Genomic DNA, 41,773 nt, shown 5'->3' with positions numbered 1-41,773 from the left:
ATTATCCTGCCTTTCCTCAATTTAATTCACTATGCTACAAATATAGTGATAATTGAGCCCTTCTTTTATGTGGCAAACATACGAGTCATTAGTTATTTAATACTAACCACTTGTTAACTAATGACTAATCACTTCTTCTGCCTTCTGCCTGTGCACTTCTGCCTTTGTCGTTTATACATGTCCTTTTGTGGTAAAAGTCGCCATGCTCGTTTCATCAGTATAAAATTTACTTACTTTATTGATATATTGCTTCTTATAAGTAGTCGTTAGTGGTTAGTCGTTAGTCATTAGTTATTTAACACTAACCACTTGTTGACTAATGACTAATCACTTCTTCTGCCTTCTGCCTGTGCACTTCTGCCTCAGAGTTTTATACATGTTCTTATTGTGACAAATTATTATATTCAATGCGTTTTTTGTAGGTTTGTTAGTTTTTTATTTCCCACTCGGTTTTATCTTTAGCGTCACGCAATTCAATACCCAATTGTTTAAGTTCATCTCTTATCTTGTCTGCCGTAGCAAAATCTTTTGCCTTTTTGGCTTGCTGACGAATAGAAAGTAATAGATTCATTACCCCATCCAATACTTCCGGGTGAGACGACTCGGCTGTTGACTCGACTTTTAATCCCAGAATGTCTTCACTGAAAAGATGCATGGTTTGCCGGAATTCTTCCAAATCGTTTTTGGAAAAAGTTTCTTTTCCGGCGATGGCAGAATTAATGATTTTTGCTCCTTCAAACAGATGCGCAATAAGCACAGGGCTGTTCAAATCATCATCCAGTGCTGCATAACATTTTTCTTTGAATTCTTTCACATCGAAAGTAGATTGCGATGCCGGCTTAATTTTTTCCATTTGTTGCAATGCGTCCATAAGCCGATTAAAGCCTTTTTCTGCCGCTTGTAACGCTTCATTTGAAAAATCGACGGTGCTGCGGTAATGAGCCTGAAGGATAAAGAAGCGGATGGTCATGGGCGACCAGGCTTTGGTGAGCATTGAGTGGCTCCCGGTGAAAAACTCTTCTAAGGTGATGAAATTACCCAGCGATTTGCCCATTTTTTGTCCGTTGATGGTAATCATGTTATTGTGCATCCAGTAACGTGCCGGCGTTTTCCCTTTAGCAGCCACTGATTGGGCAATTTCACATTCGTGATGAGGGAAAAGCAAATCCATGCCCCCACCATGAATGTCGAATTGTTCTCCCAGGTATTTGGTACTCATGGCCGTACATTCCAGGTGCCAGCCGGGGAAGCCATCGCTGTAAGGTGACGGCCATCGCATAATGTGAGTGGGGCTGGCTTTTTTCCATAGGGCAAAGTCGAAACTGTTGCGCTTTTCGGTTTGGCCTTCCAATTCCCGAGTGGTGCTCAATAAATCATCCAACACACGTCCCGAAAGCGTTCCGTACTTATGTTTTTGGTTGTATTTCTCAACGTCAAAATAGACAGAGCCGTTTTTTTCGTAGGCAAAGCCTTTGTCCAGTATTTCTTTTACAATTTGCAATTGTTCGATAATATGTCCTGAAGCGCGGGGTTCAATGCTTGGGCGTTTGACGTTCAGGGCGTCCATAAATTGGTGATAACGGTCGCAATAGTATTGTGCTACTTCCATAGGTTCGAGCTGCTCTACCCGTGCCTTTTGGGCAATTTTGTCTTCTCCCTCGTCCGCATCATTTTCCAGGTGTCCTACATCGGTAATGTTACGTACATAGCGCACTTTATAACCTAAGTGAGTTAAATATCTGAAAAGCAAGTCGAAGGTAATGGCAGGACGGGCATGCCCCAGGTGGGGGTCGCCATAAACCGTTGGTCCACAAACATAAAGTCCTACATGTGGTGGTTGTATTGGGACAAATAATTCTTTTTTTCGGGTTAAAGTATTGTAGAGTATTAAACTATTTCTCATTCTTCTATTATCTTTTGCTGCTTACTAAATGTATTATTAATTGAAATATGAGGGCTAAATTATAAAATTCCTGTTATCTGCTCAATTTCTTTTATATATGTACGCTCTTTTTGTGAGGTAATTTCAAAAGGCCCAAGTGAAATTTAAAGGATAAGTCGAATCCCCTCTTGTTCAATGTTTATTTTATTTTGTTTATATAATTTCCCTACGGCCTTTTTAAAAGCTTTTTTACTCATATTTAAAATAAGTTTAATTTCATGCGGTGTTGAATCATCGGTAAGCGGTATGAAACCGTTAGATTGTTCCAAAATATGAATGATTTTATTGGCATTTTCTTCGATGGCTTCGAGCCCCAGAGGATGAAGGGATAAATCGATTTTATCATCTTCGCGAACACGTTTAATATATCCCCGGATAGTTTGGCCCGTTTTTAGAGGATTTGATATTTCGTTATGGTAGATAAGTCCCGTATGACGGTGGTTAATGATGGCTTTAATTCCGAGGTCAGTAGTCCCAATAATGATGAGTTCTACTTTATCACCTGTGAGATAAGCCGGTGAGGTATTGTCAAGAAATTTTTCGATTTTGGCAGAAGCGACAATTCTTTTGGTGGCATCATCCAGATAGGTGTAAACAAGGTATTTTTTACCCACTTCCATTTTTTGTTTTTGTTCCCGGAATGGTACCAGCAAATCTTTGGACAACCCCCAATCAAGAAACGCCCCTACCGAAGTGACGTCAACCACCTTTAAAAAAGCAAACCGACCAATCGTTACAAAGGGAATCTCAGTGGTGGCCACCAGGCGGTCGTCAGAATCAAGATAAATAAAAACCTTATGTTCGGTTCCCGGTTTAATGGCCGGATGCATATATCGTTTGGGTAATAATATTTTACCAAGATTGCCGCCATCCAGAAATGCCCCAAAAGGAGATATTTCGGTTACGGTGAGCCGGTTTATTTGTCCTATTTGTGTCATGAAGTATTGAAAAAGGATTGGTTCCGAGGGTGCTTAAACTCTGTAATTAATAATTTGTGCTATATTATTGCAGCAAAATTAATGATTTATTGTGGGAAAGGGGTGTTGCTTCCGGATTTTTAGTTGTTAAGATACTATAATGGTATAATAGTGTCAAATCGGGAGGAACCTCTTTTGAATTGGGGTTTAAGAGATAAAATAAGGATAAGAAGGTAATTTATTTTGTGGATAATAAGTCATGAAATAAGATTCCAAAAATCTATTATTTAAAATATAGCAAAGTATCCTGAGAAAAGTAATAACTTTGCCTTTTGCAATTTTTTAAAAACAGGAATTATGTCAACTGCATATGAGCGACCCAAAAAGGTAACTACCCATGTTTTGGGTGAAATGAAAATGAAAGGTGAAAAAATTTCGATGCTAACGGCCTATGACTATTCTATGGCTCATATACTGGACCAGGCCGGTATTGATGTGATATTGGTTGGTGATTCGGCATCGAATGTAATGGCCGGATGGGAAACTACATTGCCCATTACGCTAAATCAAATGATATATCATGGAGCGTCGGTGGTTAGAGGTGTGAAAACGGCGTTGGTGGTTGTCGATATGCCTTTTGGTTCGTATCAGGGCAATAGTATCGAGGCTTTGCAATCGGCCATAAGAATTATGAAGGAAACGGCAGCTGATGCCGTGAAGATGGAAGGTGGCGCTGAAGTTATTGAATCAGTAAAAAGAATTATTTCTGCAGGAATACCTGTTATGGGCCATTTGGGTCTGACCCCGCAATCTATTCATAAGTTTGGAACCTATACGGTTCGGGCTCGTCAGGAAGAAGAAGCCAATAAATTGATAGAGGATGCCCATTTGCTGGAAGAAGCAGGGTGTTTTGCCTTGGTTTTGGAAAAGATACCTGCCACCCTGGCGGCCAGAGTGGCTAAAGAATTAAAAATTCCGGTTATTGGTATTGGGGCAGGTAATCAGGTCGATGGGCAGGTGTTAGTCATTCATGATATGTTGGGTATTAACCAGTCTTTTTCACCCCGATTTTTGCGGCGTTATCATAATCTATATGCCGAGATTTCCGGTGCTGTGCAAAACTATATTAATGATGTGAAGTCGGGTGATTTTCCCAATGAGAGAGAACAATATTAAAGTGCACAGGCTGGAAAGGCCGATAGGCCATTAGGTCAATAGGCTGATAGTCTGTTACATAATGTGATTGAGGGAATTGAAGAGATTGATGTGCTAAAGAGACTAATCACTAATGAATGACTTTAAGTTCCATTTGAACAATGAGTTAAGCAAGATTTGTGTGAATAAAAGTTGTGGTTTAGTAAAAATCGATAGGCTTAAAATTGGACCCTATCCGGCCTAATTCAATTATTGAATGGATATATTATTGAGAAGAATAAAAATAAATAACCGAAAAGATGGATTTGGAAATATTATATGAAGACAATCATTTGATTGCTGTAAACAAGAGTAATTCTGACCTGGTTCAGGGAGACGAAACCGGGGATGAAGCATTAAATGATAAAGTGAAGGCCTATCTGAAACAGAAATATAACAAACCCGGCAATGTGTTTTTGGGGGTTGTTCATCGCCTCGACAGACCTGTTAGCGGAGTGGTACTATTTGCTCGTACCAGCAAAGCCCTGAGCAGGATGAACAAATTGTTTCAGGAAAAAGAGGTGAAGAAAACTTACTGGGCAATAGTTAAAAATTTACCACCTGACGAAGAAGGGCAACTTAAGCATTTTATATTGAAAGACAGCATAAAAAACAAATCTTATGCTCTTCATAAAAAGCGTCCCGGGTCAAAAGAAGGCATTCTTAATTATCGGCTCATATCCAGTTCAGCCAATTATCATTTGTTGGAAGTAGATTTGAAAACGGGACGTCATCATCAAATACGATGTCAGTTGGCTAAAATAGGTTGCCCAATTAAGGGTGACCTGAAATATGGTTTTCCGAGGTCAAATCCCAATGGTGGAATTTCCTTACATTCCCGCCGCCTGGAATTTGTCCATCCCATTAAAAAAGAAGTGGTTGTGATTGAAGCACCTGTGCCGGTTAACGAACCGCTTTGGAATGCTTTTGAAAATGTTATAATCTGACAGAACTGCCTGAAAGAATAATCCCCTCTTTTCGGTAAAAATAGCATTAGCGAGCATGACCTGAGACGTTTATACTAAAACAAGGTTATGCTCGTTTTATTTTTATTGGATTTTTAATGAGGGAAATATGCTTATTGAGAATCTTTAAATTCGTAAATTGGAACACAAATAGGGACCCTTTCTCTTAATGAAGCCAGTAGTTTGATAATTGAGCAATTTGTGATGGATAAATTGCAATTTGTGGGGAATCTTAGGTAATTAAATTATATAAAATTAGTCCCATGACTATTTCAGATGAATTGAAACGAGCCAAGGAACAAATCCGGTATTTGGAACGGGAACTGGCTACAGCTCGTCAAAGAGAAAATGAGTTTTACAGAATTATTGATACTCTGGATAGTCATATTTTTCGTTGCAGGAAAAATGAGAAGGGAGATATTATACCTCTGTTTAGCGCAGGGCGAATAGCTCAAAGATACCGATTGAAAAACAATCAAGTAATAGGAAAAAAACTTCGTGAAGTTTTGGGCGAAAAGACATATGCCGAGCTTGAACCTTATTATAATAAGGCATTTGAAGGACAAAGTGCGGAATATAGGGGTTTTTTGTATGGAAAGCGTTTCTTTTCGGTGATGGTTATTCCTTTCTTAAGAGGCCCAACAGGGCAGGTTGAAGAGGTAGTGGGAATTATTCATGATATTACTGAAGTTCATATCACTCAGCTGGAAGCACAGAGAAACAGTGAAGTGTTGAATCGATTCATTGATTATAATCCTTATAGTATCCAGATTTTGGATAGCAAGGGTTATCATATACGTGAAAACAAAGCGTTTCTTAATCTTTTTAAGACCAGGCCCGGTAAAAACTGGTCGCTGATGGATGATTGGCAAGTGAAAAATAGTGGATTAAATGAATTACTTTCACGTGTATTGCAAGGGGAGGTTGTTGAAACCCCGCCGGTTTGGTATAATGCGCATCTTACCGATTCTAAATATCCCAATAATCCTATTTGTGTCGGGTCGGTCATTTTTCCCGTTTTTTTGTCTTCCGGAAAGTTGGAGTATATTGTTTTAATTCACGAAGACATAACATCGCGGGTGAAAGCGGAGAAGGCTTTACGAAGTAGCGAACGACGTATGAAAAATATTTTGATGACTAACCCGGCAGTCATTTACACTTCCGAAGTTAATAAACCCTGGAATTGGACCTTTATCAGTGAAAATGTATTTCGTCTTACAGGGTATAGTTGTCATGATTTTTTAAGAAATGAAGGTTTGTGGATTAATTGTATTCATCCAGACGACCGTGACCGTGTTCAGAGCGGAATTCCTTTGGTTTTTGAAGAAGGCTATCATATAACCGAATATCGGTTTAAATGTAAGAACGGGGAATATATTTGGATTTTAGATGAATCGAGGATTGTTATGGGTGATGATGGGCAGCCTGTATGGGGTAGGGTAACTTAATAGTTGTGCGGTGTAAGAGTGTAAAGCAATAACAAATTAAAATATATTGAGCTATGAAAAAGTTAGTAATTTATTTGACACTAAGCACCGCAGTATTATTTGCAGCATGTAATGAAGAAGATGAGGTAGTTCCGGGTGCAGATTATGTAACCCCGGCATTTAATGTAACAGCAGAGTCGGTTATTACCACCGATGCAGCCATTGAAGATGTGGTAGAAGCGGCCGATTATGAAGCCGACCTTTACACCGGAACCTTTGACATATTGGACGACCTGAGTGCTGAAGCAATGAGTGATGACCAGTTAAAATCTTCTACCGAGAGATTTCGCGACCGCTATCGTATTGGTAGACCTGATATAACCATTGAATGGACCGACGGTGACTATCCTCGTACCGTAACTTTGGATTACGGCGAAGAAACCGAATTGGCCAATGGCCGAATCATTAGCGGTATCATTCAAATCGAAGTTTCTGCGCCGCTGTATACCGACAGTGCTACCAGAACCATCACCTTTACCGATTTTTCTGTCGACTCTTTAATCATTAACGGAACCATTGAAAAAGAATATGGTGTAACAGAGAAAGAGGTATTTATTGTAAGAGATTTAACCATCACCCTTCCCGACGGACTTGAGATTGATTGTTATGCCGAGGTTACTCGTAGCTGGACCGAAGGAATGGATACGCCTTTCTATCATGCTGATGATGTTTTGGAAATAACGGGATATTCTAATTGCACCGATTCTGAAGGCAATGAATACAGACGAGAAATTACCGAATCGCTTAAGAAAAAAGGTAGTTGCCGCTTCCTGGTTAGTGGAGAAGTATCTTATTCTGTTAATGGCCAGGTGTTTGGTACGGTAGATTATGGTGACGGAACTTGTGATAATATCGGTTACTATACCACTTCCGAGGGCACTAAAGAATTTAATATTGGCCGGCGAATCAGAATGCGACTGAATAATTAGCATAAAAATGCGGGAAGTAATTCCAATAGCAATAAATGTCCGGAACGGTACGGTTCCGGACTTGCTTTTACTATATTTGTTTAAATATAAAGTGATTTTCGGTGACTAAAGAGTTTTTTAAATCATTGTTTGATGCCCATTTCGATGCTCTTCGGAATTATCTTTATTATCGCTCAGGTGATAAAGAACTGGCCACAGATTTGGCTCAGGAATGTTTTCTGAAACTTTGGGAAAAACAGCCGATTGGTGATTCAGTAACTCTCAAAAGACTTCTTTTCAAAATTGGAAATGATTTATTTATCTCTCAATACCGACACGCCAAAATTGAACGGGATTTTATTTTTAAACAAAGTAATGCGGGAGAATTGTCGCAGTCGCCGGAAGAGGAATTCAATTATTCAGAACTGGAGAAAAGATATAATCTGGCTTTGAAAGAGATGCCCGAAAACTATAGAGTGGTGTTTTTAATGAGTCGGAGTGAAGCGCTTAAAAACCGTGAAATAGCCGAGCGTTTAGGACTCAGTATAAAAGCAGTTGAAAAGCGTATGAGCAAAGCACTTCATTATTTGAAACAGGTTTTGGGTTATGATGAATTGTGAAAAGATAGGAGTTTAATAACGATGAATGTTAATAAAGATATAGGTAGAAAGAAGCCGGAAGGTATCAAAAGCCCTTTGCCCGATTTGGATTTGAGCTTCCCGAAGTCGAAAGAGCAGGTGTGGGCTGAGTTATCTCATGCGCTTGATACCGGAATGGCATCTGAAGGAAAGTCGCCTGTCACCAGGATGTGGTGGGCTATGGCCGCTTCTATAGCGCTTTTGTTGGGTATGGCTACTTTTGCCCGGTTTTATTCCAAAGAGTTGTCGGCAGGTTATGGCCAACACATAAGTGCCATACTTCCCGATGGTTCGGAAATAACGCTTAATGCCGGTACCGAAGTGAAATATCACCCTTTATGGTGGCGGTTCGACCGGAAAGTTAATTTGGTAGGTGAAGCTTTTTTTGATGTGGCCAAAGGTAAAAGATTTGATGTTGTATCACCCAACGGAACAACCACCGTTTTAGGAACTCGTTTCAATGTATATGCGCGAGGCGACCAATACGAGGTTACCTGTTATTCGGGCGAGGTTAGAGTTGTGTCACGTCTTAGCGGTCATGTTTTGGATATAACACCCGGCGAACAGGCCAGCCTTAATAATGACGGGTCACTGCGGTTGTCGAAAATGAAAGACCCCAAAGTGCCGGTGTCATGGATGAATAATATGTTTATGTTTACGGCCACCCCCCTTTCTGTGGTTTTTGAAGAAATAGAACGCCAATACGCTGTTGAAATTGTATTTAAGGGAGAGAATCAATACCTTTACACAGGTAATTTTTCCCGAAACCAACCTGTAGAGCAAGTGTTGAAAATGGTATGCCGACCTTACGGGCTGGATTTCGTAACAACAGAAAAGGGGTTCTTGATTGAAATAAAATAATTGTGGTTCAGAAAAACGGCCGTTTATTAATTTTATTTTTTTTTATTTCTTTTTCGACTTGGGGGCAGTCTTATGATGTGAAGTGTAAGAATATGCCTCTTAATGAGTTATTGGTTGAGCTTCGAGGACGCTATGACCTTCAGTTTTCATATGATGACCGGTTATTATCCAATTATCGTGTTACGTTAAGGCAAACCTATTCGTCAGCTGCGGCATTGCTTGATGATGTGATTTCAGGATTGCCGCTTGGGTGGGAAAAAATGGGTGATGTATTTGTTATTTTTCCCGTTGAAAATCCTTCTTTACCCACACAATATCTTATCCGCGGTCAGATTCTCGAAAAGGGTAGTGGAGAACCCTTACCTTTTTCACATGTGGTTATTGATGGCCATCCATTGGTTACCGACCTTAAAGGAGCTTTTAGTTATTCAGCCCGGGATGATTCTCTTTTTGATGTAAAAGCCTCTCATCTGGGATGTTATGTATTGGATACCTTTTTAATTGCCGGGTCATTCCATAAATTATTCCTCACCCCTTCAGTTTATTCTTTGCCCGAAATTGTCGTTAAGGATAATTTAATTGAACGCTCGGTTCAGATAGGGCAAACATCAGGGTTGATTAACCTGAACTCTTACATTGCCGGATATCTTCCCGGTAACGGCGATAATTCTGTTTTTAATCTGCTACGTTTACAACCGGGAATCACTGCTGCCGGTGAACAGCCAAACGACCTTATTATGTGGGGAAGTTACGAAGGAACCAGCAGAGTTACTTTGGACGGAATTACCATCTGGGGCTTAAAAAATTTTAATGATAATATCAGTGCAGTTAATCCTTTTATGGTTAAAAGTATTGACCTGTTTAAAGGAGGATATGATGCCACTAAAGAAGACCTGGTAGGAGGAATTGTTCGCATTACAGGAAATACCGGAAATCGGTCTCATACAAAATTAAATTTTTTCGCAAATAACCAGTTGGTTAACGGAAAAGTGGAGATTCCAATATCTTCAAAGTCTTCTTTGATAGTGGCAAGTCGTCGTACCTTTAAAAATCCTTTTGATGCGGATGATATTGCTATCAATAACTTAAATTCAGCAGAAAATTTGAAATATAGAATTGATGTAGTGCCCGATTATTGGTTTGGCGATTTTAATATCAAGTATTCATTGCATGGCGATAATGGAAATTTATTCTACATAAGTGCGATGGGGGCGTCGGATAATTTTAAATATAATGCTTACCAGGAACGACCCCGTTTTATTATCCATCAGGAAAAATATGATAAAAATAAACAGGGAGGGGCTTCCCTCTATTGGAGTATGAATAATGGCTCAGGCGGACGTTCTCATATTAAAGCAACATGGTCGGAACTGCATTCTGATTATGGGATAGACCGCTCTATTGAAAGTATTAGGTTTAATATCCTGGCCAATAGGGTGGATGTTAAATCGCAAACTATGGTTAGAGAAATTTCTTTGGATTATCAATATGAACTGGCCGGAAATCAGCTGCATCAACCAGCCATTGGTGTGGAATTTTTTCGGAACGAATTAAATTTAACAGAAGATTCGTCCGAAGTAGAATATTTTTCATTGTCTGATGCGGGTAACCGAATAGCTTGCTTTGTCCAGGATGAAATATTTTTCGCCCCGCGATTGACTTTGAAACCGGGATTGCGCGTCAATCATTCTTTTTTTACGGGAACAACTCACATCGACCCGCGCTTTGGTGTGGAATGGAAGCCATGGAGTGCGTTGAAGATAAATATGGCATGGGGCAGTTACCATCAGTTCCTGATAAAAAGTTCGTTGTATGATGAGTCCGGTAGTTTTCGCTATTCCTGGACCTTGGCTGATGAGGAGAATGTTCCGGTGCTGAGGTCACAGCACTTTGTGGCGGGTGCTTTCTGGAATCAGAATAACCTGAGTGTTTCCATTGAGGGATATTACAAAACGGTGGATGGCTATACTCGATTTGTGCGGTTAAGAAGGATTAATGAAAACGTTTATGATGGCGAAGGAAGAAGTTATGGTGTAGATGTTTTTGTTAAAAAAGATTTGGAAGATTATAACTTTTGGGTTTCCTATACCTTGGGACGTTCAGAAGAGCTTTTCCCTTACTTCCCGGAACAAGACTATCGACGAGCACCCCATGACCAACGACATGAGTTAAAAGTGGCGGCACTGGCTCGCTTTTTGCAAAAATTTCATTTTTCGGCTACCTATATTTATGGGAGTGGTTTCCCTTTGTATTCCAATTATCTAAGTACAAATTATATTGAGCCCGATTATTCAAGGCTTGATTTGGCATTAGTTTATCAATTTAATTTCAATAAAGTTAAAGGGGAAGCGGGTGTTTCGCTCTTAAACGCCCTTGACCACCACAACATTAAATATTCCAGTTTTGAACGTATTCCCCTTGATCAGTTGAATTCCATTTATGTTGATGCTGAATCAGTTGAGTTTACGCCGTTGGTGTTTGTAAAAGTGAAGTTTTAGGCAAGTTATTCTGTTAAAAGTTATCAAACTTTATGTATTCTTATAATGATTAACCTGCTATTTTATGATTTTTCCATTTCGTTGCAAAAATGCAGAACAAAATATTTATGCGCTCTTTCTGATCACGGGTTTGGAAAAATTGAATTAAACGGAGGCCTACCATAAAATAAATTGTCCGTTTTTATTAATTATTTCTGAAGAATTACCTTAGTCGACAAATTTCTAAAAAACAGTTGATAAAGTTGCAGTAAATTGTAAAAATATAACATAGTGTGTTAAAATCATTATATTTGCTGCCCCCCATGAATAATTGGCTGAATATGGCATCAGATTTTATGGGTCGCGCTTATTTTAGTTAAATTGTTAAAATTCATTCACCTCAACTTTCAGTTTTAGTCATGGGTAGGTTTAATTTCTTTCTGGCGCTTTTTCTCTTTTTCAGTTCCATTTTTGCTCAAAGCGAAAAGATTAGTTTTGTTCACTATACAAATGAGGACGGATTACCTTCATCTTATGTAAAAAGCATAGCTCAGGATGCCGATGGGTTTATGTGGTTTGCTACCCGGGCGGCAGTTACCCGGTTTGATGGTCAGACCTTTAAAGTATTCCCGGCTTATAATCATATGGGCGAAAAGGTGAGGATTTTTGGCGATAAGCTTTTTCTTTCATCAGATTCGGTTTTAATTACAAGAACCATTAAACGTGATTATTATTATTTTGATGAAGAGAAAGAATGTTTTTTCCCATACACGCTGTTAAATGGAATGGGAATGATATCATCAGTTGTTCCAACTGAGGGAGGATTCTGGATTTTCCGACAAGACAGGATTACATTTTTGGATCTTTCATCAGGAATGGAAGAACCCATAAGCGAAAAATTTTCGGATTTAAATATTCCCCAAGATACTCGATTTCAGGATTTACGGGATGAGAATGGCTTTTTGGTCATAGTAACTGACGATAGAATGCTTATTGTTATCGATAAAAAACACGGTAGGATCGGAAAATTGAATGTACCTGCTGAGCTCGGGAATGGAGATCTGAGTCTCTTTTTAATCGATACTAAGGGAAGGGGATGGTTGGGTGAATACGAACATGGTTTGATGGTTATGGATCTCCTAACCGGTGCTTATCGGTTTTATTCCCGTCAACTTGAAGAACCCTATCATATCCGTCACAATCTGGTCCATTGCATGACGGAGGATCATTACGGAAGGGTATGGATCGGATATGAAGCCGGTCTGGCCATTCATGACCCGTTAACTGGGTTCCTGGAACTGCATGCTTTTAATCTGGAAAATCCTTCGGGGCTTAATACCAATCCGATTTATGATGCCTTTTGTGATTCGGAGGGAAATGTTTGGCTGGGCACCTATTTTGGGGGGATTAATTTTTGGAGCAACAGGAAAAGTTTTTTTCACATCTGGAGTTCCGGACTGGGACAGGGACAACTGAGAGGGAATGTGGTTAGCTGTCTGACCGAAGATGATGAAAATAACTTATGGATTGGGCTTGAAGATAATGGTTTGAATAAATACAATAAAATTACAGGCGAAATAATTCACTATTCTACTACGAGCGGGCCGGCACATCTTTCTTACAATAATCTTCATGACTTGTTGTTTGTTACGGATGATGAACTTTGGATTGCTTCTTATACTGGAGGAATCAATGTTTTGAATACCAATACGAATAATATCAGATACTTAACCCCTGAAAATTCTCCCGGACTTACCTCCAATGCCATCTATGCTTTTCATAAAGTAGGTGATTCTATATATATAGCCACCTCATTGGGAATAGTCGTCTACGATTTGGTATCAGATTTGTTTTCTCCGTTGAGACCCGAAATTTTGGGGGTGTCGCAGTTTGAGAGTATTGCGGGTGACTATCAAAAGCTTTGGTTTTCATCAAGTGGGATGGTTTATGGCTATATTCCCGCGACTGATTCCCTTTTTGCATTGGATCAGGTACAGCAAATGAAGAATATAAACTTTGTAAAAACCGATTCAAAAGGTTATATATGGTTGGGAGATTGTTATCAAGGGTTGTGTCGTTATAATGAAAAGAGTGGGACAGTGAAATTTTTTAATACCGCTACCGGTTTTCCTGTTTCCTGGATATTTAGTTTGGAAGAGGGTAAGGATGGTTGGTTTTGGGCCAGCAGCGACCGAGGCCTGGTAAAATTTAATCCGGATGAGGATATCTCCATTTTATATGACAGCAATTCGGGTATTCCCTTTAATCAGTTTAACTACCGGGCCTCTTTTATTGACCGTGAGGGAAATATCTACTTTGGAGGAAACAACGGTATGGTTTCCTTTAACGAAAACAGGATCCAATCTCCACAGCAGCAAGCTCCTCAGGTGTTGTTTACCGGTATGAAACTGTTTAATGAGTACGTTTCGCCCGGCGATGATCCTGTCCTGAAAAAATCGCTCAATAAGATCGACCGAATTGTCCTGGATTATGACCAGAATGTGGTGACCCTCGAGTTTACTGCCCTGGCTTATGCCTCCAAAGGTCGTTGTCAGTATGCTTACTATCTTGAAGGGTTTGAAGAAAAGTGGAATTATGTGGGTACTCGGAACTTTGCTACCTATACCAATTTAAGTCCTGGTACTTATCATTTTCATGTGAAAGCTTCGTTAGGTGATATTCAAACCAACTATAAGGAGCGGGTACTGAAAATTATTGTTCGTCCCCCTATTTGGCTTTCCAAAGGGGCTTTTATCGGTTATTTTGTATTGGCTTTTTTGTTTTCTTTATTGGTATTAAAGGTGGGGAAAAACCTGGAACGTTCAAAAGCATTACTTGCCATGGAACGTAGGGAACGGGAACACGAGGAGGAAATACATAAATTTAAGCTCGAGTTTTTTACTAATATTTCGCATGAGTTAAAAACACCCTTAACCTTGATTTTAGGCCCTCTTAGTCGTTTAATGAGTCAAGAGCAGATGAATCCAGCCTTTCGTAAATGCCTGGCAGGTATTGAACGAAATGCCAATCGACTTTATGTACTGATTAACCAATTGCTTGAATTCAGAAAAATTGAAAGCGGAAAAGATCAACTTAGAGTGGCCCAACACGATGTGAGAGAATTTATTGAAACCATTTCAAAGGCTTTTTGTGATCTTGCAGAAGCTCGCGGAATTGAGTTTGTTGTCAAATTGCCAGAGCAGAATTTTCAATTATGGTTTGATGCCGATAAGGTGGACAAAATAATTGTGAACTTGCTATCCAACGCATTTAAATTTACTAACGATGGGGGGAAAATTGTACTGTCTGTTGAGCTTGATTCCCGAAAGGGCAAGGAAGGAGATGACTGCTGGGATTTGATGATAAGTGTTTCGGATACAGGAAAAGGTATTCCTTCAGAGATGCTTGATCAAGTTTTTGACAGGTTTTTTGAGACTGGGGGTGAAAGTAATTATTATGTTAGCTCAGGGATAGGTTTGGCTTATGTAAAAAGTTTAGTGATGTTCCATAGGGGAACGATTCAAGTAAAAAGTAAACTTGGTGAAGGGTCCATTTTTACTGTTTCACTTCCTGTATCCAAGTCCGATTTTTGTGAAACAGAAATTGTTCCCCGGATAGAGCAATACATGGACTGGAAGAGATGTTCTGATGAGCTGATTCAAAGCCCTTCCCCGTTGAAGTCCATTAGGGCTATTGATCCGCTTCAGACGAAACCTTCTGTTTTGGTTGTTGAAGACAATCAGGAATTAGTAGGTTTCCTGATGGAAATTCTGGAAGACCGCTATCAGGTAGAGTCTGCTTTAAATGGGAAAATTGCCATGGAGAAACTGGGAAATTTTAGCCCTGATCTGGTTATAAGTGATATTATGATGCCGGAAATGGACGGAATTACTTTTACAAAAAAGCTTAAAACAGATCTGAATACATCGCATATACCCGTTATTTTGTTGACTTCCCGATCGGGTGTCAAAAATGAACTAAAAGGATTAATGACAGGTGCTGATTATTATATTGAAAAACCGTTTTATCCAGATATTTTGGTACAGGTTATTGAAAATATTTTAAATAACCGCCAAAGAATTATTGATCGTTTTCGTAATGAAGATGCATTTTCCATAAGAGATATCAAATGTTCCGAGTCGGATAAGCTCTTTTTGGAAAAGTTGACAGCCCTGGTTAATGACAACCTTAATAATGAATCATTGGATGTGTCCTTTTTGACTAACGAATTGGGAGTAAGCCGCTCTTTGCTTCACAAAAAACTGAAAAGCCTTGTCGGGTGTTCTGCTACCGAATTTATTCGGGTTATACGATTGAAGGAGGCTTCCAAACTTATTTCGTCAGGGAAATGCAATATTACGGAAGCTGCATACGAGGCAGGTTTTTCCAGTCCAGCTTATTTTACCCGCTGTTTTAAGGAGGTTTATGGTCAGTCACCGAGAGAGTATTTCAAGTCTTAATTTTTATTTCCTGGATTGACAATTTTTCATGTTATAAACCCAAAGGTTAAATTCTTTTGGCAATTAATGTTCCAATGCCGGAATACATTAAGGTATTTTTTTCATTTCTACTTTTTCGTCAGCTAAAATTTTGTTCATTTTTTATGGTAGTAATTATTCAATGAATGGCATTGGTCAAGAATTTTTATTGTGTTTTCCCTTGTCTTTGATTATATGAAAGTTTATTGTATTGATATTTAAGGAATTACATAATTGTGAAAGTATTTTACACATAGCTGAAAGTCATATTTAAGGCGATATTTCATTTTTGATGAAAGCAAAAAAATGTTTACAAATGTGTATAAAATTTGTTGTCTATGAAAAGAAAAAAAGAGTGGCCTATTTCCAAAATGTCTAGTAAGGTGAAACGATCAAAGTTTGTGAAAATTTCACTGCTACTACTTATGTCAGGATCGATTCACCTGAATGCAGATAATTCTCAGGACAAAAGCTTTCCTGATGAAAATATAAAGAGAAATAAAAAGAGTGTTTCTTTAGAAACATTTTCTTTCTACCAGCAAAATGAAAAAATTATTACGGGAAAAGTAACAGATGAAAATGGAGATCCTATCCCTGGCGCTACTATTCAAGTGAAAGGGACCAATACTGGTACCATTTCCGATATGAATGGTAACTATACAATTTCTATTCCTTCAGATGCTGAAACATTAGTTTTCTCATTTGTGGGGATGGAGACTCAAGAGATAATAATTGGGACTCAGAGTCGGTTGGATGTTTCATTGAATCCAGAAGTTGTTGGTTTGGACGAGGTAGTCGTGATCGGATATGGAACTCAGCGAAAAGGAGATGTTACCAGTGCTGTTGCGAGTGTCAAATCTGAAGATTTTATTCAAGGAAAGATTCAGGATGCGGCCGAGTTGGTGAAAGGGAAGATTGCAGGACTTAGCATCACTAAAACTTCAGGTGATCCTAATGCTACATCCAGTATTATGCTTCGGGGTATTACTACAATTATGGGAAGTGTTTCGCCTCTTGTATTGGTTGATGGAATTGAAGGTTCATTAACAACCGTTGCCCCAGAAAATATTGAGTCAATTGACGTGTTGAAAGATGCTTCTGCTTCAGCTATTTATGGAACTAGAGGTGCTAATGGGGTAATTCTGATAACAACAAAATCAGGGAAACGGGGTGTTCAAACCTCTGCCAGTTATACCAGTTACCTTTCATTTTCCCAATGGTATAAAACACCTGATTTTATGGATACTCACGACATAATTTATGGTAGAACGCAGTTTGAATATGAAGGATATGATACAGATTGGTTAAAAGCTGTGACTCGCAAGGCTGGATATACCCAAAACCATTCATTGAGTTTGGAGGGTGGATCAGAATCATCTACATATGCCGCTAATGTCACTTATTCAGATGAAGAGGGGATTATGCGAAAAAGTGATAGGAACGATATTAGAGCACAGCTTGATTTTAATCAATATGCGATGAATGATATATTAAAATTCAATTTTAATATTCTTTATTCTACTCATAAAAATACAAATAATAATAATGCATATGTTTATCGTCAGGCGTTAATTCATAATCCATCTTCGCCTGTATACAATGAAGATGGTTCATATTACGAGGATTTTAATCTTTTTCAGTATTACAATCCTGTTGCAATTCAAAATGAGCTGATTGGTGATACTCGTTCCCATTTTGCAAGAATTGTTGGGAATGTCACTTTTGAACCTATTAAAGGTTGGCAGACTAATTTGATGCTTTCACGTAAAGAAACGGAATCCACTTCACAAAATTACTATACCAGTAGTTATTTTACTCAGGCTACAGCACAAATACGCGGTACTGCTACAAAAGGTTCAAGCAATTCTCGAAGTGATAATTTAGAACTGACTTCCAAATATAATTTTTCTATCAATAAAAGCCGATTTAGTACCCTCATAGGATACAGCTATTTGTACAATCTCTATGATGGTTTTGGAGCTGGAAATTCTGAATTCCCGTCAGAGTCTTATCTGTATAACAATTTGGGACAAGGACTATATCTTACAGATGAAGATCATACCGCAAGTATGAGTTCCTATAAAAACGATAACAAATTAATTGGATTTTTTGGACGTGTCAGTTACGGTTATGATAATCGCTACAACGCTTTGGTAAGCGTTCGGCATGAAGGTTCCTCTAAATTTGGAGAGAATCATAAATGGGGAACATTCCCTTCGGTTTCATTAGGATGGACAATAAGTAACGAATCTTTTATGCAAAATATCAGTTGGCTTGATAATTTAAAACTTCGTTCAGGGTATGGAGTAACTGGCATAATACCAAACTCATCCTATATGTCCCTCACAATGTTTGACTATGATGCGTACGGTAAACATTTAAGTAAAGATGGCGAATGGACACCATCTTTAAAAGTGGCTCAAAACCCAAATCCTGATTTAAAATGGGAAAAAACAAGTGAAATAAATATTGGAATTGATTGGTCTATATTGCATGCACGCTTAAGTGGGACAATAGATGTTTATTCAAAAAAGACTGTTGATTTACTATATGACTATGCAGTACCTGTCCCTCCTAATATGTATGGATATACAACTGCTAATGTGGGTAAAATGAGGAACAGAGGGATTGAGGTAATGATATCCGCCCTTCCTGTTGAAACAAAGGATTTTGAATGGAATACAACTCTAACTCTTTCTCATAATGAAAATAAGTTGCTGAGCTTATCCAATGATCTTTATGAGACTGACAATTTCATGGAAGTAGGAGGTGTTAGTGATCCAATTTCAGTTCCCACGCATTGTATGGAAGTAGGGCATCGCCTGGGCGATTTTTGGGGATTAAAATCAGTAGGAGTTAGTAAAGATGGGTTTGTTTGGGTTGAAGTGTCGGATGGAAATGGAGGATGGGAAGTAAAAGAATTTGACACAAGCTACAATGAAGAGGCCAACCGCCAACGCTTGGGCAATGGACTTCCACAAGTCTATGCTGGATGGAATAATTCGTTCCGATACAAAAACTTCGATCTTAACTTGCAGTTCACTGGGCAATTTGGGTTTAAAATATTGAATGTACAGCGAAGTTTTTATGAAAATAATTCGATTGCCTATAATCGTTTAAAATCAGCGGCAGACCTGCATCCAGCTGTTGATGCTTCAGGAGCGCCAGTTTTAGATGAGGAAACAGGTAAGCAGTTGATGGTTTCATTGTCTAGTTCAATGTCACAAGGGGTGTGGAGCGATCATATAGAAGATGGCGACTTTGTTAAGTTGACAAATGCGACCTTGGGCTATACTTTCCCCATTTCAGGGAAAGCAAATGAATATATTAAAAACCTTCGTGTTTATGTATCTGGACAAAACCTCTTCTGCATAACAGGTTATTCAGGACTTGATCCGGAGGTTTCAAATTATTTCTTAGCTCCAGGAATCGATGACCGGGATAAATATCCAACCGTTCGTTCATTTACTTTTGGTCTTTCTGTTAACTTCTAAAAATCCGTAAATTATGAAATTAATGAGATATTCAATATTTAGTATTGCTTTAAGTCTTCTGTTGGTATTTGGGGCATGTACTGATTTATCAGAGACGGTTTATGATCAGCTAACCGATGAAACCATTGATGTTACTGACCCGGAGATTGTTGGTTATATGATGGGCGAGGCATATGCACAGCTGCGTTTTTTGTATTGGGGTTGGAATGGCTATTTTGATCTTATGGAGGAATGTAGTGATACCTATATGACCCCAAAACGTATTGGAGTAGGTTGGGGAGATTTGTACATAAATATGCATAAGCATAGTTGGAACTCCAGCCAGGGCCATATCGAATCATTGTGGAATTATGCTTATAACGGAATTGGTTATGCAAATAAATGTTTGGATGTTTTGCCGGAAGAGGGTAAGGAACAGGCAGAGATGCGTTTTTTAAGAGCCCTTAACTACTACATTTTGCTTGATGCTTTTCGGAATGTTCCTTTAGAAACAACCCAGGATGTTGAGCCAGGATATCTTCCTAAGCAGGTTTCGGCCGATTCTATTTTTAATTTTTGTGTAAATGAATTGAATGCCATAAAAGATGATTTGGGAACTGAAAATATTTTTGGTTACCCTAACCGATATGCGGCCTGTATGGTTTTGGCAAAACTGTACTTAAATTATAATGCATATTTTAACACAGAGGAAACTTCTTATTATGAAAAGGCATTAGAAGAGGTCGAAGAAGTTTTAGATAATGGCGGGTATTCATTAGCCCCTCATTATTTGGATAATTTTAAACAGGATATTTCTGCTTCACCAGAAGTCATCTTTGCTATTCCTTTAGATAAGACAAATGCTTCTCATAATTATTTAGTTAACAAGTGTCTTGTTGGTGCTGGTGCGGCAGCTTATGGTTATACTGGTTCTCCATGGAATGGTAGTTGTGCTGTACCCCAATTTATTGAAAGTTATGAAGAAAATGATAAGCGGTTAGAATATACATGGACTGGCGGAATTCAATACGAAGCGACAAAAGATGCAGAAGGGAATATTATACCTCAATCAGGCGATCCAATAGAGTTTACTACTGATGATTGGTCTGGCCTGGGTGTTTTAAATTATTCATTAAAAGTTCACTCTATTGATAATCCGGGGGCTTATCAACAGGAAGGATATCGTTTTGTTAAAAGCGAGATTGTTTCGGGCGATGCAGGAACTTATGGTAATGATGTAGCGTTTTTTCGCCTGGCAGATGCAATGTTTATAAAGGCTGAATGTTTGCTTCGTCTGGGACGTGATGAGCAAACCGCTGCCGATTTAATTACTGAAGTTCGTCGTCGAGCATTTGATGATCCCGCAGATGCTATACGAACCGTTGCTGAACTCAAAGGTGGCAGCCGTTACAATTATGGACATAGAGAATATACAGGTGAAGGATACGCAAATTGGGATCCAGCTACATTCGTTTCTACCGAAGAAGGGGGAGAAGATATTGAATTTGGAGGCTTATTAGATGATTTGGCCTGGGAATTTGTAGGTGAACATCATCGACGCCAGGATTTAATTAGATTTAAAATGGCGGATGGAAGAAATGTGTTCAATGGAAAGTCATGGTTTTGCAAAGATGCAACTACTGAAACTCATTGGGATTATTTCCCAATTCCCAAGTCTGCATTAGATGCTAATATTTCACTTAAACAGAATGCAGGGTATACAGGTTCTAACTAAATATTATGTTTTTGTAATGAATATGTGTGTCGTTTATAATCGATATTAATTTGATAATTTCCTTAAAAGCGATGTAGTCTTTTGTGTATTAATGCTTATATGAATAATTTGTTGTAAACCTGTAGTTTATAGAAGTTTTGTCGAAAACTTAAATTTTAAGTCATATGAAAAAGATTTATGGATTATATAAAACTGTCCTACTTGTTTTGATGATGGGGGGATTTATTTGGGGTTGTGGGGAGAATGAAAATTTTAGCACTCTTCATGAACTAACTGATGAAGAAATCAAAGAAATTGCGCGTCAAGATTCAATAGAGGAAGCCCAGAAAAATAAAATTAATGCTGATTTGATTCTGGAATATTCGGTTGAAATCACAATAAGTCAAACATTGTATGACGGAACTACCCTTTCAATTGATTTAGATAAAATTGCAGACGTTTTTGGTATTACCCAAGAAGAACTTATTGCCGGTATTGCGGGCGAGGAAGATGCCCTTGAAATAAAGGGTTTTGCAATTAATGGAACCACTCGTATCGATTATGCAACCTCCAGTAATACCAATTCTCCATGGGGACATTGGTGGGATGCAAACGGCGATGTTGTATCATGGGGCGATAATGCTATGTTATTTGCTGAATTTGATACTGAGAACGGTGTTTTTTACGTTGGTCAGTTTCCTGGTCATTTAATAGAAGATCAAACAATTACTATTATTGAAGGTCTGAAATTTAACGATACTCGTGTTGCTGTGGTGATTACTGTAACTGCCAAAGGGTTGGAAGAAATAACTGCCACTGTGGTAAACACTCAAGAGATTAACGTAAATGTTTATCCAAGACTTAATACTAATTCTGATTCGTTGCAGTTTGACCTCAATCAGGTTTTTAGTGACTTGGGGGTATCTTCAATGAATGAAATTAGTTTTATAGCTGTGAACCAGGATGGTTCTTACAACCAAGAGCCTGCAGTAGGTAATTTATACTGGTTTAATTCAGATGGATATGTAGGAACATATGGTGAGGATGCTGTTATTTATGTTGATTATGGCGAGTATGGTGATGATAAAATAAGTATTGGCCAATTTCCTGGTTCTCTAACTGAAGGCGATGAAATTGTGGTCGAATACGGATTCCTGGCAAATGACAAAATTGAGATGTTAGAAGTTACGGTTAAGGTGGTTGCATATGATGATCCAGAGGTGCCAGAAGTAGGTGATCCTGAAAATCTGGAGGCGGATATAGTTTTAAGTAAACCTTATAGTAATGATTATTCAATTGTTACTTTCGATATAAAAGAAATTATGAAGAAAGCTTTTAAAAGCACCACATATCAGGTTGGTCGGGCTATTGTAAGGGGTGAATTAAAATTATATCAAGGTTCTGTTGAAGAAGCGACACCTTCTTATACTGCTGATGTTCCAGGCTATTGGCTTGATGCTGATGGAATGGTTTCTGAATGGGCTTCTGGTGCTGTTTGGTGCAGCATTGGATATAGCGAATCAGAACTTTATCTCTTTGGTGGAAATCACCCTGATAATGCTGAACCTGGAGATACAGTTTCAACAAAATTGATAGCAACCTACAATGGTGGGTCAGTTACATTTAATATTACTTTCAAAATCGAGTAATAATTATGAATAGTTATAGAAGTTTTTATAAGAAAAGCATGAGCCGGATTTTTCCGGCTTGTGCAATCTTGATGGTGTTTTTTTCTTTTATTTTTTCCTGTGGAACTGATGAAGAAATTGAAAACATCAATAAAAATGAAGAAGGAAAAGAAGATACAACAGATTTAATAACGGAAGATTCAATAATAGTTCTTAATGAGTCTGATATTGAAGATTATGATAAATTTTATCGCCCGAATGAATTTAAGGATATGGATTTCCTTCGGAGTGATAGTAAATGGTCCTTTGTTCGAAGTCGTCAATCTGACCATTTCATCATATTCTGGGAGAGCGGTTTCGGTGAAGATCCAAATTCCTCTAATATTTCGGAAGAGTTAAGAGTCGATATAGACGATTTATTGCAGAAGGCCGAATGGTTTTATGACTTGAATGTAAATACATTGAAGTTTGCAGAAGTAGGGGCCGATAAATCGAACCTTGACAAGTATAAAATGCAAATTTATCTGTTTTACCAGACCGAGTGGTTGGCAACCGGTGGTGGATATGATGATGTTATCGGTGCTTTATGGGTTAATCCCTCTACTTGTAAACCGGTCGGTTCTGTCATCGCTCACGAGATCGGTCATAGTTTCCAGTATCAGGTCTATGCCGATTTATTAGCAACCGGGGAAATTAATAATGACTATTCACGTGGATTTCGTTATGGCTTCGGAGGAAACGGCGGGAATACTTTTTGGGAACAATGCGCACAGTGGCAGGCTTATCAAGCCTATCCAGACGAGGCATTTGAATCTTATAACTTTGGCGTTTACACCGAAAACTACCACAGGCATATATGTCATGAATGGCAGCGATATGCTAGTTATTGGATTCATTATTATTGGGCCGATAAGCATGGGGTAGATTTTATTGGTAAACTTTGGAAAGAAGCAATAAGTCCGGAAGATCCTTTAGAAGTTTACATGCGCATAAATGATCTTACCGTTGATCAGTTGAATGATGAATTATATGATGCAGCTACTCGGTTGGTAACATGGGATATTGATGCAATACGTGCCAAAGGAAACAATTTCATAGGAAAGCATTCTTATAAAATGTACCAGATTGACGATGGTAGTTATCAAGTAGCCTATAGTCATTGTCCTGGAACTACCGGATATAATGTGATACCGCTAAATGTTCCAGAACCAGGAACTGTAATAAAAACCAAATTTACGGGATTGCCTCCTGGTTCAGCCCTTGCAGAGAACGACCCGGGGGAATATGCGGATGAAGGCGAAACTTACACTACTAGAAATTATAATAATAGTGGTTCCATTGAAAGAGCAGGGTGGAGATACGGATATGTTGCTTTGTTGGATGACGGTCAGCGGTTATACAGTGACATGAACAGGCAGCCTTCGGCTGAGGTATTATTTGAGGTGCCTGAAAAATGTGAAAGACTCTGGTTTGTTGTTTTGGGTGCACCATCTTCTTATAAGGCTCATCCGTGGGATGAAAAAGAAAGCAACGATGATCAATGGCCATATAAAATAAAGTTTGAAAATACTGATCTGTTGGGGAATATTCATATTGATCCGAATGACTCACCCAAAGATATTACATTGACATATAACTTAGCTTTTCCTGCCGATGCTTCTAATTATTCAGGAACTACCGTAAATATATATGATAATGGTGATATTGTTAAGGTAGCCCAAGCTTTAGTAATGCAACCATCTGATATTTCCGGAAAATTATTAAAAGAGGGAGAAACCCCTCAGGAAGGAAAAATAGCTTTTGCAGCTTTAGAGCCTGATGAATCAATCAATTATTCCACTACCGCCAACGGCTATGGTTTCTGGTTTGACAGTGAAGGATATGTCATAAATTGGGGTAGTGATAATGACAGTAAAGTTTTTGCTGAATTTTCATTGAGCAGTTTTGAGTTTTCTATAGGTCAATATCCGGGAAAATGTGTTGCAGGAGATGAATATACAATAAAGGAAGCTTTTGTTTATTTAAAAGATGGAATCCAATATGTAATCACATTTGTGTTTAATATTAAGATTGAATGAGATTGATTTGAATTTTGTGTTGCTAAGTAAAGAGTGACTTTGTCGATAGTTAAATTATTTCTGGTTATTATAATTTTTGATAAAGATGATGACTAAGATGCTGATGGGCTTTTTATTAGCCCATCAGATCATCTCTCTTTCATCAATACAAATTTGGTTAAATCGTTGGTTGGTTTGATGAAACTTGCATGGCCATAGTTTATACATCTTCTTATTGTGTCAGCCTTTCCTGGTCATGCTTGTTTCGTGGGTATAAAATCAATTTATCTCAATGGTTTAATGGTGGTTTTATGGTAATATTTTATGTCCTAAGTTCGTATGCTCTGAGATTTGGTAATTAGGGATATGTATTATTATGAGTTTTGTGGGGGCTAGGTATTGTTTCTTTCGTTTTTGGAAATCCTATGAATTATTAATTCTTATTGGAATGGATGATGCAAAATAAAGCTCTAGACGAGCCCAATAGCATTTTGATGGAAGTTTATTATGAAGAAGGATTAAATGTGACTAAAATATGAAAAATAGATTTTTAACCTGCATTATATTTTTTGCTACAGTTTTTTTTGTCCCTGAGATCGGTGCGCAGGTGAAAGCTCGTTCAAAGAATGTTAGAAACCCTCTTATTCCGGGTTATTTTGCTGATCCAACTGTTAAGAAATTTGGAGATACTTTCTATTTATATTCAACAACAGATGGAATAAAACTGGCTTCGGGAGAGCCACAGGTTTGGATAAGCAAAGACTTTGTCAATTGGTTTAACCATGAGATGGAACTGGAGGTGCCGGAAGGTCTGACCAATGTTTGGGCCCCTGATGTTCAGAAAGGAAGTGACGGCCGGTATTATTTATTTTGGGGAAACTGCCAATTAGGGTGTAATATATACGGTTATGTTGCAGACTCGCCAATGGGACCTTGGAAAGCTATTAATGACGGCCAAGCTGTGATTACTGTGGGTACAGGACTTGATAATTTGCCAGCTCTGGATGCTCAATACTTTATAGATGATAATGGGGCTATATACAGTTGGTTTGGCACGTGGTGCCATTTGTTTGGGGGATTAGGGTGGGCACAAATTGACCCCACCGACATGTCCACGATTTTGAAAAGTGGAGGAATTCCAATGGAACAAATTCCCCATGCTTTTGAAGCCCCGTTTGTGTTTAAAAGAAAAGGAAAGTATTTTTTAATGTATTCATCAGGCGATTGCCGTCTTAGTTCTTATGCTGTCCATTACTCTGTTGGTGATCATCCGGAAGGTCCTTACAGTTACGGTGAAAACTCTCCTATTTTGCAATCATCGCAAGACGGAACGGTTGATGGACCTGGACATAATTCCGTATTAGAGGTGAATAATAATTATTATATATTATATCATCGACACAATTATCCGCATAGTACAGGAGGTATGTTCCGTCAAATTTGTGCCGATCGACTATTATTTGAAAATGACACCACTATAGCAAAGGTGGATCCTACTCACAAAGGAGTTGGGTATTTGGGGCCCAATCAAATTGATTATGAAAATTATGCAAGGAATGCATCTGTTTTTGCATCTTCTTCTTATCACTTGGCATCAAAAGCCACCAAATTCTCAAAAGAAGACATTAATTATTTATTTGAACCCGAATTTGCAATTGATGGAAACAATGGGACTTTGTGGAAAGCTGGTTCTGTGTTTTTACCACAGACCCTGACTCTTGATCTAGGAAAAGTTCAAAATATTAAAAGGGTGATGATTTATTTTGAATATCCTACATTTTATTATCAATATAGAATTGAAACTTCAACAGACAGTATTAATTGGAAATTGTTCGCAGATAAAACGGATAATCGTCGATCTGGCTCTCCTATGATTGATGATAATGAGGCAAAGGCTAGATTTGTGAAAATTACAGTAACAGGTACAGAAAAAACAGGTCTATTTGCAGCCATTTGGGAAGTTAAAATTTTTAATGCCCTTTTTGAAGTTCCCTCTTTTCAGAACTCAATTAAATTAAATGATTCTGGCAATCATAAACCGATGGGATGTATTATTCATTTAAATACAGATAATCTGAATAGTGGATGGATGACGGAATCTATACCAAATCTGGGAGTTTTGGGAGGATTTTTTTCAGCATCAAAACCTTTGGCAATAAAAAAAATCGATGGGGTAAAGGCATTGGCATTTGATGGTGAGAGTGTATTGTATTCGAGTAAAAATGCTCCGGAAAGTTTGTCCTGGAATGCACCGTTTTCTGTTTCTGCATGGGTTAATAATCCTGATGTGGGAGCCAATGAATGTATTATTACATGGACTTCAAGAAAAAATATGTTACAAGGATCCTATTCTGCATTGATGTATGGATCAGGTCATTATGGTGCAGTTGCTCATGGTGATGGTTATGTGGATTTAGCTTTTGAAAAAGTTCCTGAACCAGGGAGGTGGCATCATTTTGCGTTGGTTTTCGATGGCATGAAAGAGGTACTTTATATTAATGGGAAAGCTGTAAAAGAGCAACCAATTAATCTGTTTGTAAAGAATAGTAGTATCCTAATCGGTGGGTCTGGATTACCACAAGAAAATTTTTCAGGTTATATAGCTAATATCAGATTGTATGATATTCCATTGACACATGATGATGTTATAAAACTGATGAACGAATCATTGCCACAGGGATTGCAATTTGTTGGTAAATGAAGCATGTTTTATATAAGTTCCATAAGGTTAATTTTAAAAAAGAGGATTTTTTATGAAGTTACAAAAGGATAGTATAAAAAAGAAATTCCAAATTATTGTTCTATTGGTGATAGGGTTTGCCGTTTTTGACATTAATGCTATTGCTCTTGAAGATTCAATTTCTTCATCTAATTTATTGAGTTACTCTACTTCTAATTTTAATTTATCATTAGACCAATCGTCCCAAACTGCTATTGTTTTGTCGCCTGCTTCTGATCATGAATTTAATTATACTACGGGTGAGTGGACCGATGTTCGTCATGGTGATGGGTATTATCAATTAGGAGATATTACCTTCAGAATAAGAGAGCAAGGTCAGCATGAATGGAGAGGTTATTCAACCGCTGCTAAAAGAAATCCTGTAGAGATGCTTGAAAATAGGGGGGCAGGTGTGTTGTCTGCCGCGAACCTTTCCAATACTTTACCAGAGGATGTTCCGCTGACTATAACCCGTTATTGGGAAGAGATAGATGGAGGTTTGTTATTGCGTTTCGAGCTAAAGAACATAACAACGGAATCGATAGAAATTGGGGCGTTGGGGATTCCAATGATTTTTAATAATATACTTAACAATAAGCATCTGGATGAGGTCCATTCTGAAAATGTATTTTTTGATCCCTATATTGGGATGGATGCCGGTTATTTGCAAGTGGTCCGATTAAGTGGTGAAGGTCCCGTCCTTTTGGTTCTTCCCTATGAAAAAACACCTTTTGAAGCTTATCGCCCCTTGCTTGATGATCCTATGCCAAGAGGAATTACTTTCGAAGGGTTTCATGAATGGATGGTGCATAGCAAAGCATACGCTGAAAATGAATGGAAAGAAGCTAAACAATGGAATGAGCCCACATCGAGGGTTTTGGCTCCGGGCGAATCTTATACTGTAGGTCTTAAATTTGTTTTGGCTTCTGACGTACAAAGCATCGAAGAAACGTTAATAAAGAACCACCGTCCTGTGGCGGTCGGATTTCCCGGCTATGTTCTGCCTCAGGATGTGCATGCCTCCTTATTTCTCAAATACGATAAAGCCATACAGTCTATAAAGGTAGAGCCTGAGGGTGCTCTAGCTGTTCACAAAGCCGAAACCACACCCAATGGCTGGAGCAAATTTAATGTGGAAGGCGTGAAGTGGGGCAGGGCCCGTCTCTCCGTCTCTTTTGACGATGGTACTCTTCAAACTATTAATTATAAGGTTATTAAGCCAGAGTCGAAAGTTGTGGAAGATAATGGTCGTTTTTTGACGACGGAACAATGGTTTGATGATGAGAATGATCCTTTTGGGCGAGCTCCGTCTGTTATTACCTATGATTATGAGAATAAGGAACAGGTTGTTCAGGACGGGCGTGCCTGGGTCGCAGGTCTGAGCGATGAGGGCGGGGCCGGAAGCTGGCTCAATGCCATTATGAAGCAGCTTGTTCAACCTGATCCGGAAGAAGTTGCCAAAATGGAAGATTTTGTAAACCGGACGATGTGGGGGGGTATTCAGTATAGTTCTGGTGAGCATAAATACGGAGTTCGAAAAAGTTTGTTTTATTATGAACCCGACAGCATGCCGGAAGGTACTTACAGCGATAAAATCAATTACAATACCTGGGCTGCATGGAGTAAGGAAGCTTCAGAATCGGTGGGTCGATCCTATAATTATCCTCATGTTACTGCCGCACATTGGGTAATGTATCGTTTGGCGAGAAATTACATGGGATTAGTAACGCAACGATCTTGGGAATGGTATCTTGAAAATGCCTATCATACAGCTATTGCAATGGTAGAACAGGCGCCTTATTATGCGCGGTTTGGACAAATGGAAGGAACCATATTTATCCTGGTGCTGGAAGATTTGAAAAGGGAAGGTTGGTCTGATCAAGCCCAAAAACTGGAAAAGGTCATGCGTAAACGTGCCGAACACTGGGCTTCCCTGAATTATCCATTCGGCAGTGAAATGCCTTGGGACTCCACGGGCCAGGAAGAAGTATATATGTGGTCCAAATATTTCGGCTTCGATGAAAAAGCTTCTATTACCCTCAATGCTATTCTTGCATATATGCCAACTGTTCCCCATTGGGGCTATAATGGTTGTGCTCGTCGTTACTGGGATTTTCTGTTTGCCGGTAAATTGTCGCGTGTAGAGCGCCAGATTCATCATTACGGCTCTGCTTTGAATGCCATTCCGGTTTTACACGCTTATAAAGAAGATCCGGATAACTTATACCTGCTGAGAGTGGGATATGGAGGACTTATGGGTGCTTTGTCAAATATTACGAAGGAAGGTTTCGCACCCTGTGCCTTCCACTCATTCCCATCAACACTAAATATTGATGGCATTTCTGGTGATTACGGCCCTGGCTTTTTGGGATATTCAGTAAATACTACTTCTTTTCTGACTAAACATGTGGAGTTTGGATGGATTGCTATGGGAGGTAATATCGTAGCTGAAGATGAGTGGATTACGATGGAGTTGACTACTGCTGCTCGTTCCAGGGTTTTTATAGCACCTGTTGGTATTGAACTATCGCTTAATGCAGGAAGGTTTAAATCTGTTTCGTTTAATCCTGAAACCAATGAAATTAAGGCAGTTTTGGATGCCGAAAACAATTTTACTCCCGTTGCATTTATGGAGGTTAAGTCTAATAATGTGGCAGGGGAAACCACCTGGAACGTGTTGAAGTTTACAAAAAACGACCGTGGTCTTTATGAAATTCCATTAAAAAGGAAAGCAAGAACTATTAGAATTGTGCAAACAAATTGAATGAAATGAGCATGACCAAGAAAGTTTTTCCCAACAAGAATATATATAAACTTTAGTTCGTGCGCGTTCCATCTGGCCAATAACTTAAGTAAATTTTAAGGATAAAAAAATCACTTTCTAAGATAAGATATGGATTTTCTTTTGCATTAATATGAATATTATGAAAAAGTGTTTTTTGTTTTTTCTTGTTGTAAATATTGTTCATTCGGTTTTATCCCAGGAAAATGATGGTTTGGCCCTTACTCCACCGATGGGGTGGAATTCGTGGAACAAGTTTGGATGTAATGTGGACGAAACAATAATAAAGGAAATGGCCGAAGCCATGGTTAATTCAGGCATGCGAGATGCAGGTTATGAATTCATAGTCATTGATGATTGCTGGCAGATCGGGCGTGACAGTTTGGGGAATATTATTCCGGATTCCGAACGCTTTCCTTCAGGTATGAAAGCTTTGGGCGATTATATACATTCATTGGGGTTAAAATTTGGCATATATTCCTGCGCTGGATCAAAGACTTGCCAGGGACGGCCAGGCAGTCGAGGGTATCAGTTTCAGGATGCCCGTACCTATGCAGAGTGGGGTGTGGATTATTTAAAGTACGACTGGTGCTATAATGAAGGACAGAATGCAGAGGCCGCATATAAGACCATGAGTGATGCGTTGAAAGCCACTGGTCGGCCAATTGTTTTTTCTATTTGTGAGTGGGGTGATAATGAACCCTGGAAGTGGGGCAAGGGAATTGGCCATTTGTGGAGAACTACAGCCGATATCAGGGATTGTTTCCAGTGCCAATTTGATTGGGGAGGACTTGGTGTGATGGATATCATTGATCGGCAGGCGGAGCTTTATCCGTATGCTGGTCCTGGTCATTGGAATGATCCCGATATGCTCGAGGTGGGAAATGGTGGTATGACCTATACCGAGTATAAAACACATTTTTCTATGTGGGCCATGTTGGCAGCTCCGCTTATGGCTGGAAATGATTTGAGAAATATGGATCGGCAGACTCGGGAAATTCTGACTAATCTTGATGTAATTTCTATAAATCAGGATGAATTGGGACAACAGGCTCGTCGATTTATGGATATGGGAGACTATGAAATCTGGGCTAAACCTTTGACTAAAGGAGAAGTCGCGGTTTGCTTCCTGAATCGATCAAGTGAAGTTTGGAAGTTGGCCTATAATTGGAAGCAACACACTATGTATTTTGTGAAAGATGTTAATTTACATAAATATCAATACAAAATATGGGACTGCTGGAAGCATGAATATATTGGTACAACCAACGAAAAACTTTCGGCCGACATCCCCCCTCATGGTGTGTTACTGGTGAGGCTGAAAAAGTAATAATACTTCTTATTAAGATTGTTAAAAATCGAGGCTTTATATCGTTAAACTTTAGGATTTACTATGCTTGCCAGTAAAGATTAAAAAAGAAGAAAGATGAAAAAAAATACAGTATTAATTTGTGTATTCACCTGTTTATTCCTCTGTTGGAATGGTTTGATAACTGGTAGGGGAAAAATAAAAGATACAAAAGGCAAGGTGTTTCAAATAATTCGGCCTCCTGACAGTTTGAATTTTAATGGTTTTTACAAGAAATATGTCAATGTTAATGGCATCCATATTATCAGTTCTCATCGGGTGCCTGATTCGGCTATTTTTGTTGCTTGTCGAATTATTGATTTTATGACAAAGAGTCTTCCGGCGGAGGTTCTGAAGCAGCTTCAGAAAAATTATACCAGGGTTGGAATCATGGCACGGTATGAGGGAACTACTGATATTCCTGAACATGCTTACCTGAAAGAAGATACCAGTTTGAACTGGGATGTTAGAGCTCGCGGTCTCGGCGGAACTTTAGAGCTACCGCTTACAACCTGTGCAGAAGAAAATCTTTTGTGCTATCAAATAGATAAGTATCATGCCGAAGATATTTTAATTCATGAATTTGCACATACTATTCATAGCGTAGGAATTTTGCCATTACAACCAGGGTTTAATGATATTTTACAGGGAATGCTGGACAATGCCATTGTGCATGGTAAATATAAAAATACCTATGCGGCCACAAATGTGTGGGAATATTGGGCCGAAGGTGTCCAAAATTGGTTCAATGTAAATGCCGAAGTAGCACAACCCGATGGTAAACACAACCATGTGAATACCCGAAAAGAGTTAGAGGAGTATGATCCGGCATTATATGATCTGCTTAGTGAATATTTTCCTGATTTTGAGGCGGAGGAGTGTCCTTCCTGTCATGTTACAATGTAAAAGTAAAAATTAGGCTTCAGTGATACTGAAGGAAGCCAGCATTTTAAACCCTTTATTTGTGTTATTTCATTTTATTGTTGCGAATGAATTAACCTATCATCGATTTTAGAGCCTAAAATCTTGATGATTTATTAATTACGAATAAAAATTATTGAAAGAATTATGTTTGTTAAAAATCAATCGAATAAGAAAAAATGAAAAAAGTAACGAATACAATTAAAGCCGTTTTTTGGGGAACTGCTGTGTTGTTGAGTGCTTGTCAGCAAGTAGCAGAAGAAGAGAAACATTATATCAGGACCGAGGGTCCGGAGATGGTCTCATTCAGGGCTTTGCCTTTCGACCTTGAAGAAGTGGAATTACTGGACGGACCATTTCTAGAGGCTTCCAAACTTAATGAAAAAATTCTTTTAAATTATGAACCAGATCGATTGCTGGCACACTTCCGGGAGCAGGCCCATCTAAAACCCAAAGCCCAACACTATGGAGGATGGGAAGGTGAATCGCTCACCGGACATAGCCTGGGCCATTACTTGTCGGCCTGTTCCATGATGTACAAAACTACCGGAAATGAGGAATTTCTCAAGAGAGTAAATTATATTGTTAATGAACTAGATACCGTTCAAAAGGCACACGGTGATGGCTATCTCGGTGCTTTTGACAATGGAAAAAAAATTTTTGAAGAGGAAATTGCCAATGGCAATATCCGTTCGGCAGGTTTCGATTTAAATGGTATTTGGGCCCCTATTTATACACAGCACAAAATTATGGCCGGCCTAATGGATGCCTATAAATTGTGCGGAAATAAAAAAGCGCTCGAAGTTGAACAAAAATTTGCCGATTGGCTAGGATCTATTGTTGAAAACCTATCTCATGAAGAAATTCAAAAAATGTTGCATTGCGAACACGGTGGGATAAATGAAGCCTATGCTGAATTGTTTGCAGTTACTGGAAATGAAAGATATTTAAAAATAGCAAGGCTTTTTCATCATGAGGCGGTATTAGATCCTCTTGCTAAAGGAATCGATATCCTTCCCGGACACCATGCAAATACACAAATTCCCAAAATTATCGGACTGTCTCGTTTGTATGAATTAACCGGTGATACTACTGACCGAAAAACGGCTCAATTCTTTTGGGAACGCGTTGTTTACCATCACTCTTATGTTACCGGTGGTAACGGAGACCATGAATATTTCGGGCCACCTGATACTCTCAGCAATCGCCTCAGCAGTAATACCACCGAAACCTGCAATGTTTACAACATGCTGAAGCTCTCAAATCATCTGTTTAAGTGGGAAGCTGAAGCGGAAGTGGCCGATTATTATGAAAGAGCCCTGTTTAACCATATTTTGTCATCCCAGCATCCTCAATCGGGCCATGTTATCTATAATTTGTCTTTAGAAATGGGAGGACATAAGCATTATCAGAATCCCTTTGGGTTTACCTGTTGTGTGGGGACCGGAATGGAAAATCATGCCAAATATCCGAAAAATATTTACTTCCATAATGACAGAGAGTTGTTCGTAAGTCAGTTCATTGCTTCCCGGCTCAATTGGAAGGAAAAAGGTCTGAAGTTGACACAAAATACCCGTTACCCTGACGAACAAAAAACCTCTTTTATTTTTGAATGTGAAAAACCTGTCGATCTGATACTTCAAATTCGTTATCCTTACTGGGCTGAAAAAGGTATGATTGTTACTGTAAACGGGAAAAAGGTATCCTACAGCCAGAAACCTCAAAGCTTTGTAGCCATTCATCGGGAGTGGAAAACAGGAGATAAAGTAGAGGTTTCTTTTCCTTTTTCTCTCAGGCTGGAGGCTATGCCCGATAATAAAGACAGGGTGGCTTTGATGTATGGACCATTGGTTCTGGCCGGACAGTTGGGGCCGGTGGACGATCCCAAGGCGAATGATCCGCTTTATGTACCGGTATTAATGGTTGAGGATCGCAATCCCCAAAGCTGGACTATTCCTGTTCCGGATGAACCAAATATGTTCAAAACTCAAAATGTCGGGCGACCCAGGGATATTATTTTTAAACCCTTTTACAAAACGCATGACCGAAGATACTCTGTTTATTTCGACATCTTTAACGAGGCTAAATGGAAGCAGTTTCAGGAGGAATATAAAGCCAAACTGGAAGCCCAAAAAATACTGGAGGCCCGAACCATTGATTTCTTCCAGCCAGGAGAGATGCAACCCGAAAGGGATCACAATTTCAAAAGCGAAAAAAGTTGGGCCCATGAGTATCGGCGACGCAAGTACCGAGAAGCTGATCGTGGCGGCTGGATGTCCTGCGAAATGAAAGTGATTAAGGATGCTACCGTTCAACTGGCTGTTGAATATTGGGGTGGTTACCAGGGTTCCCGTACCTTTGATATTTTGGTTAACGGAAAAGTGATTGCTACCGAAAATATTTCCAACGCACGACCTGGCCAATTCTATACCAAAGTATATGACCTTCCGGATGATTTGGATCTTTCGAAAGGTAGAATTACCGTCCAATTCAATCCCAAAGAGAACCATCGGGCCGGCCCGATATTTGGCGTGAGAACATTGAAAGAATTGAGTGGAAGCATCCAATAAAGGACCTAAAATATTATCAATTGGCCATAGTGGGCCAGAAATAATCTACCCCCCGGAATTCCTTTTTTCCGGGGGCATTGCATTTAGGACTTTAACGTCTGCATAAAGGTCTAAGACCTTATCATAAAGGTCTAAGACCTTATCATAAAGGTCTGAGACCCTATCATAAAGGTCTAAGACCTTATCATAAAGGTCTGAGACCCTATCATAAAGGTCTGAGACCCTATCATAAAGGTCTGAGACCTTATCATAAAGGTCTGAGACCTTATCATAAGTATCAAAAAGTTTCATTTATTAAATTCAATAAACACGACTAATAGAGCAGAATCAAGAAATTGTCAATATTTTCCCGGAATAATCGGGACATTGTTGGGCCAATGGGTTTTTTCTTGCCCAAACATTGAGGATATTAATTATCCATCATTAATAATAAAATAATTAAATTAGCAGTAGAAAACTTCTTGAAATGATTACCATCAAGCACTATAATAATCAATACCGACGTTTTGGCGTAGGTCTTTACGAGTGCTGGCTCACTTGAATGATTTTTTCTGAAATGTGGTCAGGGAGAATCATGCTTAACCAAGATGGTATCTGGCATAATTCTGCTGATATATTCTTTTATGACTATCCTGTTTACTGTGTTTGTTCCCATTAGACAAAGGTTGAGGTTAACAATGAGAAAGTACTCATCCAGCTCAGCCCTGGAATCAAGACTTCCAAACCATCAAGCATAACATTCAATATTTTCCATAGCTATGAAACGCGTCATTTTTTTAATCCTTCTGGTTTATGCTGGCTTTTCTTTAAATGCTCAGTTCACGAAAGAAGATTATTTGCGGGCCGATTCTGTATCGGAATTCAGAAATCTGGTGTTACATGAAATCCTTGAAGTTCATTGGATTGATACAACCAGTATGTTATGGTATAAAACACGCATTTCTGTTGACACAATAAAATATTTCATTGTTGATGCCCAAACCCGGGAAAAGCGGACTGCCTTCGATCAGGACCGGCTTGCCAACGCTATTCGTAAGAGGTTAAAAGTAAAAGCCAAGGCCAACAAGTTGTCACTTTTTAATCTGAAATTTTCTGCCGATATCACCACCCTTACATTTGAACGAAAAGATACCACATGGAAATGCTATCTGGCTGATGGTTATCGACTGGAGCCGGTGGCGGCCAAAGAAAAGAAACAGGAATGGCCCTATTGGGGAACATCGCGTGACGAGTTGGCCAATGATCCTGTAGTTTCACCCGACGGGAAGGCAGAGGCCTTCATTCGTGATTATAATGTTTTTGTTCGCCAAATGGATACGGGTGAGGTACACCAACTCAGCTATGACGGCTGTGCCGGAGACCTTTATTCGTCTTACCTTTTATGGTCGCCGGACTCTCGTTATTTGGTCACCAATAAAGTACGGATTCACGAAAAACGTTACATGCAGTTTATTGAATCTTCGCCCGATGATCAATTGCTACCCAAACTACACAAACGGGAATATCTTCGTCCAGGGGATGCCTTGCCTCTGTACCGTCCTACCCTGTTTGATGTGGCAAAAGGTAAGAAAATAAAGATAGACACCCGTCCCTTCGAAAACCAATTTAGCATTTCAAATATTAAATGGGCGGCCGACAGCAGGGCATTTACTTTTGAATATAATCAGCGTGGACATCAAGTTTATCAGGTGGTTCGGGTTGATGTTCAAACGGGAGAAACAAAAATTATCATTCATGAGCAAAGCGATACTTTCATCGATTACAGCGGCAAACGGTACCGGTATGATTTGGTGGAAACCGGAGAGATTATCTGGGCTTCAGAAAGGGACGGCTGGAACCATCTGTATCTGATTAACGGAAAAACCGGAGAAATTATTAATCAGGTTACCAAGGGGCAATGGGTCGTTCGGGGAGTAGAAAATGTGGATGAGAAGGAGCGTACCATTCTGTTTCGCGCCAGTGGGCGTAATAGGAATGAGGATCCTTACTTCGAACATTACTACCGCATTGGTTTTGATGGTAAGAACCTGAAAGAACTGACCCCTGAGAAGAGGCAGCATAGAGCCCTTTTTTCGCACGATTATGCCTATTTTGTGGATATCTATTCCACGCCCGACATTCCGCCAGTCTCGGTATTACGACGCAGCAAAGATGGACGCACCTTGATGGTGCTGGAAGAAGCGGATATTTCCCTCCTCGAAGCGAAAGGCTGGATAGCTCCCGAACCTTTTGTGGCCAAAGGACGGGATGGAAAGACCGATATCTGGGGTAATATTTATCGTCCAACCTCCTTTGATCCCAATAAATCTTATCCTGTTATTGAATATATTTATGCGGGACCCCAGGGCTCTTTTGTACAAAAAAGCTTTTCCCCTTATATGGCCTCCTTCAGCAGCCTGGCCGAACTGGGGTTTATAGTGGTACAGATCGACGGTATGGGAACCTCCAATCGCAGTAAGGCCTTTCACGATGTCTGTTATAAAAATTTGAAGGATGCAGGATTCCCCGATCGCATACGCTGGATTAAAACTGCAGCCGAAAAGTACCCCTATATGGATACCACCAGAGTAGGTATTTTTGGTGGATCGGCAGGCGGCCAGAATGCTCTGGCAGCACTTCTCTTTTATCCCGGATTTTATAAGGCAGCAGTGGCTTCCTGCGGATGTCACGATAACCGATTGGACAAAATGTGGTGGAATGAGCAGTGGATGGGATATCCGGTTGGCCCTCATTATGCCGAGTCGTCCAATGTGGAAAATGCTCATCTTTTACAGGGTGATCTGATGTTGATTGTGGGCGAATTGGACGATAATGTGGATCCGGCTTCTACCATGCAGGTAGCAGATGCTCTGATAAAAGCTGGAAAGGAATTTGAATTAGTTGTTTTGCCAGGAGTAAAGCATACTTTGGGTGGGAAGTTTGGAGAACGGAAGCGGCGCGACTTTTTTGTCAGAACGCTTCTGAACCAGCAAACACCAAAGTGGAATGAATAACTGAAATTAAAAAAAATATTTGCATGAACGGTACCATATTCGATATAAAAAAATTTGCCGTTCACGACGGCCCCGGCATTCGCACCACGGTGTTTTTTAAAGGATGTCCGCTTCGCTGCGCCTGGTGCCATAACCCAGAAGGGATATCACCGGAGGTGGTGCAGGTGGTCAAAACGCACAAGGTGGGATGCCGATCTTTTTATCATTTGGAACCGGTAGGACGTATCATTGCTGCTGAAACGCTTATACAGGAGATTTTGAGCGACAAGGTATTTATGGAAGAGTCCGACGGCGGTGTAACCTTTTCGGGTGGTGAGCCTTTTATGCAATACCGCTTTCTTTTGGAGATGCTTCGCCGCTGTAGAAATATGGGGATTCATACTGTTGTTGACACTACGGTTTATACACCGACCGAATATTTATTGAAAGCGGCTGAATGGACCAACCTTTTTTTGGTTGACCTGAAAGTGATGGATGAGGCCTTACATCTGAAATATACCGGAGTATCCAACCAAAAGATTTTGCATAATCTGAAGGTTCTCTCGAAAAGGGGAATACCGTTCCGGATCCGAATACCGGTGATTCCCGGGGTGTCCTTTAACCGGGCGAATACTGAGGCGGTAATTCGTTTTTTGAAGCATCTTCCCGTATCCCCCCACGGAATAGATCTTTTACCGTATCACAATACAGGGAATCATAAATTTCAACCCCTTGGGATGAAGAATGCTTTTCAGAATATGGCATCACTCAATACCGATGAGTTAGAGGATATGAAAAGGCAAATGGAGTCAGCCGGGTTTGAAGTGCATATTGGCGGATAGATGGATCACTGTGTCGGGTTCAACGTTGCTCTTATAGTGATGGATTAAAATAAAAGGAGGTCTCAATGTCTTAGTTTTAGTGAACAATATGAAAAAAAACAGATTATGAAACCACGAATAGCACACCTTCGGCGTCAGAGTCTGGAAGCCGTCAACCGTATTTCGGCCGAAAGAGCTCTCTTAATTACCCAATTTTACCAATATCATGTTGATGTTTCTGACCCTGTTCCTGTTCAACGGGCCAAAGCCTTTGAATTTTTACTTTCCCGTAAAAAGATTTCTATTCTGGAGAACGAGTTAATCGTGGGTGAGAGGGGTCCGGCCCCCAAAGCAACGCCCACCTATCCCGAAATCACCATTCATTCCATGGAAGATCTGGAGGTGTTGCATCATCGTAAAAAGGTATCTTTTTATGTGGATGATGAGACCCGCAAGGCATACAAAGAGGTGATCATTCCTTTCTGGAAGGGGCGTTCCAACCGGGATAGGATCATGGAGAGCATGTCGCCCGAATGGCTGGATGCCTATCAGGCCGGCATTTTTACTGAATTTATGGAGCAGCGGGCACCGGGACACACCGTTGCCGGATCCATGATTTTTCGGAAGGGGATGACCGACCTGTTGGAAGAGATCGAGGAGGCTTGGGCTAAAACCGAATTTGTAGAAGAGCCGCTCAAACAACAGATGCGCCATGAACTGAGTGCCATGAGAATAGCGGCCAACGCCATTGTGATGTATGCCAGGCGCCATGCCGACGAGTTGGAACGACTGGCAGAAAAGGAAAAAGAGGGAATTCGAAAACAGGAGCTCCAGGATATGGCGGCCATTTGTCGTCGTGTTCCGGCCAATGCCCCTGCCACGTTTCATGAAGCATTGCAACATTATTGGTTTATGCATCTGGGCGTCATCACTGAACTAAACCCTTGGGATTCGTTTAATCCGGGCAGGCTGGATCAGCATTTGTGGCCATTCTACCAACGTGATATTAATGAGGGACGCCTGGATCGTGAACGGGCAAAAGAGTTGCTGGAGGCATTCTGGATAAAATTCAACAATCATCCGGCGCCACCCAAAGTAGGGGTTACTGCCGAAGAAAGCAACACGTATACCGATTTTACCCTGATCAATCTGGGGGGTGTAAAACCCGATGGTACCGATGCCGTCAATGAGCTTTCCTTCCTCCTGCTCGACGTTATTGAGGAGATGCGGTTGTTGCAGCCGGGAACGATGATTCAGCTCAGTAGGGTTAATCCCGATGCCTTTATTGAGAGAGCTCTTAAAATCATTAAAACCGGATTTGGGCAACCCTCCATTTTTAATGCCGATGCCATAGAAAAAGAACTGACCGCTCAAGGGAAAAACATTGTGGATGCCCGCAACGGGGGCGCCAGCGGATGTGTTGAAAGTGGCGCCTTTGGCACTGAGAGTTATATTTTAACCGGTTATTTCAATTTGCCAAAAATCTTGGAAATAACCCTTCATAATGGTTTTGATCCTCGTACCCAAAAACAAATTGGATTAAAAACCGGAGAGCCTGGCACATTTAAGGGGTATGACGATTTATTGTCTGCTTTCAAAAAACAGGTACAATATTTTGCTCAAATTAAGATCCGGGGCAGTAATACCATTGAAAAGATTTTTATGGACCATCTGCCTACACCCTTTTTGTCACTCATTATTGAAGACTGCATCGCCAAAGGAACCGATTATATCCGGGGTGGCGCCCGTTACAATACCAATTACATTCAGGGCGTTGGTCTGGGTACTATTACGGATTCGCTTGCATCGTGGCGTGTCAACATTTTTGAGAAGAAGAGGATGTCACCGTATGATTTTTTGCAGGTGCTGCAGAACGATTTTGAAGGATATGAAGATTCGCTGTACCATTTGTTGTATCATACACCCAAATATGGCAACGATGATGATGAAGCGGACCGCCATGCGGTAGAGGTGTTTGAAATATTTCATGATGCAGTAACGGGCCATACCAGTCCGCGGGGGGCAACTTATCGAATCAATATGTTACCAACCACCTGCCATGTCTATTTTGGAAGCGTGATGCATGCCAGTGCAGATGGGCGGCGGGCAGGAAAACCTTTGTCAGAAGGTATTTCCCCGGTACAGGGAGCGGATGTCAAGGGGCCGACCGCTGTGATGAAATCTGCCGCTAAAATCGATCATCTGAGGACCGGCGGAACGCTTCTCAACCAGAAATTCAGTCCTTCCTTTTTTTCGGATGAGGAATCCATAAAAAAAGTGGCAGCCCTGGTGCGTGGTTATTTTCGTCTCAACGGTCATCATGTGCAGTTCAATGTGGTGGATGCCGATACTTTACTTGATGCCCAGAGACATCCTGAGAAATATCGGGATCTCATCGTTCGTGTGGCCGGCTACAGCGATTATTTTAATGATTTGGGAACCGAGCTTCAGGATGAAATCATTAGGCGAACAGCTCATGAATCGGTTTAAAATATTTGCCACAAAGGTGGGGTAGGTATTTAAAAGATTGTATGATACGAGCATGACCAACATAGGATTGTCTCAAAAGAATATGAATAAAAAGACAAAGACAGAAGTGCACAGGCAGAAGAAGTGATTAGTCATTAGTCAACAGTCATTAGTGACTAGTGTTGATTCACTAATGACTAACGACTAACCACTAATTACTACTTTTAATGAACAATATATCAATGAGTAAGTAAAATTTATACGGATGAAACGAGCATGGCGGCTTTTGCTACAGAAGAAGTCAATAGTCATTAGTCAACAGATGGTTAGTGTCAGATAACTAATGACTCGTATGTTTGCCACATAAAAGAAGGGCTCAATTATCACTATATTTGTAGCATAGTGAATTAAATTGAGGAAAGGCAGGATAAT

The 41,773-nt window shown here is 39.7% G+C and carries 23 protein-coding genes; 20 read left to right on the top strand and 3 right to left on the bottom strand.

What is annotated here, in order from left to right:
• Nucleotides 1-427 precede the first annotated feature (427 nt).
• Both cysS and BM130_RS14200 read right to left on the bottom strand, forming a co-directional pair.
• Entirely contained in the window at nucleotides 428-1,903 is a 1,476-nt protein-coding gene (cysS, locus tag BM130_RS14205; protein ID WP_010528624.1) for a cysteine--tRNA ligase, read from the bottom strand.
• Between the two features lie 143 nt (nucleotides 1,904-2,046).
• On the bottom strand, nucleotides 2,047-2,880 hold the full coding sequence (locus tag BM130_RS14200) for a CvfB family protein (RefSeq protein WP_010528623.1): 834 nt from the start codon (nucleotides 2,878-2,880) through the stop codon (nucleotides 2,047-2,049).
• A gap of 336 nt (nucleotides 2,881-3,216) precedes the next feature.
• On the opposite strand from BM130_RS14200, the gene panB reads away from it, so the two are divergent.
• From panB to BM130_RS14115, 17 genes are all read left to right on the top strand, one after another.
• Nucleotides 3,217-4,035, top strand: coding sequence for a 3-methyl-2-oxobutanoate hydroxymethyltransferase (panB, locus tag BM130_RS14195; RefSeq protein ID WP_010528622.1), 819 nt, complete (start codon nucleotides 3,217-3,219; stop codon nucleotides 4,033-4,035).
• Nucleotides 4,036-4,313: 278 nt separating this feature from the next.
• Complete coding sequence (locus BM130_RS14190; RefSeq protein WP_202796542.1) at nucleotides 4,314-5,000, top strand: RluA family pseudouridine synthase; 687 nt, start codon at nucleotides 4,314-4,316, stop codon at nucleotides 4,998-5,000.
• Between the two features lie 281 nt (nucleotides 5,001-5,281).
• Entirely contained in the window at nucleotides 5,282-6,466 is a 1,185-nt protein-coding gene (locus BM130_RS14185) for a PAS domain-containing protein (protein WP_010528620.1), read from the top strand.
• A 53-nt stretch (nucleotides 6,467-6,519) separates the two neighbouring features.
• Nucleotides 6,520-7,434 carry a hypothetical protein gene (locus tag BM130_RS14180; protein ID WP_010528619.1) on the top strand — a complete coding sequence of 305 codons (915 nt, stop codon included), beginning with the start codon at nucleotides 6,520-6,522 and terminating at the stop codon, nucleotides 7,432-7,434.
• A 101-nt stretch (nucleotides 7,435-7,535) separates the two neighbouring features.
• Complete coding sequence (locus BM130_RS14175; protein WP_010528618.1) at nucleotides 7,536-8,033, top strand: sigma-70 family RNA polymerase sigma factor; 498 nt, start codon at nucleotides 7,536-7,538, stop codon at nucleotides 8,031-8,033.
• Nucleotides 8,034-8,054: 21 nt separating this feature from the next.
• Nucleotides 8,055-8,912 (top strand): FecR family protein, encoded by an 858-nt coding sequence (locus tag BM130_RS14170; protein ID WP_010528617.1) that lies wholly within the window; start codon nucleotides 8,055-8,057, stop codon nucleotides 8,910-8,912.
• A gap of 92 nt (nucleotides 8,913-9,004) precedes the next feature.
• A complete protein-coding gene (locus BM130_RS14165) occupies nucleotides 9,005-11,410 on the top strand; it encodes a TonB-dependent receptor (protein WP_237706173.1) in 2,406 nt (801 codons plus the stop codon).
• A 398-nt stretch (nucleotides 11,411-11,808) separates the two neighbouring features.
• Entirely contained in the window at nucleotides 11,809-15,849 is a 4,041-nt protein-coding gene (locus tag BM130_RS14160; protein WP_010528615.1) for a hybrid sensor histidine kinase/response regulator transcription factor, read from the top strand.
• A gap of 356 nt (nucleotides 15,850-16,205) precedes the next feature.
• On the top strand, nucleotides 16,206-19,361 hold the full coding sequence (locus tag BM130_RS14155) for a SusC/RagA family TonB-linked outer membrane protein (protein ID WP_010528614.1): 3,156 nt from the start codon (nucleotides 16,206-16,208) through the stop codon (nucleotides 19,359-19,361).
• 22 nt (nucleotides 19,362-19,383) lie between these two features.
• On the top strand, nucleotides 19,384-21,075 hold the full coding sequence (locus BM130_RS14150) for a RagB/SusD family nutrient uptake outer membrane protein (RefSeq protein ID WP_237706172.1): 1,692 nt from the start codon (nucleotides 19,384-19,386) through the stop codon (nucleotides 21,073-21,075).
• 164 nt (nucleotides 21,076-21,239) lie between these two features.
• Nucleotides 21,240-22,703: a DUF4859 domain-containing protein gene (locus BM130_RS14145; RefSeq protein WP_010528612.1), complete on the top strand. Its 1,464-nt coding sequence runs from the start codon at nucleotides 21,240-21,242 to the stop codon at nucleotides 22,701-22,703.
• Between the two features lie 5 nt (nucleotides 22,704-22,708).
• The gene (locus tag BM130_RS14140; RefSeq protein ID WP_010528611.1) at nucleotides 22,709-24,760 is read left to right on the top strand and encodes a DUF4859 domain-containing protein; all 2,052 of its coding nucleotides are present in this window, start codon (nucleotides 22,709-22,711) and stop codon (nucleotides 24,758-24,760) included.
• Between the two features lie 514 nt (nucleotides 24,761-25,274).
• Complete coding sequence (locus BM130_RS14135; protein ID WP_010528610.1) at nucleotides 25,275-27,440, top strand: family 43 glycosylhydrolase; 2,166 nt, start codon at nucleotides 25,275-25,277, stop codon at nucleotides 27,438-27,440.
• Between the two features lie 52 nt (nucleotides 27,441-27,492).
• Nucleotides 27,493-30,222 carry a DUF5695 domain-containing protein gene (locus BM130_RS14130; RefSeq protein ID WP_010528609.1) on the top strand — a complete coding sequence of 910 codons (2,730 nt, stop codon included), beginning with the start codon at nucleotides 27,493-27,495 and terminating at the stop codon, nucleotides 30,220-30,222.
• Between the two features lie 160 nt (nucleotides 30,223-30,382).
• Nucleotides 30,383-31,570 (top strand): glycoside hydrolase family 27 protein, encoded by a 1,188-nt coding sequence (locus tag BM130_RS14125; protein ID WP_010528608.1) that lies wholly within the window; start codon nucleotides 30,383-30,385, stop codon nucleotides 31,568-31,570.
• Nucleotides 31,571-31,666: 96 nt separating this feature from the next.
• On the top strand, nucleotides 31,667-32,494 hold the full coding sequence (locus BM130_RS14120) for a M90 metallopeptidase family protein (RefSeq protein ID WP_010528607.1): 828 nt from the start codon (nucleotides 31,667-31,669) through the stop codon (nucleotides 32,492-32,494).
• A 194-nt stretch (nucleotides 32,495-32,688) separates the two neighbouring features.
• Nucleotides 32,689-35,079, top strand: coding sequence for a glycoside hydrolase family 127 protein (locus BM130_RS14115; protein WP_010528606.1), 2,391 nt, complete (start codon nucleotides 32,689-32,691; stop codon nucleotides 35,077-35,079).
• 45 nt (nucleotides 35,080-35,124) lie between these two features.
• On the opposite strand, the gene BM130_RS14110 is transcribed toward BM130_RS14115, so the two are convergent.
• A complete protein-coding gene (locus BM130_RS14110; protein WP_074964408.1) occupies nucleotides 35,125-35,370 on the bottom strand; it encodes a hypothetical protein in 246 nt (81 codons plus the stop codon).
• Between the two features lie 467 nt (nucleotides 35,371-35,837).
• Here BM130_RS14110 and BM130_RS14105 point away from each other — a divergent pair, with 467 nt between their 5' ends.
• From BM130_RS14105 to hypD, 3 genes are all read left to right on the top strand, one after another.
• A complete protein-coding gene (locus BM130_RS14105) occupies nucleotides 35,838-38,072 on the top strand; it encodes a S9 family peptidase (RefSeq protein ID WP_010528605.1) in 2,235 nt (744 codons plus the stop codon).
• 23 nt (nucleotides 38,073-38,095) lie between these two features.
• Nucleotides 38,096-38,893 carry a glycyl-radical enzyme activating protein gene (locus tag BM130_RS14100; protein WP_010528604.1) on the top strand — a complete coding sequence of 266 codons (798 nt, stop codon included), beginning with the start codon at nucleotides 38,096-38,098 and terminating at the stop codon, nucleotides 38,891-38,893.
• A gap of 105 nt (nucleotides 38,894-38,998) precedes the next feature.
• On the top strand, nucleotides 38,999-41,362 hold the full coding sequence (hypD, locus tag BM130_RS14095; RefSeq protein WP_010528603.1) for a trans-4-hydroxy-L-proline dehydratase: 2,364 nt from the start codon (nucleotides 38,999-39,001) through the stop codon (nucleotides 41,360-41,362).
• Nucleotides 41,363-41,773: the final 411 nt, after the last annotated feature.

It is taken from the genome of Thermophagus xiamenensis, from assembly GCF_900112795.1.
GTDB lineage: Bacteria > Bacteroidota > Bacteroidia > Bacteroidales > Marinilabiliaceae > Thermophagus > Thermophagus xiamenensis.
This window is presented reverse-complemented; position numbering and strand designations above follow the sequence as displayed.

Coding starts and splice junctions, on each gene's coding strand:
- cysS (WP_010528624.1), bottom strand. CDS start 1,903: ATGAGAAATAGTTTAATACTCTACAATACTTTAACCCGAAAAAAAGAA.
- BM130_RS14200 (WP_010528623.1), bottom strand. CDS start 2,880: ATGACACAAATAGGACAAATAAACCGGCTCACCGTAACCGAAATATCT.
- panB (WP_010528622.1), top strand. CDS start 3,217: ATGTCAACTGCATATGAGCGACCCAAAAAGGTAACTACCCATGTTTTG.
- BM130_RS14190 (WP_202796542.1), top strand. CDS start 4,314: ATGGATTTGGAAATATTATATGAAGACAATCATTTGATTGCTGTAAAC.
- BM130_RS14185 (WP_010528620.1), top strand. CDS start 5,282: ATGACTATTTCAGATGAATTGAAACGAGCCAAGGAACAAATCCGGTAT.
- BM130_RS14180 (WP_010528619.1), top strand. CDS start 6,520: ATGAAAAAGTTAGTAATTTATTTGACACTAAGCACCGCAGTATTATTT.
- BM130_RS14170 (WP_010528617.1), top strand. CDS start 8,055: ATGAATGTTAATAAAGATATAGGTAGAAAGAAGCCGGAAGGTATCAAA.
- BM130_RS14165 (WP_237706173.1), top strand. CDS start 9,005: ATGCCTCTTAATGAGTTATTGGTTGAGCTTCGAGGACGCTATGACCTT.
- BM130_RS14160 (WP_010528615.1), top strand. CDS start 11,809: ATGGGTAGGTTTAATTTCTTTCTGGCGCTTTTTCTCTTTTTCAGTTCC.
- BM130_RS14155 (WP_010528614.1), top strand. CDS start 16,206: ATGAAAAGAAAAAAAGAGTGGCCTATTTCCAAAATGTCTAGTAAGGTG.
- BM130_RS14150 (WP_237706172.1), top strand. CDS start 19,384: ATGAGATATTCAATATTTAGTATTGCTTTAAGTCTTCTGTTGGTATTT.
- BM130_RS14145 (WP_010528612.1), top strand. CDS start 21,240: ATGAAAAAGATTTATGGATTATATAAAACTGTCCTACTTGTTTTGATG.
- BM130_RS14140 (WP_010528611.1), top strand. CDS start 22,709: ATGAATAGTTATAGAAGTTTTTATAAGAAAAGCATGAGCCGGATTTTT.
- BM130_RS14135 (WP_010528610.1), top strand. CDS start 25,275: ATGAAAAATAGATTTTTAACCTGCATTATATTTTTTGCTACAGTTTTT.
- BM130_RS14130 (WP_010528609.1), top strand. CDS start 27,493: ATGAAGTTACAAAAGGATAGTATAAAAAAGAAATTCCAAATTATTGTT.
- BM130_RS14125 (WP_010528608.1), top strand. CDS start 30,383: ATGAAAAAGTGTTTTTTGTTTTTTCTTGTTGTAAATATTGTTCATTCG.
- BM130_RS14120 (WP_010528607.1), top strand. CDS start 31,667: ATGAAAAAAAATACAGTATTAATTTGTGTATTCACCTGTTTATTCCTC.
- BM130_RS14115 (WP_010528606.1), top strand. CDS start 32,689: ATGAAAAAAGTAACGAATACAATTAAAGCCGTTTTTTGGGGAACTGCT.
- BM130_RS14110 (WP_074964408.1), bottom strand. CDS start 35,370: ATGAAACTTTTTGATACTTATGATAAGGTCTCAGACCTTTATGATAAG.
- BM130_RS14105 (WP_010528605.1), top strand. CDS start 35,838: ATGAAACGCGTCATTTTTTTAATCCTTCTGGTTTATGCTGGCTTTTCT.
- BM130_RS14100 (WP_010528604.1), top strand. CDS start 38,096: ATGAACGGTACCATATTCGATATAAAAAAATTTGCCGTTCACGACGGC.
- hypD (WP_010528603.1), top strand. CDS start 38,999: ATGAAACCACGAATAGCACACCTTCGGCGTCAGAGTCTGGAAGCCGTC.